The 57671-nt window shown below is 36.3% G+C and carries 56 protein-coding genes, 1 pseudogene, 1 riboswitch and 2 other annotated features (1 of these 60 running past the window's edge); of the genes and pseudogenes, 36 read left to right on the forward strand and 21 right to left on the reverse strand.

What is annotated here, in order from left to right; all coding sequences use genetic code 11:
• Positions 1 to 42 precede the first annotated feature (42 nt).
• From mutS to cobT, 9 genes are all read left to right on the forward strand, one after another.
• Entirely contained in the window at positions 43 to 2610 is a 2568-nt protein-coding gene (mutS, locus tag MKY08_RS05260) for a DNA mismatch repair protein MutS (protein ID WP_069510012.1), read from the forward strand.
• A gap of 14 nt (positions 2611 to 2624) precedes the next feature.
• Complete coding sequence (gene mutL / locus MKY08_RS05265; RefSeq protein WP_069510010.1) at positions 2625 to 4511, forward strand: DNA mismatch repair endonuclease MutL; 1887 nt, start codon at positions 2625 to 2627, stop codon at positions 4509 to 4511.
• Positions 4512 to 4607: 96 nt separating this feature from the next.
• Positions 4608 to 6101 carry a glycerol kinase GlpK gene (glpK, locus tag MKY08_RS05270; protein ID WP_069510008.1) on the forward strand — a complete coding sequence of 498 codons (1494 nt, stop codon included), beginning with the start codon at positions 4608 to 4610 and terminating at the stop codon, positions 6099 to 6101.
• A gap of 17 nt (positions 6102 to 6118) precedes the next feature.
• Complete coding sequence (locus tag MKY08_RS05275) at positions 6119 to 7765, forward strand: glycerol-3-phosphate dehydrogenase/oxidase (RefSeq protein ID WP_069510006.1); 1647 nt, start codon at positions 6119 to 6121, stop codon at positions 7763 to 7765.
• Between the two features lie 3 nt (positions 7766 to 7768).
• Complete coding sequence (locus MKY08_RS05280) at positions 7769 to 8686, forward strand: alpha/beta fold hydrolase (protein ID WP_069510004.1); 918 nt, start codon at positions 7769 to 7771, stop codon at positions 8684 to 8686.
• Positions 8673 to 9557 carry a tRNA (adenosine(37)-N6)-dimethylallyltransferase MiaA gene (miaA, locus tag MKY08_RS05285; RefSeq protein WP_069510002.1) on the forward strand — a complete coding sequence of 295 codons (885 nt, stop codon included), beginning with the start codon at positions 8673 to 8675 and terminating at the stop codon, positions 9555 to 9557. The genes MKY08_RS05280 and miaA overlap by 14 nt, the downstream gene beginning before the upstream one ends.
• A 107-nt stretch (positions 9558 to 9664) precedes the next feature.
• Entirely contained in the window at positions 9665 to 9895 is a 231-nt protein-coding gene (hfq, locus tag MKY08_RS05290) for an RNA chaperone Hfq (RefSeq protein WP_069510000.1), read from the forward strand.
• Between the two features lie 98 nt (positions 9896 to 9993).
• Positions 9994 to 10296: a rhodanese-like domain-containing protein gene (locus tag MKY08_RS05295; RefSeq protein WP_069509998.1), complete on the forward strand. Its 303-nt coding sequence runs from the start codon at positions 9994 to 9996 to the stop codon at positions 10294 to 10296.
• 124 nt (positions 10297 to 10420) lie between these two features.
• Positions 10421 to 10596, forward strand: a riboswitch (cobalamin riboswitch).
• 109 nt (positions 10597 to 10705) lie between these two features.
• Positions 10706 to 11761, forward strand: coding sequence for a nicotinate-nucleotide--dimethylbenzimidazole phosphoribosyltransferase (cobT, locus tag MKY08_RS05300; protein WP_069509997.1), 1056 nt, complete (start codon positions 10706 to 10708; stop codon positions 11759 to 11761).
• A 386-nt stretch (positions 11762 to 12147) separates the two neighbouring features.
• Here the strand turns inward: cobT and MKY08_RS05305 are convergent, their stop codons facing one another.
• A complete protein-coding gene (locus MKY08_RS05305) occupies positions 12148 to 12753 on the reverse strand; it encodes a trimeric intracellular cation channel family protein (RefSeq protein ID WP_024361929.1) in 606 nt (201 codons plus the stop codon).
• A gap of 147 nt (positions 12754 to 12900) precedes the next feature.
• Here MKY08_RS05305 and MKY08_RS05310 point away from each other — a divergent pair, with 147 nt between their 5' ends.
• The 7 genes from MKY08_RS05310 to MKY08_RS05340 all read left to right on the forward strand — a co-directional run bounded on the left by MKY08_RS05310 (position 12901) and on the right by MKY08_RS05340 (position 21095).
• Positions 12901 to 14151, forward strand: coding sequence for a methionine gamma-lyase family protein (locus tag MKY08_RS05310; protein ID WP_069509995.1), 1251 nt, complete (start codon positions 12901 to 12903; stop codon positions 14149 to 14151).
• A gap of 222 nt (positions 14152 to 14373) precedes the next feature.
• Positions 14374 to 14748 (forward strand): MerR family transcriptional regulator, encoded by a 375-nt coding sequence (locus tag MKY08_RS05315; protein WP_069509993.1) that lies wholly within the window; start codon positions 14374 to 14376, stop codon positions 14746 to 14748.
• A 99-nt stretch (positions 14749 to 14847) separates the two neighbouring features.
• On the forward strand, positions 14848 to 16182 hold the full coding sequence (glnA, locus tag MKY08_RS05320; protein ID WP_024361926.1) for a type I glutamate--ammonia ligase: 1335 nt from the start codon (positions 14848 to 14850) through the stop codon (positions 16180 to 16182).
• 189 nt (positions 16183 to 16371) lie between these two features.
• Positions 16372 to 16971, forward strand: a complete 600-nt coding sequence (locus MKY08_RS05325) for a hypothetical protein (protein WP_069509991.1) — start codon at positions 16372 to 16374, stop codon at positions 16969 to 16971.
• A gap of 301 nt (positions 16972 to 17272) precedes the next feature.
• Positions 17273 to 18421 (forward strand): ABC transporter permease, encoded by a 1149-nt coding sequence (locus MKY08_RS05330; protein WP_069509988.1) that lies wholly within the window; start codon positions 17273 to 17275, stop codon positions 18419 to 18421.
• A gap of 88 nt (positions 18422 to 18509) precedes the next feature.
• A complete protein-coding gene (locus MKY08_RS05335; protein WP_069509987.1) occupies positions 18510 to 19049 on the forward strand; it encodes a PadR family transcriptional regulator in 540 nt (179 codons plus the stop codon).
• Between the two features lie 483 nt (positions 19050 to 19532).
• Positions 19533 to 21095, forward strand: a complete 1563-nt coding sequence (locus tag MKY08_RS05340; RefSeq protein ID WP_069509985.1) for a sensor domain-containing diguanylate cyclase — start codon at positions 19533 to 19535, stop codon at positions 21093 to 21095.
• A gap of 53 nt (positions 21096 to 21148) precedes the next feature.
• Here the strand turns inward: MKY08_RS05340 and MKY08_RS05345 are convergent, their stop codons facing one another.
• The 10 genes from MKY08_RS05345 to MKY08_RS05390 all read right to left on the reverse strand — a co-directional run bounded on the left by MKY08_RS05345 (position 21149) and on the right by MKY08_RS05390 (position 28955).
• Positions 21149 to 21475, reverse strand: coding sequence for a CotD family spore coat protein (locus tag MKY08_RS05345; RefSeq protein WP_024361604.1), 327 nt, complete (start codon positions 21473 to 21475; stop codon positions 21149 to 21151).
• Between the two features lie 378 nt (positions 21476 to 21853).
• Positions 21854 to 22393 (reverse strand): DJ-1/PfpI family protein, encoded by a 540-nt coding sequence (locus MKY08_RS05350; protein WP_069509983.1) that lies wholly within the window; start codon positions 22391 to 22393, stop codon positions 21854 to 21856.
• 32 nt (positions 22394 to 22425) lie between these two features.
• Positions 22426 to 23172, reverse strand: a complete 747-nt coding sequence (locus MKY08_RS05355) for a CPBP family intramembrane glutamic endopeptidase (RefSeq protein ID WP_069509980.1) — start codon at positions 23170 to 23172, stop codon at positions 22426 to 22428.
• A gap of 21 nt (positions 23173 to 23193) precedes the next feature.
• On the reverse strand, positions 23194 to 23889 hold the full coding sequence (locus tag MKY08_RS05360) for a hypothetical protein (RefSeq protein ID WP_069509978.1): 696 nt from the start codon (positions 23887 to 23889) through the stop codon (positions 23194 to 23196).
• Positions 23886 to 24752, reverse strand: a complete 867-nt coding sequence (locus MKY08_RS05365; protein ID WP_069509976.1) for an ABC transporter ATP-binding protein — start codon at positions 24750 to 24752, stop codon at positions 23886 to 23888. Before MKY08_RS05365 ends, MKY08_RS05360 begins: the two co-directional genes overlap by 4 nt.
• Positions 24753 to 24755: 3 nt before the next feature.
• Positions 24756 to 25115 carry a GntR family transcriptional regulator gene (locus tag MKY08_RS05370; protein ID WP_069509974.1) on the reverse strand — a complete coding sequence of 120 codons (360 nt, stop codon included), beginning with the start codon at positions 25113 to 25115 and terminating at the stop codon, positions 24756 to 24758.
• Between the two features lie 459 nt (positions 25116 to 25574).
• Positions 25575 to 25994 carry a hypothetical protein gene (locus MKY08_RS05375; RefSeq protein ID WP_069509972.1) on the reverse strand — a complete coding sequence of 140 codons (420 nt, stop codon included), beginning with the start codon at positions 25992 to 25994 and terminating at the stop codon, positions 25575 to 25577.
• Positions 25995 to 26604: 610 nt separating this feature from the next.
• Positions 26605 to 27312 carry a DUF3600 domain-containing protein gene (locus MKY08_RS05380; RefSeq protein ID WP_069509971.1) on the reverse strand — a complete coding sequence of 236 codons (708 nt, stop codon included), beginning with the start codon at positions 27310 to 27312 and terminating at the stop codon, positions 26605 to 26607.
• Positions 27305 to 27829 (reverse strand): sigma-70 family RNA polymerase sigma factor, encoded by a 525-nt coding sequence (locus tag MKY08_RS05385; RefSeq protein WP_069509969.1) that lies wholly within the window; start codon positions 27827 to 27829, stop codon positions 27305 to 27307. Before MKY08_RS05385 ends, MKY08_RS05380 begins: the two co-directional genes overlap by 8 nt.
• A gap of 568 nt (positions 27830 to 28397) precedes the next feature.
• Positions 28398 to 28955 carry a hypothetical protein gene (locus MKY08_RS05390; protein WP_069509967.1) on the reverse strand — a complete coding sequence of 186 codons (558 nt, stop codon included), beginning with the start codon at positions 28953 to 28955 and terminating at the stop codon, positions 28398 to 28400.
• A gap of 393 nt (positions 28956 to 29348) precedes the next feature.
• Positions 29349 to 29609, forward strand: a binding site (T-box leader).
• 62 nt (positions 29610 to 29671) lie between these two features.
• Between MKY08_RS05390 and MKY08_RS05395 the strand changes: the two genes are divergently transcribed.
• Positions 29672 to 30898 (forward strand): MFS transporter, encoded by a 1227-nt coding sequence (locus MKY08_RS05395; protein ID WP_069509965.1) that lies wholly within the window; start codon positions 29672 to 29674, stop codon positions 30896 to 30898.
• A gap of 24 nt (positions 30899 to 30922) precedes the next feature.
• On the forward strand, positions 30923 to 31336 hold the full coding sequence (locus MKY08_RS05400; protein ID WP_069509963.1) for a GNAT family N-acetyltransferase: 414 nt from the start codon (positions 30923 to 30925) through the stop codon (positions 31334 to 31336).
• A gap of 177 nt (positions 31337 to 31513) precedes the next feature.
• On the opposite strand, the gene MKY08_RS05405 is transcribed toward MKY08_RS05400, so the two are convergent.
• Positions 31514 to 32077: a cysteine hydrolase family protein gene (locus MKY08_RS05405; protein ID WP_069509961.1), complete on the reverse strand. Its 564-nt coding sequence runs from the start codon at positions 32075 to 32077 to the stop codon at positions 31514 to 31516.
• 240 nt (positions 32078 to 32317) lie between these two features.
• Here MKY08_RS05405 and MKY08_RS05410 point away from each other — a divergent pair, with 240 nt between their 5' ends.
• The 4 genes from MKY08_RS05410 to MKY08_RS05425 all read left to right on the forward strand — a co-directional run bounded on the left by MKY08_RS05410 (position 32318) and on the right by MKY08_RS05425 (position 36340).
• The gene (locus MKY08_RS05410) at positions 32318 to 33310 is read left to right on the forward strand and encodes a zinc-dependent alcohol dehydrogenase family protein (protein ID WP_069509959.1); all 993 of its coding nucleotides are present in this window, start codon (positions 32318 to 32320) and stop codon (positions 33308 to 33310) included.
• Between the two features lie 243 nt (positions 33311 to 33553).
• Positions 33554 to 34465: a hypothetical protein gene (locus MKY08_RS05415; protein ID WP_069509957.1), complete on the forward strand. Its 912-nt coding sequence runs from the start codon at positions 33554 to 33556 to the stop codon at positions 34463 to 34465.
• Between the two features lie 127 nt (positions 34466 to 34592).
• A complete protein-coding gene (locus tag MKY08_RS05420; RefSeq protein WP_069509955.1) occupies positions 34593 to 35093 on the forward strand; it encodes a sigma-70 family RNA polymerase sigma factor in 501 nt (166 codons plus the stop codon).
• Positions 35090 to 36340 carry a DUF4179 domain-containing protein gene (locus tag MKY08_RS05425; RefSeq protein ID WP_024361589.1) on the forward strand — a complete coding sequence of 417 codons (1251 nt, stop codon included), beginning with the start codon at positions 35090 to 35092 and terminating at the stop codon, positions 36338 to 36340. The genes MKY08_RS05420 and MKY08_RS05425 overlap by 4 nt, the downstream gene beginning before the upstream one ends.
• A 97-nt stretch (positions 36341 to 36437) precedes the next feature.
• Here the strand turns inward: MKY08_RS05425 and MKY08_RS05430 are convergent, their stop codons facing one another.
• Complete coding sequence (locus tag MKY08_RS05430; RefSeq protein ID WP_069509953.1) at positions 36438 to 37442, reverse strand: nucleoid-associated protein; 1005 nt, start codon at positions 37440 to 37442, stop codon at positions 36438 to 36440.
• A 170-nt stretch (positions 37443 to 37612) separates the two neighbouring features.
• Between MKY08_RS05430 and MKY08_RS05435 the strand changes: the two genes are divergently transcribed.
• Positions 37613 to 38059 (forward strand): hypothetical protein, encoded by a 447-nt coding sequence (locus MKY08_RS05435; protein WP_141705568.1) that lies wholly within the window; start codon positions 37613 to 37615, stop codon positions 38057 to 38059.
• Between the two features lie 298 nt (positions 38060 to 38357).
• Here MKY08_RS05435 and MKY08_RS05440 read toward each other — a convergent pair whose 3' ends face one another.
• Positions 38358 to 38549: a hypothetical protein gene (locus MKY08_RS05440; protein ID WP_069509949.1), complete on the reverse strand. Its 192-nt coding sequence runs from the start codon at positions 38547 to 38549 to the stop codon at positions 38358 to 38360.
• A 172-nt stretch (positions 38550 to 38721) separates the two neighbouring features.
• Here MKY08_RS05440 and MKY08_RS05445 point away from each other — a divergent pair, with 172 nt between their 5' ends.
• The 3 genes from MKY08_RS05445 (at position 38722) to MKY08_RS05455 (ending at position 41236) form a co-directional block, all read left to right on the forward strand.
• The gene (locus MKY08_RS05445) at positions 38722 to 39195 is read left to right on the forward strand and encodes a hypothetical protein (protein WP_141705567.1); all 474 of its coding nucleotides are present in this window, start codon (positions 38722 to 38724) and stop codon (positions 39193 to 39195) included.
• Positions 39196 to 39733: 538 nt separating this feature from the next.
• Positions 39734 to 40054 carry a metalloregulator ArsR/SmtB family transcription factor gene (locus tag MKY08_RS05450; RefSeq protein ID WP_069510759.1) on the forward strand — a complete coding sequence of 107 codons (321 nt, stop codon included), beginning with the start codon at positions 39734 to 39736 and terminating at the stop codon, positions 40052 to 40054.
• A gap of 102 nt (positions 40055 to 40156) precedes the next feature.
• Positions 40157 to 41236: a saccharopine dehydrogenase gene (locus MKY08_RS05455; RefSeq protein ID WP_069509946.1), complete on the forward strand. Its 1080-nt coding sequence runs from the start codon at positions 40157 to 40159 to the stop codon at positions 41234 to 41236.
• Between the two features lie 793 nt (positions 41237 to 42029).
• Here MKY08_RS05455 and MKY08_RS05460 read toward each other — a convergent pair.
• Both MKY08_RS05460 and MKY08_RS05465 read right to left on the reverse strand, forming a co-directional pair.
• Positions 42030 to 42575, reverse strand: a complete 546-nt coding sequence (locus MKY08_RS05460) for a GNAT family protein (protein ID WP_069509944.1) — start codon at positions 42573 to 42575, stop codon at positions 42030 to 42032.
• Positions 42576 to 42679: 104 nt separating this feature from the next.
• The gene (locus MKY08_RS05465) at positions 42680 to 42985 is read right to left on the reverse strand and encodes a hypothetical protein (RefSeq protein ID WP_069509942.1); all 306 of its coding nucleotides are present in this window, start codon (positions 42983 to 42985) and stop codon (positions 42680 to 42682) included.
• Positions 42986 to 43374: 389 nt separating this feature from the next.
• Between MKY08_RS05465 and MKY08_RS05470 the strand changes: the two are divergent.
• Positions 43375 to 43917: pseudogene (locus MKY08_RS05470) on the forward strand (5-deoxy-glucuronate isomerase); the annotation flags it as partial.
• Between the two features lie 60 nt (positions 43918 to 43977).
• On the opposite strand, the gene MKY08_RS05475 reads toward MKY08_RS05470, so the two are convergent.
• Positions 43978 to 44364: a hypothetical protein gene (locus tag MKY08_RS05475; protein WP_024361564.1), complete on the reverse strand. Its 387-nt coding sequence runs from the start codon at positions 44362 to 44364 to the stop codon at positions 43978 to 43980.
• Positions 44357 to 45166 (reverse strand): hypothetical protein, encoded by an 810-nt coding sequence (locus tag MKY08_RS05480; protein ID WP_141705566.1) that lies wholly within the window; start codon positions 45164 to 45166, stop codon positions 44357 to 44359. The genes MKY08_RS05475 and MKY08_RS05480 overlap by 8 nt, the downstream gene beginning before the upstream one ends.
• 293 nt (positions 45167 to 45459) lie before the next feature.
• Here MKY08_RS05480 and MKY08_RS05485 point away from each other — a divergent pair, with 293 nt between their 5' ends.
• Complete coding sequence (locus MKY08_RS05485; protein ID WP_218107209.1) at positions 45460 to 46299, forward strand: metallophosphoesterase; 840 nt, start codon at positions 45460 to 45462, stop codon at positions 46297 to 46299.
• A gap of 111 nt (positions 46300 to 46410) precedes the next feature.
• Positions 46411 to 47019, forward strand: coding sequence for a peptidylprolyl isomerase (locus MKY08_RS05490; protein ID WP_069510754.1), 609 nt, complete (start codon positions 46411 to 46413; stop codon positions 47017 to 47019).
• A gap of 95 nt (positions 47020 to 47114) precedes the next feature.
• On the opposite strand, the gene MKY08_RS05495 is transcribed toward MKY08_RS05490, so the two are convergent.
• The gene (locus MKY08_RS05495; protein ID WP_069509940.1) at positions 47115 to 48701 is read right to left on the reverse strand and encodes a flagellin; all 1587 of its coding nucleotides are present in this window, start codon (positions 48699 to 48701) and stop codon (positions 47115 to 47117) included.
• A 227-nt stretch (positions 48702 to 48928) separates the two neighbouring features.
• On the opposite strand from MKY08_RS05495, the gene MKY08_RS05500 reads away from it, so the two are divergent.
• The 3 genes from MKY08_RS05500 to MKY08_RS05510 are packed head-to-tail and all read left to right on the forward strand — an operon-like array spanning position 48929 to position 51688.
• On the forward strand, positions 48929 to 49861 hold the full coding sequence (locus MKY08_RS05500; protein WP_069509938.1) for a GNAT family N-acetyltransferase: 933 nt from the start codon (positions 48929 to 48931) through the stop codon (positions 49859 to 49861).
• Entirely contained in the window at positions 49851 to 51023 is a 1173-nt protein-coding gene (gene neuC / locus MKY08_RS05505; RefSeq protein ID WP_069509937.1) for a UDP-N-acetylglucosamine 2-epimerase, read from the forward strand. The genes MKY08_RS05500 and neuC overlap by 11 nt, the downstream gene beginning before the upstream one ends.
• The gene (locus MKY08_RS05510) at positions 51020 to 51688 is read left to right on the forward strand and encodes a PIG-L deacetylase family protein (protein ID WP_069509936.1); all 669 of its coding nucleotides are present in this window, start codon (positions 51020 to 51022) and stop codon (positions 51686 to 51688) included. The genes neuC and MKY08_RS05510 overlap by 4 nt, the downstream gene beginning before the upstream one ends.
• Positions 51689 to 51765: 77 nt before the next feature.
• Here the strand turns inward: MKY08_RS05510 and MKY08_RS05515 are convergent, their stop codons facing one another.
• The gene (locus MKY08_RS05515; RefSeq protein WP_069509935.1) at positions 51766 to 52140 is read right to left on the reverse strand and encodes a BRCT domain-containing protein; all 375 of its coding nucleotides are present in this window, start codon (positions 52138 to 52140) and stop codon (positions 51766 to 51768) included.
• 75 nt (positions 52141 to 52215) lie between these two features.
• Positions 52216 to 52572 carry a YbgA family protein gene (locus MKY08_RS05520; protein WP_069509934.1) on the reverse strand — a complete coding sequence of 119 codons (357 nt, stop codon included), beginning with the start codon at positions 52570 to 52572 and terminating at the stop codon, positions 52216 to 52218.
• Positions 52573 to 52795: 223 nt separating this feature from the next.
• Positions 52796 to 53009: a binding site (T-box leader), on the forward strand.
• A gap of 210 nt (positions 53010 to 53219) precedes the next feature.
• Between MKY08_RS05520 and proS the strand changes: the two genes are divergently transcribed.
• The 4 genes from proS to MKY08_RS05540 all read left to right on the forward strand — a co-directional run.
• Positions 53220 to 54656: a proline--tRNA ligase gene (gene proS, locus MKY08_RS05525; RefSeq protein ID WP_069509933.1), complete on the forward strand. Its 1437-nt coding sequence runs from the start codon at positions 53220 to 53222 to the stop codon at positions 54654 to 54656.
• Positions 54657 to 55870: 1214 nt separating this feature from the next.
• Complete coding sequence (locus tag MKY08_RS05530) at positions 55871 to 56740, forward strand: class 1 isoprenoid biosynthesis enzyme (protein ID WP_081327888.1); 870 nt, start codon at positions 55871 to 55873, stop codon at positions 56738 to 56740.
• Positions 56741 to 56752: 12 nt separating this feature from the next.
• Positions 56753 to 56929 carry a competence pheromone ComX gene (comX, locus tag MKY08_RS05535; RefSeq protein WP_103977245.1) on the forward strand — a complete coding sequence of 59 codons (177 nt, stop codon included), beginning with the start codon at positions 56753 to 56755 and terminating at the stop codon, positions 56927 to 56929.
• Positions 56930 to 56933: 4 nt separating this feature from the next.
• Positions 56934 to 57671 carry the start of an ATP-binding protein gene (locus MKY08_RS05540; protein WP_069509930.1) on the forward strand. It continues 1509 nt past the right edge of the window, so only the first 738 of its 2247 coding nucleotides appear in the window; the start codon lies at positions 56934 to 56936; its stop codon lies beyond the right edge, outside the window.

The raw sequence follows: 57671 nt of genomic DNA on the forward strand, positions 1-57671 counted from the left end.
AAAGCATATTTGATTTTAGTGCAAGAGCGAGGGAATTTATATATGACAACCTATACACCAATGATGCAACAATATTTGCAAGTCAAAGAAGATTATCAGGATGCTTTTTTATTTTTTAGATTAGGTGACTTTTACGAAATGTTTTTTGAGGATGCCATTAATGCATCACAACTATTAGAAATTACATTAACGAGTCGAGATGCAGGTGCCAAGGAGCGTATTCCGATGTGTGGCGTGCCACATCACTCGGCGAAAAATTATATAGAAACACTTGTGCAAAAAGGTTATAAAGTTGCCATTTGTGAGCAAACAGAGGATCCAAAGCAAGCAAAGGGCGTAGTCAAACGTGAAGTAGTCCAACTGATTACTCCCGGTACCATTATGGAAGGGAAGGCGCTAGATGGTAAAAGCAATCATTACATTGGCGCAGCAGAACAGCTGGATGCTACTACATTTGGCTATGCCTACTTGGATTTATCTACAGGGGAAGCGATTGCCTCATCCATTGAGGGGGATGGGAAAGCCCTTCTTATGCAAATGCAAGCATATGGTATTCGAGAATTAATAGTGACGGAGAGCTTACAGCTTTTGTTAGCAGAACATGCAATCAATGTCGGCATTGTACTATCCGTTGAAGAAGACGAAATGGCGATGGACAAAGCAGCCAGCTATTTAGAAGCAGTGCCAGCAACTATACAAGTGGCCTGCCTGCGGTTACTTCATTATATAGATAAGACACAAATGCGTTCACTTTCGCATATTCAAGCCTTTACCTTTAATGAAATGAAAAACTATTTACGTATTGACTCTAGTTCGAAACGAAATTTAGAGCTTATACAATCCATTCGTGGCGGAGACCAAAAGGGTACATTGTTATGGCTATTAGATGATACCGTTACTGCGATGGGGGGGCGTAAGCTGAAACAATGGCTACATCAACCATTAGCCACACGTTCAGCTATTGAGGCAAGACTTGCAATGGTGAGTGATTTATTAGAAGAATATTTTGTCAGATCAGAATTACAATCTTCCTTAAAACAAGTCTATGATTTAGAACGTTTAGCGGGTCGTGTAGCTTTCGGTAATGTAGGGGGTCGTGACTTAGCACAGCTTCGTGACTCATTACGTCAAGTTCCAATTATTCAACAACAGCTAATTGGAGCACAAAAAGAAACATTGCAAAAGCTAGGGGCAACACTCGATACATGTGCGGACGTTGAAGCTTTATTAGCACGTGCTATAACAGATAATCCACCCATTACCATTAAAGAAGGCGATGTGATTCGGGATGGTTATAACGAACGATTAGATGAACTGCGCTATGCATCTCGTAATGGGAAGGACTGGATTGCCCAGTTAGAACAGGCAGAACGTACAAAAACAGGCATTAAAAACTTGAAAATTGGCTATAACCGTATTTTTGGCTACTATATAGAAATTACAAAGTCCAATATTCATTTGGCGGACTTAACACGCTATGAACGGAAGCAAACACTTGCGAATGCAGAGCGTTACATTACGCAGGAATTAAAAGAAAAAGAGGCACTTATTTTAAATGCAGAGGAAGAAAGCTTAGCTTTAGAGTACAACCTCTTCGTTGAAATTCGTGAACAATTAAAATCATACATCCCACGGGTACAAGCACTAGCTGCAAGTATAAGTGAATTAGATGTATTGCTTAGCTTTGCGAGCGTTTCAGAGAAATATCGTTTTACAAAGCCAGAATTTCACGCGGGTCGTGCACTAGAAATTATTGAAGGTCGTCACCCTGTAGTTGAGAAAATGCTCAATAAGCAAATGTATGTACCGAATGATTGCGTACTTGAAGAAAATCACAATATGATGCTCATTACTGGGCCGAATATGTCCGGTAAAAGTACATATATGCGCCAAGTTGCCTTGATTGTTGTAATGGCACAAATGGGATGCTTTGTACCAGCGGAAAAGGCGCGATTACCAATTACAGATCAAATTTTCACACGCATTGGAGCCGCAGATGATTTAGCTGCTGGACAATCAACATTTATGGTAGAAATGCTAGAATCACAGCATGCGATTATGCATGCCACTGAAAATAGCTTAATGCTGTTTGATGAAATTGGTCGAGGTACTTCTACGTATGATGGAATGAGTCTTGCGCAATCCATGATGGAATATATTCATGACAAAATAGGTGCCAATACCCTTTTCTCTACGCATTATCATGAATTGACAGCTTTAGAAAAGGATTTACCTCGATTACAAAATGTGCATGTTTCTGCCACTGAAAAGAATGGTACAGTTGTCTTTTTACACAAGGTGAAAAAGGGAGCGGCGGATAAGTCTTACGGCATTCACGTGGCGCAATTGGCACAATTACCAGAGGAAATTTTATCGAGAGCTCGTATATTGCTCGAAAACTTTGAAGCAGGGGAAGCGCTGCCGGTATCACAAGAGGTCGTTGAACAGCCCGTGCAAATGTCATTATTTACGGAACAAGAGCCGTTGCCTTCAGCTGAGGCTGAAGTATTGAGAAACTTGGAGAAGGTGAATATCCTTGGTACTTCACCAATGCAGGCCATGAATATCTTATATGAATTACAACAGCAATTAGTCAACGCTAAAAAATAAAGGAGTGATGCGCCATGGGAAAAATTCAAATTATGGACGCGTGGCTTTCCAATAGAATTGCTGCGGGAGAAGTAGTAGAACGACCGGCATCTGTTGTTAAAGAACTAGTCGAGAATGCGATTGATGCTGGCAGTACGTCCATTGATGTTTTTTTACTGGAAGCGGGGCTCACTTCAATTCAAGTAATTGATAATGGTAGTGGGATGGATGAGGAAGATGCACTAATCTCTTTTTCACGCCATGCAACAAGTAAAATTCATCAGGAGCATGATTTATTTCGTATCCGTACGTTAGGATTTCGTGGGGAGGCATTAGCATCGATTGCATCGGTATCCAAAATGACAATGCTTACTTCAACTGGCGAATCAGGCACGTATGTAGAGTTAGAAGGGGGACATGTCACAACGCAAAAGCCCGGCCCTTTACGAAAAGGAACGGATATTACAGTGGCACAGCTATTTTTCAATACCCCTGCTCGTTTAAAATATATGAAAACGATACAAACCGAGCTTGGGCATACGATAGATCTAATGAATCGGCTAGCACTCGGTAATCCACAAATTGCCTTTCGATTGCTACATAACGGTCAGCAATTATTACAGACGAATGGACGAGGTGATGTACAGCAAGTCCTAGCCGCAATTTATGGCGTGCACAACGCAAAAAAAATGGTGCCATTTCACGGCGAGTCCCATGACTATAAGGTAACGGGTTATGTGTCTTTACCAGAGGTGACACGTGCTTCCAAAAATTATATGTCGCTGTTTGTGAATGGGCGTTGGGTCAAACATTATTTAGTGCAAAAGGCCATTATTGATGCCTATCATACGTATTTACCGATAGAACGATTTCCAATTGTAGCGCTCTTTATTGAAGGGGACCCTTATTTAACAGACGTCAATGTCCATCCAGCCAAACACCAGATTCGTTTAAGTAAAGAACCAGAGCTACTTAAATTGATTGAAGAAACGATACGTGGCAAAATTCGCGATGTTATGCGTGTTCCACTTATGGAGAAGAAGGAAAAGATTGCAAAACCTGCAACGGAACAGCTGAACATGTGGAAACCTGTACCACAACTTGATGTAGAAAAAATGAATGCTATCGTTGAAAAGCTTTATGATGCGCAAACTGTTCAGGAATCTAGCATATTACCGATGGAAGAACCTGCACCTACAGTGATAGAAGAGCACTGGCAACCAATTCAACCAATCGAAACCAATCAAATAGAAGAAGCGTCACCAAACGAGCATATGGACTTTTTAAATGAGGAGCCTCAAATAGTAGAATCTCCAATCAAAGAGCCTAAAAAAGAACCATTTCCTGCGCTTGAAGTAGTAGGACAAATACATGGCACTTATATTGTTGCGCAAATGGAGGACGGTTTTTATTTAATCGACCAGCATGCAGCGCAAGAACGTATTAAATATGAGTTTTACCGTGAAAAAGTAGGACAAGTAAATCCTAATGAACGGCAAGCGTTATTACTGCCATTGACCTTCCATTATGCAGCAGACGAGGCACTGATTCTGCGTGAAAATAGACAGCAGCTAGAGGCCGTTGGTGTGTTTTTAGAGGATTTTGGACAGTCATCATTTGTTATTCGTGAGCATCCTAGCTGGTTTCCGAATGGTGAGGAACAGGACATCATTGAGGAGTTAATCGAGCAAGTATTGACCACAAAAACAGCAGATGTCAAAAAAATGCGTGAGGCGGCAGCCATTATGATGAGCTGTAAAAAGTCTATTAAGGCCAATCATTATTTGACGAAAGAGCAAATGGTTGCGTTATTAGATGATTTACGTAGAGCGGATAATCCGTTTACTTGTCCACATGGTCGGCCGGTGTTAATCCATTTTACAACCTATGAAGTGGAAAAAATGTTTAAACGGGTAATGTAATAACAACGAAGCATATGCGTTCGTATTGTAACCAATATCCTTAAAAAAGCCTACAGCGATTTCGAGCGTGGTGTGAAAACCTAAGGAGGGGAATAAATGGGTGAATTTATTTTAGCAATCGATCAAGGAACAACAAGTTCAAGGGCGATATTATTTAATCATAAAGGTGAAATTGTCCATGTGGCACAAAAGGAATTTCAACAGTATTTTCCAAAGGCTGGCTGGGTTGAGCATAACGCCAATGAGATATGGGGTTCAGTACTCGCTGTTATCGCAGCTGTGTTAACAGAAAGTGGACATGAAGCAAGCGAAGTACACGCAATTGGCATTACAAATCAGCGAGAAACGACGGTTGTTTGGGATAAACAGACGGGGCAGCCTGTTTACAATGCAATCGTTTGGCAATCAAGGCAAACACAAGACATCGTGACAGCGTTGAAGGAACAAGGCCATGAAAGCGTGTTTCAGCAAAAAACAGGATTACGACTGGACCCTTATTTCTCCGCAACAAAAATTAAATGGATTTTAGATAATGTTGATGGTGCACGTGAAAAGGCAGAACAAGGCGATTTACTGTTCGGTACGATTGATTCGTGGATTGTTTGGCGATTATCAAAAGGAAGGGCACATATTACGGATTATTCAAATGCAGCAAGGACATTACTTTATAATATTCATGAACTAACATGGGACGCAGAACTTTGCGATCTTTTAAATATTCCGATGTCGATGTTGCCAGAAGTGAAAAACTCGTCAGAAATTTATACGAAAACGGCACCAAGTATATTTTTTGGTGAAGAAATTCCAATTGCAGGAATTGCCGGTGACCAGCAAGCCGCTCTTTTCGGTCAAACATGCTTTGCAAAAGGCATGGCTAAAAATACGTACGGTACGGGTTGTTTTATGTTATTAAATACGGGTGACCAAGCGGTACATTCTGAAAATGGTTTGTTGACAACGATTGCTTGGGGCATTGATGGTAAGGTGACCTATGCGTTAGAAGGCAGTGTCTTTGTGGCAGGATCAGCTATTCAGTGGTTGCGTGATGGGCTTCGTATGATTCGTACCGCAAAGGACTCTGAAAAATATGCGACAAAGGTAGCTGATACCGATGGTGTTTACGTAGTTCCTGCATTTGTAGGGTTAGGCACGCCATACTGGGATACCGATGCACGCGGGGCTATTTTTGGTTTAACGCGTGGTACTTCGAAAGAACATTTTATCCGCGCAACACTTGAATCACTAGCTTACCAGACGAAAGATGTGCTCGATGCAATGGAAGAAGCGGCGGGCACACCAATTGAAGTGTTACGGGTAGATGGTGGCGCTGTCAGTAATGGCCTATTAATGCAGTTCCAAAGTGATATTTTGCAGTTGAAGGTAGAGCTAGCAAAGCTTAATGAATCAACTGCGCTCGGTGCAGCCTATTTAGCTGGGCTAGCAACGAACTTTTGGCCAAATAAAGAGGCTTTAACAGCATTGTGGGTTAACGGGCAAACCTATCAACCTAAAATGACTACAGAGCAAAGTAAGGATTTATATGCGGGTTGGCAGAGAGCTGTGGAGGCTACACGTTTATTCAAATCATAGCTAATGGGGGAGAAAGTATGTTTTCATTTGAGCATCGTCCTAAAATTATGGATTATTTAGAGCAATATAGCTTTGACGTATTAGTCATTGGAGGTGGCATTACGGGTGCGGGAATTGCACTTGATGCGGCATCCAGAGGCTTATCAGTTGCACTAATTGACAAGCAAGACTTTGCGGCTGGTACTTCTAGCCGTTCAACAAAGCTTATTCACGGAGGTCTTCGTTATTTAAAACAATTTGATGTAGGGGTAGTGGCAGAAGTTGGGCGTGAGCGTGAAATTGTTTATGACAATGCTGTTCATGTAACGACACCTGAAAAGATGCTGTTACCTTTATATAAGCATGGTACACTTGGACCGTTTACGACTTCGGTGGCGTTAAAGGTTTATGACAGACTAGCAGGTGTCAAAAAACAAGAACGTCGCACGATGCTAAGTGCACAAGAAACAGCCACACTAGAACCGCTTTTAAAGCGCGATGAGCTAGTTGGTGGTGGCTATTATGTAGAGTATCGGACAGACGATGCACGTTTAACAATTGAAGTGCTAAAAAAAGCGGTTGAATATGGCGCGCTTTGTGTAAACTATACAGAAATGACAGAGTTTTTATATAGCAAGAAAAAGCTGATTGGGGCAAAAGTAAAAGACCATATCACTGGAAAAACAGTGGAAGTACATGCTGCGCAAATCGTCAATGCTACTGGCCCTTGGGTAGATGAAGTACGTCAGAAGGATAAGCAAACAGATAAAAAACAATTACGTTTAACAAAAGGTGTCCATATCGTTCTTAGTCAAAAGGATTTCCCATTGCAACAAGCTTTATATTTCGATATTCCAGATGGTCGTATGGCTTTTGCCATTCCCCGTGATGGCAAAACATATATAGGAACAACAGATACAGTTTATGAAGGCGATCCAATACATCCTACTGCCACACAACAAGATGTAGATTATTTAATTGAGGCTGCTAAAACAGTATTCCCTTCAGTTGAAATTACAAGAGAAACCATAGAATCTTCTTGGGCAGGTGTTCGTCCGCTTATTTTTGAAAAAGGCAAAAATCCTTCAGAAATTTCGCGTAAAGATGAAATATGGATAGCATCAAGTGGTTTGATGACCATTGCAGGCGGCAAGCTAACAGGCTATCGTCAAATGGCTGAAACGATCGTTGATAAAATTGTGAAAACACATAAATTTAAGCATGCAAGTCCATGTATGACACGTGAGTTGTCGCTTTCTGGTGCAAAGGGCATTAATGCGATTAATTTCCCAGACTATACTGCCTATAAAGCAAGAGAAGGTGTTCAGTATGGACTGAATTATGATGAGGCGAAGCATTTAGTGCAAAAATACGGTACCAATGTTGACGCATTATTTAATCAGGTGAAATATTTACATGAGCATGGTAGTACAATGCCCCTCGCTTTACATGCGATGCTACTATACGGCATAGAAGCGGAAATGGTGTATACCCCTTGTGATTTCTTTATTCGTCGTACGGGCTTACTATACTTTGATATTGATGCAGTGAAACGTTATAAACAACAAGTAGTGCAAGTGATGCAGCAGCGTTTACACTATTCAGAGTCACAAAGAAATACCTATATTGCTCAATTAGAACAAGCGATTCTAGATGCGACAAGTTTTCCTAATGTGGAGGTGTAGTAGATGGAGCGTTATATGAAAATGTCAGATGGGCATTTTGTGTTTACACGCATATTGACGCCGACTATTCCCTGCAAAGGTCATTTTCATATTTTACATGGTATGGCAGAGCATAGCGGTCGTTACGTAAACTTTGCACAGATTCTTTGTGCGGCTGGTTATGCCGTGTCCATGCATGATCATCGCGGGCATGGGGAGACGGCAGGTTATAACGGTACATTAGGCTTTTTCGCTGAAAAAAATGGTTTTGATCGGGTTGTGGAAGATGCGCATGAAGTCATAATGACCATACATGACCAATTTGCAGATGTGCCATTAATCGTATTCGGGCATAGTATGGGGTCTTTTATTGCTAGAAGATATATTCAACTTTACGGAACTAATGTTGATAACGTTATTCTTTGTGGAACAGGTAGTGTTTCAACATTGCATAGGATAGGACATTATGTTGCGCAAGTATTCGCAATGCAGCGTGGTAAAGAAACCGAGAGCCCTTTATTAAATAAGTTGAGCTTTGGTAGCTTTAATAAGCAGTTTCCAAATCCTAAAACGGGATATGACTGGCTATGTTCGGTAGAGCAGGAAGTGCAAAAATATATGGACGACCCATATTGTGGCTTTATCCCAAGCAATCAATTTTTTGCTGACTTAACAGCTGGCTTTATGGTATTGAATCGAAAAAAAGAGATTGAAAAAATACAGAAAAACTTGCCGATTCTATTGATCAGTGGTAGCAAAGACCCTGTTGGTGATAGTGGTCTAGGTGTTTATTCCGTAGCTGAACAATTTGCAGCAGCAGGATTACAAGATGTTACAGTCTATTTATTTGAAGATAAACGACATGAAATTTTAAATGAAGACAATCAACAGGCGGTTCATCAAGTTTTATTACGGTGGTTAGAAAAGTATGATAGAAAATAAAATACAGCAAGCAGAGGTCGTAGCTATTGTCGGACCAACAGCTTCAGGTAAAACAGCACTAAGCATTGAACTAGCCAAAAAGTACAATGGTGAAATTATTAATGGCGATTCCATGCAAATTTATAAAGGGTTAGATATTGGTACAGCGAAAATTACTGAAGAAGAGATGGAAGGTGTGCCACATCACTTATTAAGCTTCAAAGAGCCAACGGAATCCTTTTCAGTAGCGGAGTATCAAGCGTTAGTACGGTCTAAAATTAGTGAAATACAGGCACGTGGTAAGCTACCAATTATTGTTGGAGGATCTGGCCTATATGTACAAGCAGTCCTTTATGATTTTCAATTTACAGAGGAGCAGGTTGATGATGTAGCGCGTAAAGCTTATTATGAGGAGCTAGAAAAGTTAGGTCCAGAAGCTATGCATGCAAAGTTAGCAGCACTTGATCCAAAAACAGCTGAAACGATTCATCCAAACAATACAAGACGTGTAATTCGAGCGTTAGAAATGATTGAATTAAGTGGTGTTTCAAAGGCGTCAGAGGAACACAATCGAGGAGAAATCCCATTGTATCGCCACTTAATTATAGGGCTTGGTCAAAATATGTCCCGCGAAGAACTTTATAATCGCATCAATCTACGAGTAGATGTCATGATGGACAAAGGGCTACTGCAAGAAGTGCAGGGACTATGGCAGCAAAATATTCGTGGTGTACAGTCCATTCAAGCGATTGGCTATAAGGAATTGTATGATTACTTAGATGGTCGATGTACATTGGAAGAAGCAATCGAAAATTTAAAGCAAAATTCTCGACGCTATGCGAAAAGACAGTTGACTTATTTTCGCAATAAAATGGATATTCACTTTATTTGAAAAGACTAAAAACTTTAATAATTTCTAAAAATTACTAATTGATAAATTGGTATAACATGCTACTATAGGAATGAAGAGGTAGAAAGAGAGTAGGGGAGGCGCATTCTATGAAATCAATCAATTTGCAAGATACGTTTTTGAACCATCTACGTAAAAACAGTGTTTTTGTAACTGTGTTTCTGTTAAACGGGTTCCAGTTAAAAGGAACTGTGAAATCCTATGATAACTTTACAGTATTATTAGTAGATGCTGAAAGTAAACAGCATCTCATTTACAAACACGCAATTTCTACATTCGTTCCAGCAAAGCAAGTCGAATTTTTAGAGGTAGAAGAATAAATAAAGTAAATAGAAACAGTTAGTGTTACATCACTAGCTGTTTTTTTTCGTTCACGCTATAATGTAATAGGAAATTGATATATTGGAGGATTTTATAGATGAAATCGATGGATACAACACAATTATTAGAACGATTAGATGCAAACGAAGACCTTTACATTATTGATGTGCGAGAAGACGATGAAGTAGCACAAGGTGTTATCCCTGGTGCGCAACATATTGCACTTGGGACAATCCCTGAGCGTTTGGGTGAATTAGATACGACTAAACCATATATTATCGTTTGTAAAGCAGGTGGACGTTCCGCAAATGCTTGTGCATACTTAGAAGCACAAGGCTTTGACGTAACAAACCTTGAAGGTGGCATGCTTGCTTATGATGGAGAATTAGAATTTAAATAAGAAGGTATATCGAGGTATGTAACAGGTTCGCTTGTTAAGTACCTCGTTTTTTATTGGACTAAAGTGCTAGTACAAAAATTTTTTCAATATTGACACTAAAAACACTTTGTCGTAAATTTAAAGTAATTACATAAAAGCATTAGGTGCCCACTTTGGGAGAATAGGGAATAAAGTGAAAATCTTTAGCGGTCCCACCACTGTAAAACGGAGTTTTATAGAGAATACCACTAGCATAGCTGGGAAGGTTCTATAAGATGTTGAAATTGAGCCAGGAGACCTGCCTAATTGCTTCGGATGATATAGATGATGGAAAAGTCTGTAGTTTATTTGTTATGAAATAAACTACAGGTTTTTCCATTTTTTTATTTCAATCTTTATGTAATAGGCTATTTAAAAAGGAGAAATGAACATGCAATTATTACAACAAACACTTCAACAAATTCAACATGCCAATAACGAAATGATGGAAAAAGCAAGAGAATATATAGATTCTCTTAGCAAGCCACCGAGTAGCTTAGGAAAACTTGAATCACTGGCTGTACAATTGGCTGGTATTACAGGAGAGCTCTATCCTAAAATTGATAACAAAGCAATTATTGTCTGTGCAGGCGATCACGGTGTGTGTGATGAAGACGTAACATCCAATCCGCAAGATGTAACATTTCTTCAAACATTAAATTTTCCAAAAGGGATAACAGGTGTTTGTGCTATTGCAAACATAACGAATGCCAAAATTGTGACAGTGGACGTAGGGGTAAAACAGGATATTCCGCTCGATGCGGGTGTTATAATGAAAAAAATAAAATACGGGACGGATAACATGGCAAAAGGTCCAGCCATGACAAGGGAAGAAGCCATTCAATCAATTGAAGTAGGAATTGAAGTAGCTACGGCCGAAATAGCACAAGGAGTTAATGTACTTGGTACAGGTGAAATGGGGATTGGTAATACTACACCAAGCGCGGCTATCTTATCTGTACTTCATGCGTGTCACCCACAAGAAGTGACAGGGTTCGGTGCAGGAGTTGGATCAGGAGGAATTGCGCATAAAGTTGAAGTCATTCAAAACGCCATTGCCTTAAACAAACCGAATCGTCATGATGCGATTGATGTACTTGCAAAAGTGGGTGGGTTAGAGATAGGTGCGATGGCTGGTGTAATTCTGGCGGCTGCTGCCAATCGTAAGCCCGTTGTAATTGATGGCTTTATTTCGACAGTCGCTGCTCTTATCGCTTATGAATTAGAACCGAAAGTCCAAGATTATATTATTCCTTCCCATGCCTCTGAAGAACCGGGGGCAAAAATTGCTGCTAAACTGCTAGGCGTGGAGCCAATGCTTCATATGAACATGCGATTGGGAGAAGGTTCTGGTGCAGCATTAACCTTTCCAATTCTAGATGCAGCTTGCTCTATGGTGAGCAACATGGCGACATTAGCTGAGTCTGTCGGGCTGGTAGAGAAGTAATCATTTGTTAAGTGCCGATAGGGAAAAATCTTAGCTAAACATTTAGAGCGTAATCGTCTATAGCAAAAAAGGAAGCTGGGATATTTAAGGAACAGAGGAAAGATGTTAGTAAATTTTTGCTATTATGGGGACTTGTCCGTTATTGCGAAAAAATAGAAGTATTCACTAGTTGTTGGTAGCGAAGGCGGTGACTCCTGCTCTGAACGCACACACTGTAAGATGCGGGCATTCTGCGCGTTAGCGAGGGTTGCGGCTTACGTGTGTACCCGCAGAAAGCACCGCCGAAGCGGACAACAACGGCGCAGCAAAAAAGTGTTAGATTGATGGCACTCAATCTAACACTTTTTCTCTTTTGTCCCAGCCGCTTTCTGTTTTTTTAAAGTCTCTTAAGCTCGATTCAATTTTCGCAAAGGTAAGCGCCATTTCTTCATATATGAAAGAACTCGTAAAATTGTAATTACCCCGAATAACACGTATAAAAAGATATCCCCTTCTAGTAATTCCAATCCAATAAGTAGACCAGCAAGTGCTGCCCAGACACCGTAGATTTCATCACGTAGCACGAGTGGCTTACGTCCTGCCAATAAATCACGCACTATCCCACCACCTGAACCAGTTAAGACTGCGGCTACAATAACCGCACTAATGGGCATATTGAGTTTCACTGCATATAATGCACCTTGTATAGCAAAAGCCGATAAGCCGATGGCATCTGTGAAATTGCCCCAACGATGCCAATGCTGTATAAGATGATGAGGAAAAATAAAAAATATCGTAATGGCAGCGATTGCAATTTGAAACATCATATCCTGGCCCCACAACGTTGTTACTGGTAAACCGATAAGTAAATTACGAATGGCACCGCCACCGAATGCAGTTACAATGCCAAGTATATATACACCGAATAAATCGTATTCTTCTTCCATTGCAATTATTGCCCCGGAAATAGCGAAGGCAATTGTCCCAATGATGCTAAAAACTTCCCAAGCCATCACTTTCCCTCCTTAAACGAGAATAATTTGTAGTAAGTCCGCCCCTTAGCTTAGCGTATTTAACAGCTAGACACAATAGCAATTTTTGCAGGGTTGCAAACAAATTGATAAGATAGGAAAGAACAATTTGAAACGGAGACGAAAACAATGACTTTTACAACCCATTTAACAGCAGAAACGTTAGCATTAGCGGAAAAAATTGAGGAAAGAGTCCGCCCATATCATACGAAAGTAGAAAATATGGCATTCTTCAACCAACAAAAAGTACTTTCAGCATTTAGAACGCATCAAGTGAGCGATTTTCATTTACATCCATCCAATGGCTATGGCTATGATGATGAAGGCCGTGACAATCTTGAACGTGTGTATGCGGAAGTTTTTGGAGCAGAGGCGGCAATTGTTCGCCCTCAAATCATATCTGGAACACATGCAATTACGCTTAGTCTATTCGGCGTGTTACGACCAGGTGATGAATTGCTTTATATATCAGGCCAACCATATGACACATTACAGTCGATTGTCGATGGAGGAGACAAAGATACGGGCTCGCTAAAGGACTATAAAATTGGTTATCGACATGTAGATTTAATCGATAACGAAATGGTTGACTGGTCGGCAGTCGCTGCAGCCATTACACCGAACACAAAAATGATAGCCATTCAACGTTCAAAAGGCTATGCATCACGTCCATCCTTTACGATTTCGCAAATTGCAGAAATGTGTGCCAAGATACGAGAATTAGCACCTAATGCTATTATATTTGTAGATAACTGCTATGGAGAATTTGTGGAAGCACAAGAACCTACAGAAGTAGGTGCTGATTTAATGGCTGGTTCGCTTATTAAAAATCCAGGTGGCGGTTTAGCTAAAATAGGTGGCTATATTGCAGGACGAGCTGATTTAGTAGAAAAATGTGCTTATCGTATGACATCACCAGGAATTGGTGCGGAAGCGGGCGCAACATTAAATACGCTGGGTGACTTTTACCAAGGCTTTTTCCTAGCACCACATGTAGTTAGCCAAGCATTAAAAGGTGCGATTTTCACAGCGGCTATGTTAGAGGAAGTAGGCATGACGACATTCCCAAGTTACCATGCTGAACGTACAGATTTAATTCAATCGGTATCGTTTAACACAGCCGAGCAAATGGTTGCTTTCTGTCGTGAAATTCAAGCGAACTCTCCAATTAATGCGCATTATGCACCAGAGCCTGCTTATATGCCAGGCTACGAGGATGATGTTATTATGGCGGCAGGGACATTTATTCAAGGTTCGAGTATTGAACTGACAGCAGACGGTCCAATTCGTCCACCGTTTACAGCATTTATTCAAGGTGGATTGACATATGAGCACGTGAAATTTGCTATTTGTAGCGCAGTTCAAGGCTTGCAAAAATAGACTTTATTAGTAAGGCCCCATTACAGATTCGTGATGGGGCTTGTCTTGTATATAAATAGATAAACTGTAAATGTGTATGTTTCGTTCAGATATTTTGACTAGTTTTTAACAATTTTGCATCAATTCTAAAAAAAATTAAAAAACCATGTTAGGAAACCTAACATCTTTGTTGACAGTGAATTTTTTTCGTTATATGATAAGCGGGTATTGGGGGGGACTTAAATGAGTCGTGAAATTAGACGAACTATGCCGTTATTATCCATGAGTATCGTGATGCAATTGACCGAGCTTTCGGCACGCCAAATTCGTTATTATGAAGAACACCATTTAATTGAGCCACACCGAACAGAAGGCAATCGTCGTATGTTTTCATTAAATGACGTCGATATACTTCTTGAAATAAAAGATTACTTGGAGCAGGGCATGAATATGGCGAAGATTAAAAAAATATTTGCCAAAAAATCAGATCCTGTTGCCGCTGAAGAACCAGATTTAACCGACACAGAATTACGTCGGATTATGCGCGAAGAAATGCGTCAAGCGCAGCGCATGCAAAAATCATCCATCCGACGTGGGGATTTATCCCGATTCTATTAAAATAAATACGAAATGGTTCAAATTACAATCAGTTTATTATTTTTTTAGTAGGGTAGGGTAATGATATAAGCAAGACAATTTATAGGAGTGTGGAAAACTGTGGGTAAATACACAAAAGACGACATCAAGCGTTTAATCGAGGAGAAAAATGTAAGTTTCATTCGTTTACAATTTACGGATATTCTAGGTACTATTAAAAACGTTGAAATTCCTGTTAGTCAACTAGACAAAGCACTAGAAAACAAAATGATGTTCGATGGCTCATCCATTGAAGGCTTCGTGCGTATTGAAGAATCGGATATGTATTTATATCCTGATTTAGATTCTTTCGTAGTGTTCCCTTGGACTTCAGAAAAAGGGAAAGTAGCACGTTTCATCTGTGACGTATACACTGCAAAAGGCGAACCATTCGCTGGTGACCCACGTAACAACTTAAAACGTATCCTTAAAAAAATGGAAGATATGGGCTTCACAAGCTTCAACTTAGGACCTGAGCCAGAATTCTTCTTATTTAAATTAGATGCAAAAGGTGAACCTACATTAGAAGTAAATGACCACGGTGGTTATTTTGACTTAGCGCCTACAGATTTAGGTGAAAACTGTCGTCGTGATATCGTGTTAGAGCTTGAAGAAATGGGCTTTGAAATCGAAGCTTCACACCATGAAGTAGCACCAGGTCAACATGAAATCGACTTTAAATATGCAGATGCTATTACAGCTTGTGACAACATCCAAACATTCAAACTAGTTGTTAAAACAATTGCACGTAAACACGGCCTACATGCTACATTTATGCCAAAACCATTGTTTGGTGAAGCAGGCTCTGGTATGCACTTCAACGTATCTTTATTTAAAGGTAAAGAAAATGCATTTTACGATGAATCTACAGAGCTAGGTCTTTCTGAAACAGCAATGCAATTTATGGCAGGTGTTCTTGCACACGTACAAGGATTCACAGCTGTAACAAACCCAACAGTAAACTCTTATAAGCGTTTAGTTCCAGGTTATGAAGCGCCATGTTATGTTGCATGGTCTGCACAAAACCGTTCACCACTTATTCGTATTCCATCTGCACGTGGACTTTCAACTCGTGTAGAAGTACGTTCAGTGGATCCTTCAGCAAACCCATATTTAGCGATGGCTGTTATTTTAGAAGCGGGTCTAGAAGGTATCCGTCAACAATTAACGCCACCAGCAGCGATTAACCGCAATATCTATGTAATGACAGAAGAAGAGCGCAAAGCAAATGGTATTGCAAATTTACCACCAGCACTTGACGATGCGTTAACATTACTTGCACAAGATAAAGTGGCTCAATCAGCTTTAGGTGAACACATTTACGCAAACTTCAAAGAAGCAAAAGAAATCGAGTTCGATATGTACCGTACAACCGTACACCAATGGGAACGCGACCAATATTTAAAAATGTATTAATCAAAAAAACGTTGGAGCTCATGGGCTCCAACGTTTTTTTTTGCCCACAAATCCTTTTGTCAAACCCACAGCTATTTTGACACTCCTAAAATATAGTTTTTAATTATTTTAAAAAAACATTTTTGTTAATTATTGAATAATAACCAAATATTTTTTAAAATTTTTTTATGGATGAAAGGAGCATTGACTGTGCAAATAACAAAATTTTTTCATAAGCTACCGAAAGAAAGTAAGAATTCAATTTACTTATATAACTTTAAAAGAGTATTAAATAAAGATGTGAAAATTATACAAAATTCTAGAAGACGTTCCATTGTTTTTGAGGATAAAGAAAATGAAATGATATTAAAGAAGTTATTACCTGAAGGAAAAGGTGATAATGATATTTGTGCTCTGTTGGAGTTACATGATAGTCCATATTTTCCTAAAATGTTCGCTTATAAAAAAAGAGATTACTTATTTATAGAAAAAGCAAAAGGTAAAACACTTCTGGAGATGCTAAAAGAAGGTATAAGTTTGGAAGAATTAAGAAAAATTCTTAATCAATTGATTAAAGCCAAAAAAGAAATGATGAGTGTTAATCGATATGATTTTGATTTTAAACTAGAACATATCTATTGGGATAAACAAAAAGAAATAATCAAGTGGATCGATTTGGGTGTTTGTGTAAAAATGCCAATGGAGTATTCTGAAGAAGAAAAAAATAGAAGAATTGAACAATGTATCATAAAAGTAAAATTAAAATTTTTATTTTATGGCTATGATTTATTTAACGAGATGAATAGGTAGTGCCCATGGGGAGCTATACGCTATAAAAAGCATTGGAGTTATTAACTGCAATGCTTTTTTGTTGCGCAATGGATTGTAAGCTGCTGTTATTCACTTTTTGAAATGTTAAAAACATGCAATTCCTACTTCACAGTTTGGACAAATAGTAAAAAATTAATGATAGCTAGCTATATGTATTCATTGCAAAGTAAACGGTATTTTTGTAGAATTACACTCACGGTTTAATTAAACTACTTAAATTAAACTATTTTGTTTAGATTATAAATAGACTAGGTGTTCGTAGAAAGGAAGTACTAATTTAATGAAGTTTAAAGAATTTTTAAAAACGAAAGGTGCCAAGGGCTCTATTTTTATGGGGATCTTTTATGCTGTATGTATGTTAGGTATCTTCCTACCAGGTTACACAGCGATACCTGGCAATATTGATGCATTACCGATTGCGATAATTAATGATGATAAAGGGGAATATGGTGCTCAAATAGCTGATAGCTTAACAGAACAGCTTCCATTTAAGGATATTCAAACAGATATTACTAATAAAGAGGCATTAAAAGATTTAGAGAAAAACGACTTAGCATTAGTCGTTCATATTCCAGAGACATTTTCTGCTGATTTACAAAAAGGAGATGTTTCATCAAGCATTGATTTCTCCATTAACGAAGCAAGTGCAACCGCTGTATCATCCTCTATGCAACAAATTGTTATGCAACTAAATGAGCAACTAAGTGCACAGTTTTCACAACAAACAGCGCAAGGGATTTTAATGAACTTACATTTACCACAAGAGCAAGCAGCCAAATTAGCAGAGCAAATTGAAAATAGCTATGTAGGAAATATCGAGACAATGAATGATGTGCCAGACGGTATGCATAACAATATGCTGCCAATGTTCTTAACGATGGCGCTTTATGTAGGTGCTATGATTGGCGCCATGCAATTAGTAGGAGCGTTTAAAGCAAATCGTGGGAAAGCAACGAAAACACGTTTATTCGTTTATATGCAATTAACAGCAATACTAATTGGTATTTTGGCTGGGCTCGTATCAACGGGTATGTCATTTGCTATCAATGATTTATCGGGAACGGATGTGTTCTTCCAAATATTGGGCCAACAAATTTTAATTTATTGGGCATGCTTTAACTTCAATGCGGTTGTTGTATTATTAATTGGGGAAGCAGGAATGATTTTAAACATTCCAATTTTATTAATTCAGACAATCGCTAACGGTGCAACAATATCTCGTGAAATGATGTATTTACCGTATGAGTGGATTAGCCATATTTCACCAATGTATTATTCTGTTCAAGCATACTTTAGCAATATTTTTGGTAGTATTAGTGCCACACCTTTTATTTTAGGATTAACAACAGTTGGATTTGTAGCGATGGTTATAAATGTGCTGATCGTTTGGATGCTTCATAAACCACTACCAATAACTGTAGAAAAATAGAGCAAAGAAATAAGTGCTTAAAATTCTGATGAAGTAAATCATTAGTTTTGATAAAATGGAACTAATATTTGCCTAAGGAGCTGAAATAATGGCAATTCAAATTTTCATTCTTAGCAAGCTTATGGAAGAAGATAATTATCCTTATAATTTAAAAAAACAAATCTCTGAATTACAGTCTCTTGACTCAATTAATGGTTTAACGGAAAGTAAGTTATACTATCATTTTGAATCGTTAGCGAAGCAAGGACTAATCGAGACGAAAGAAGTTATAAAAGAAGACAATCGACCAGATAAGCACGTTTTTGCTATAACGGAAAAAGGACGCGAAGCCTTGCCAAAAAAGATTTATAAATCGCTTGAAAATGCAAACACAATTGGTGATATGGTTATTGGTTTAGCCAATATGAAACATGTTGACCGCGATCGGGTTATTCATATTTTAGAAAAAAAGTTAAACGCGATGCATTCAAAATGGGATAATCTCTTTAATTCAGATAGACAACAGTTTATGAAACCAGGAGTAGAAGTGCTGGCTGAATTTGTTAGCGATTATGCGAATTTTAGAATACAGGGCTCCATACAATACCTAGAAAGATTAATTGAGCATGTCCGAAAAGGAGAAATATAAAAGAAAAAGACTATTTGCAATGATTGTAAATAGTCTTTTTTTGCGCTTATTTATTCAATTGGATTTTTCCCGCAAATCAGTAAGGGATTATTATATAATTGAATGATAAGTGCTAACGAAAGGGGAAAATGCAGCTCTTATTGTATCTTACGTCTGTGCAATTCACATAGGAAGCTTAATAAGATTTTTTTAGCAATTACTTAAGATGTTATCAGCAAATACTTATTAAAAAATACGAAAATATACTGACAATAAAATTTATAACTAAGGTTATAGTAATTTTTTATGTCCAAATTATGATAATAGTTTTGTTTTTTAAGAATTATATAGGCCTTTGACAATATTGCTTTTACAATAACTTTAAATATATACAAATAAATTGTAAAATAAAATGATATATGTGTTTTAATAGATTAAGAAATATGCGTCTTTTAACTTAAGTAATAGCTAGTCAAAATACATAAATAGGAGTAAAAGAAGACCATGAAATCAAGACAGTTAAGGCTAAAGCATTTAATAATGGGTTTAGCAATGGCAGCGTTTTTTTTCACAAGCATCGGTAGCATATGGAGTGGTTATCGTATGAATGTGGATTCCATCAAGGAAAATTCACTTGAAACAAATCGTGTATATGCTCAAAAATTGGCAACTACCGCAAGCGCCTACTTAGAAGAAGCCTTTCAAATTTTAGGTTACAGCGCAGATCATATGGAATCAATTATGGGCGATGAAGCAGCATTGGATAAAGAAACAGACCGATTGAAAATGCAAAATAATATGTTTAACTCCGTTATAGTATCGAATGCGGATGGTCTAGTACTGTCAGTTTCACCACCTTCTGTAGATGTAAAAGGAAAGTATTTGACCTCTGTAGGAGGGAAAGAGGCGTTATCCAAAAAAACGCCTCTCGTATCGAAACCATATAAAGGGATTACAGGGAGACTTATTATTTTTATCTCGTATCCTATATTTTCAGCGCAGAACGAATACTTAGGAATGGTAGCAGGTACAATTTATTTAAAAGAACATAATGTATTTAATTTGCTGTTAGGGGAGCATTATTATAATGACGGTTCTTATGTGTTTGTAGTAGATGCAGATGGACGTATTATCTACCATCAAGATTCAAGTCGTATCAATGATGTTGTAATGGAAAATAAAGTAGTGAAAGCAGTAATATCAGGAAAAAATGGTGCACAGCTAGTCACGAATACGAAAAATATTGAAATGTTGGCTGGATATAGTGTAGTACCGATAACTGGTTGGGGTGTCATTTCTCAACGACCATTAGAAGTAGCGCTAGAGCCTTCGTTTGATCGAGTACAGGAAGTAGCGATTAATGCAATACCTCTTATGCTGTTGTCGATTTTTGTTTTATTATGGACCGCAGCGCGAATTGCCCGCCCGTTGCAGCAGCTGGCAACATTAACAGAAGAGAGCTTAGATTCCAGAAGTGTTGAAGGGTTAAAGTCCGTACGCAGTTGGTATTTTGAAGCATATTATTTAAAGAGTGCACTTATTCGAAGTTTGTCCTTTTTGCAAGGGCAAGTTTCCTATTTTAAAGATCAGTCGACAACCGACCCTTTAACTGGGGTAACAAACCGACGAACAATGGATGCTACGCTATCTGAATGGGAGAAAAATCAATTGATGCATTCAATTATTTTACTCGATTTGGATCATTTCAAGAGCGTCAACGATACCTATGGCCATGCAATGGGAGATAAAGTACTACAATATTTAGCCCAAAAAATGAAAGCAGTGGCACGTGAAAACGATATTTGTTGTCGTTATGGCGGTGAGGAATTTATCATTCTATTACCTAATACGACTGTTAAAGAAGCAGTAATTGTAGCGGAAAATTTAAGACAACAGTTAGCAAATTCGAATAGTCCTTGTGGTCGTCCAGTAACGCTATCAGCGGGAGTGGCAGAGTATCCTAAAATGGCTAGTACAACAGAAGCATTAATTGAAGCGGCAGATGGAGCATTGTATCTTGCTAAGCAAGCAGGTCGGAATCAAGTAAAAACAGCAGGCGAAAAATAATGTGGTCTATTTAAGAAAAGCGATGAGACATCAAGTGTCTCATCGCATATAAATTAATACCCCATGCCCATATGTTTATGGTGACCCATATGTTGTTGTGGCATATGGCAGTGATTATGTGGCATACCACATAGTGTATGATTTTCACAGCATTCATTTACTACGTTCTCTGTGCAAGGGAAGTAGTATTGATGATCGATGATATGTTTGTTCACTGTTGTAATATGTGCTGGTTGAACGTGTGGTACAACTGTATGAATGTAATTTGTGCGTACATATTGCTCTGGCGGTAAAAATTGTGGTGGGTCAAATTGTGTTGGCATTGTTTGTGGTGGGCAGCATTGTGGTCCTCTTCCATGGTGACGCTTACGATTAAACATGTTATTACCTCCTGTTTTGATAAGTTGTGGTTCATAATTAACATATGAGATGTAAGACTAAATGGTCTATTTGTATGCCTATTAAGGGCTAGTTAAATCTCTTAAACGCCCCAATAGCATGAATTTTCTTGCTCCTGTGATGTTAATTTGAAAAAGTAATTTGGTGAAATGTCAAAAAGGGATTTAGGCTATTTGTCATTTTACGAATAGTATTACTTTGTAAACAGCAAAGAAACGAAGATCCAGCTGTTAAATAAAAGTTTCATGAAGACGAATAAAGGATAGTTCTGAAGCCTAGCTATTGGCGTGAACTATCCTTTAATTTTATATTTATATGAATTAAAAAAGAATTCAAAATTGTTCGAGTGACAGGCACCGTTATTTATACCATTGTTCATCAAAATCCAGCTGTAACGCTTTACCAAAGGCTAAACCAAACTGAATAAAACCTCTACCTCTCGCAGTGATAATCCTACCATCCTGAACGATTAGTTCATCAGAGTAATAGCTAAGATCAAAAACACCCAATTGTTTCATGCCTTCAAGTGGTAAACCAACTGTATAGTATTTATTCTTTAGTACACCTGCCTTGGCTAAAAGATAAGGGGAACTTGAAATACTAGCTATGACTGCGCCTTGTGAATCCAATGTCTGAATAAAATATAATAATTCTTGCTCATCTACTAATGTTCCAATATCCATGCAGCCAGGTAATAAGAGACTATCAATCTCCTCTATATTAATATCGCTTAATTGCCTATCAGCTAGACAGGTTAAACCAGATTCGCCTTGAATCTTATGATGATGATTTAAGCCAACCGTTACGATAGGTTTTTTCCCTTGCATTAATATGGATAATGCTACACTTAATTCATATTCACTGAATTGTGGATATAAAAGTACGGCAGTTTTTTTCATTTTTATCCTCTCTTTACAATGTGTCATATCTATTAGGAACGGTTGAAATCGTGTAAAGGACTGCTACTCCGAAGTGATTGTACCGATGCCTTTTTCTTAACGCGTCTCCATAAAAATAACAAATAAACAAATAATACAATGATGATAAGATACGCTGTTAGCATGGAACTTTCTGCATTTCCCATAAAATTAAAGAAATTATTGAAACCATGGAAGGTAATCGTCAAAATAATAGATTGACCATCGATAATAAGTAACGATAGAACGAGACCTACAAGAAGGGCATAAATAATTTGTATAACGGTATCTTCGAGCGATTGCCCCCCAATAAGCTGCAATGCATGTGTCACGCCAAAAAGAATGCTCGAAAGCGAAATAGCAGTAAAAGTTCCTTTAGATAATAATAAGCGAAGTAAGATGCCTCTAAAAACGGTTTCTTCAATAAAAGCAACAACAAACATTTGCATGAAAAACATGAGTAATAAATCACTAATAGAATCGAAATTCAAACCTTTTGTACCAAATAAAATAATACATAATACGAAAATTAGGGGTAAGTAGACAAATATATTTCCGATATTAATCGGAATAAAGAAGTAATGACGCCATTTCTTTTTTGCCGTTATATAAAGAACGAGAGCGATTGCTAAAGGAATCAATATAACAAACTGCCAAAACGGATTAGAAGGTTGTTGAATGGAAACGTAAGCCCCATTTGCAACATAAAAAAATATAAGAAGCAGTTCTATACCTACAATTTTCATAACAATCTTTTTCATTTTGTCGATCCCTTCAAGGTTTTATGCGGGCATTGCCGGAGCTTTTCGTAATGCACTTGAGATGACAATATAAATAATAATAATCATCACTAATAAGCTACCGATTATTTGCAAAGTGGAGGCTTTCGATAATGTCATAAAAAGAGGTGAGTACCATCCGAAAATTACCATCATTATCGGAATCAAAGCCATTATTCCAATAAAACTGTAACCACCTAATGTGCCGAAGCGATAAAAGACGACATTTAAAAGCAGGCTTGAGATTAAACAAAGTAGTAGTAACACGGTATCTATCGCCATTGTCTGAAAAAATGAATCTGAACTGCTAAAAAAGAAGAGAGGGTGAATAATGACCATGTTTTGATAATCTAATAGATTTGATAGAAAAGTAATCATTTTATGTGTACAGGCAATTATAAATGCACCAATAAGGCTCCAAACGATGAAAAATAAGCCTACGTTCCAAACATACTGCATACGGCTTAAGCCAAGCTTTAAAAAATAAGGCAATGTTTTATTTAAAATTTTGGCCCCCATCGTACTATAAAAAATATAGACAGGTATAGAGATGGTCATAGCAAAAGTAATATATTGCCCAAAAAAGGTATCGATGAAAAATGACAGTAGGACGATGGCAAATAAAATGCACCAAAAAATAATATTGCTTTTTTTATAGCTTTGATAGAATACATATAAGCTACCTTGTACTGTTTTCATTTTACTAACCTCTCTTTCTGCTGTTTACTTAAATACACTAATAGGTCTTGTAAAGATACATTTTCTAATGAAATATTTTCACCTTCGATTGCACGACCGTGGGCATAGACAACGGCCGTCATATCATGCATAAAAATATGCTTGTGAATGACTTCTAAGTCTTGTATTGCGCGTTCAACTTCCTGAACATTTCCTTTTACTGCAACAATATACTGATCCCATTGCTCCGCCGTTTTTTGCAGCAATAGCTCGCCTTCTTGCAAAATTAGGATTTCTTCGAACAATTCACTGGCTTCATCTATTAAATGTGTCGATAAAAGGAATAGCCTCGGTTGTTCTATTTGTTGATCAATTAGTAAATCATAAAATGTATTGCGTGCAGCTACGTCTAAGCCAATATAGGGCTCATCGAAAATGGTAATTGCTGCATGACTAGCAAACCCCGTAATAATACCGAGTGCAGATACCATCCCTTTCGATAAATTGCGCACTTTATCTTTAGGGTTAAGGGCAAACACTTGAAGAAGCTCATTTGCAAGTTCTTCATCCCACTTTGGATAGAAAAAACGATTAGCCTTTAAACATTGTGCGACCGTCATATCTTCTTGAAAATTGCCACTCTCTGCAACAAAACAAATGTTACGCAATATAGCAGGTGCATTGAAAACATTCTCGCCATTGATGCGTATATGACCTTCAGTTGTAGGAATAAGCCCTGCTAATAAATTTAAAAATGTTGTTTTACCAGCGCCATTATGACCTAAGAAACCGATGATTTTTGGTCCTTCAATCGTAAATGACACATTTTTTAAAGCATGTTTCTGTTTATATAATTTGCTAACATTTCTCACATCAATCTTCATAAATTATCCCCTCTGTAACATATTTTGTAATTCTTCATCAGAGATGCCTAAGCGAACCGCCTCTTTTTTCAACGGTTCAATATGTTGTGCAAAAAAGTTTTCCTTACGTTCTGCTATTAAAATTTTACGTGCATCCATACTGACAAACATGCCTACGCCTCGTTTTTTATAAATGACACCTTTTTCCACTAATTCGTTCACACCCTTGCCTGCTGTTGCAGGATTTATTTGATACTCTTTGGCAAATTCATTGGTTGATGGAATGCGATCTTCAGACTGTAGTTGCCCATCAAGAATGGCGTCTTCAACCCGTTCACGAATTTGCTGGAAGATTGGTTTTTCATTGCTTAACGAATAAATCACAATCCACCTCCTAGTTAATTGGTTCGTTACTTATGTAACTAACCATACAACGTAGTAATTAAATTGTCAATTTATTATTGGTAATTATCCCTATTTTTAAAAATAGTGTTTTCATATAGTTTATTTTCAAATTTTGTCCTTTTATGATTGGACTAGGTTAGCTCGTTTCGGAGTTGCATGCGTTGGTAGGTTATAAAATAGCATGGCGGAGGTCGGAAATGAGGATTTGTTAGAGGAACCATGATTTATTGGTGCTTGGTTGTAGTATCTAAAAAAGACTCGATTCCACTAAAGAGGAATCGAGTCCATATCATTAGAACCACCAGCACCAAATGGGTTACCACAACCACTTTTTACTGTGACTCTTTTGAGTGGTTGGCGTTAGTGTAAGAAATAAAAATAGCTGTGTTTTCTTAGCATCTCTACTTTTATTCAATTTAAACATTTAAATGGCTAGTTTTATTTAGTCAATTCTTTATACAAAACATATTTTAAAGCAGAAATTTCATCTTCAGACAGTTTACCTTCCATTTCCGCTAAGATTTGATCCTCGCTAATTGAACCGTTTTGCGCTTGTTCCTGAATTTCAAATAAACGATTAACGCCCACTTTTTTTATTAACACACGTATCGCTTCTTCCTTAGTTTGGAAGGGAAGAGTTTCCGGATTTGTAGTTGCTGCCTCGCTTATAATTTCTTGAACTTTCGGATCGTTCTCGATATAGGATTTTACTTCTGCTAGATTTTCGTCATCTACAGTAGACTCTACTTTTTCGATAATTTTTTCGGAAGCAATATTTGTCCCAAAATGCCACATGGCATAGCCAGCTGCTCCGAGTAAAACAAGAATTATTGCGGTAATTGTGAATAACTTTTTCAATCAACTCACTCCTGACACTTTGAATATAGCACAACAGCTCAAAAACCACGAAGAAAAGATATTGATGACACTGCCAACTACTATTAGTTGGGCAACAACATTATACAACTTAATTATAGTGGATATTTTACACTTTATGACGTTACGTTTGCACCTATAAGTTGCAACATTATTTGCTTTATACATTGATTAAGGGAATTGAAGCGTACTACTAAAATTATGACGCAACACAGCGTAGAAGTGTTGCGTCATCGGCTTCGATTAGGCGTAGAAATATAGAACGAGGCTGGGGCATAACTAAAAAAATTTAAGGAACAGAGGAAAGGTATTCATAAATTTTTGCTATATGGAGAACTTAGCTATTCTTGCTTTTGCAATAAATAAAAAATTAGAAGGGTTTACTAGTTGTTGGTAGCGAAGGCGTTGACTCCTGCTCAGAACGCACACAGCGTAAGACGCGGGCATTCCGCGCATTAGCGTGGGTTGCGGCTTACTGTGTTGAGCGGAAAGCACCACCGAAGCGGCCAACAACGGCGTAGCAAAAAAGTGTTAGCTTGACTGCCATCAATCTAACACTTTTTCTCTTTTGTCCCAAGCTGTTTTCTTGTTATTATTCAGTTCCCAAGTCAATTTTCACTTCAACCTGCTTGTCATTTACATATTGTAAATAATTTTGAGCTTCGATGAATTGCTGTTGCATTTCTTTAGGCATTTTCTCGACATCTGGAACACTTGAAACGCCTAGTTGTGCCATCGTCGTTTCATAGGTCATGAGGGCTTGTATATATTGTTCATATTCTTCAGCCGTTAAAACGTCTTTACTTGATGGGAGACCGTTCAATTTGTCAAAGTATGGTTGCACTTCATACATAGCGGCTTTAATGTCCTCTAATGGCTCTACGGGAACTTGAGAATAATCGATGTTGCCATTGTGATTACCATATTCAATTTTGGCACTTGTAAAGACATTTAGTAATTCTTTAAATTGTTCATACTCTTCTTTTCCGAGGTCACCTTTTGCCTGATCGAGTTTGGCATTGAATAATAAGTAACTTTCCATTGTCACATTCGCAGCATGTTTTTTTAGATTATCAAAAGAACCATATAATTCATCGGCAAGTAATGCTTGATAAGCAAATACGCCTGTTGGAATCATTAACGTAGCGGAAATCACAGCGATAGCTAATCGTTTTTTTACAAAACGATTCAATTTACCGCCTCTTTCAGATTTTGCTTTTTTAATGCCCAATTTACTTCTTTCATGGATTTCTGCAGGGATGTCAATTTGTGAAAGCTCTTGTTTAAGATGATTATGCATAGCTATCTACCTCCTTTAAATTTTGACGAAGCTTATCTAGAGCGCGGTATAGGACAGATTTTGCGGTTCCTAGTGGGATATCTAATATCTCCGAAATTTCCTTTAATGTCCGATCATCATAATATTTTAGTAAAATGACACTCTTTTCATCCTCTTGTAAAGTATCAATCAGATTGTTTAAAGATAAAGTCAGTGCAATATCTTCATCTTCTGTTCTCATAAGCATGTCTAGGTTTGAATTTAGCGGAATTACTTTTTTATTTTTATTGATTAAGTTTAGTGCACAATTAATCGTAATTTTCATAAGCCATGTCTTGAAAAATTCTGGCTTTTTTAATGTACTGATTTTTTTAAATGACTGATAGGCCACTTCTTGAACAAGATCTAATGCATCTTCTTTATTTTTTACATAGACATAAGCCATTCGATAAATATCTGCTTCGTACTGTTGGAAAAGCATTACATAGGCTTTATCATTTCCTTTTTGTGCTTTCTTTACTAAACGTTCAAGTTTCATCGTAATTCCTCCTTTCGTTTTAGTTGTACATCTATTAGACAAACGATAAGGTGATTTGGCTTAAATTCTCACACTTAAATAAAAGAATGGGAGATAGTTGTGAATCAATGCTATCAAAATTAGTGTCCGATACAAAGCTATTTGTATCTCTAGAGTTTCTTAGACGACTATTTTCTTAGTGATATAGTTCGCACGAAGTTTTTTATGATTGATGAAAAATATGGGGTAGTATCTTATTAATCACAATAGCATGCCAATTCAGTTAGGGATGGCATTGATACAGATACATCGGAAGGGAAAATGTTCTTACATACTATGAACTGTCCCGCTAAACAACAAAATGCATTAAATTAACGGATTCAGTTTTGAAGTGAAAAATGTGAATTAGTGGCAGGTATCACAATAGAATTAGCACCAGAAATAAAAAGCAAATTAACACAAAAATTGATATAGAAAAATGCTCGGAGTATAAGGCTCTGAGCATTTTTCTATATATTGACTTATTGAACTAAAGCCTGTTATGGCCCTGAATACCAATGATAAGAACCTTTCAAATTGGGTCAGTGCATCACACTCTTGGCTCTCTTTCAACTATGCAGCATCCCACATACTGGTCACAGTCGTATTCGAGATCTCCTAGAATTGGACCTCCGTCAGGACCTCCGTCTCGGCTTATTAGCATTTGGTTACAGTTCGGGCAGACGGGGACTAAAGTGGGATTGGCTTGAAGGAACATTGAGTTCTTCAGATTGAAGACGGCTTTTATAGAATTTACTCCATGATCGCGGACTCCCTGTTGCAAGAACTCAAACCCTCCATATATATGTCCACACTCACACTGGATTGGGCTAAAGCGGAAGGAATGGACTTCAATTCCCAGTTCAGCCTTGATCCTAGCCTTCTCGTCGTTCGATATGGGCTGGATTTTGGAAGCTTTGATTCGTTCTGGCGTCCAGTACCACATCTTGACCGCTTTGGCCTGGTCATTGGTCAAGTAGAACGATGCGGACCTTCCGCTTTCGATTGTCTCCTTTACGATTTCTACAACAGTAGACTCATTCGCAGAAATTATGACCTTTCCGCTGCCCGTAACAGCATCGATTTGGTTCAACATTGATTCATACATTGTAATATCATCACTCCATTTTTTAGTTTTCAGCTCAGTGGACTTTCACCTTGCACTACCAATATTTCCATAAAACGGATCCCGTAAACAATAACAAAAACGACGTACAGATATATCAGAAATTGTAATAAAAGCTAAGAAAATTGCGCGTTCGCAAATATGTTTGATTAATATCATCTCCCCACTTAAGTTATATTACAAAGAGCGCAAGGAAATTATAAAGAATTTATAATTAAAGAAGCTGTCATTTAGAACAATCCTTATCCAAAATGACAGCTTTTTATCATATTAAAACAAAAATATAAGTTGAGTTATGCATGAAATAAAATAATTTATAGCCATTTTTGTATTGAATTTCGAGTTAAAATAGTATAAGATTTACAAAATTATATATGAAAAGCTATGAAAAGAAGAGTAAACATACGTACGATCTACAGAGACCTCCGGGAGCTGAAAAGGAGGGATACGAAATATGTTGAAACAAGGCTTGGAGCTGTGCATTGGATTTATTTGTTGACACAATGATGATGCAACGTATTCTCACGTTAACGGGATAGAGTATCGCACGATTGTTTAAAATGCCGTACTCGATAAGGTTGCTACAGCAATGTAGAAACGAACTGGGGTGGCACCGCGATATGACTCGCCCCCAAGATACTATCTTGGGGGTGAGTTTTTTATTTTGTTTTATTAAAAATAAAATAGGAGTGGTGGTAATGTCCAGATGGAAGTATCCTTTAATGCTATTAGGGGGGATAGGCATTTCAAATGTGGGTGCATGGGTTTATTTGATTGCACTTAATTTAATTATATTGGGTGAAACAGGTTCCCCACTTGCCATTGCTTTATTATATATCCTCGGTCCAATCGCAACGATTTTTTCAAATACTTGGGCAGGTAGCTTAATTGATCGGGTAAATACACGGCTACTTATGATGGGGTTGGACTTGTTCCGGGCATTATGTATTGCAGTAATTCCTTTTTTACCTTCGCTTATTTATGTCTATGTACTAGCATTTATCATTAATGTGGGCAGTGCTATATTTCAGCCTACATCAATGGTTTATATGACGAAACTAATCCCTGAAAAAGATCGGCAACGTTTTAATGCACTACGTAGTTTTATCAATTCTTGTGGTTCGTTAATAGGTCCTGGCATTGCGGGTATATTATTTTGGATGGGCACACCTTATACCGCCATTCATATAAATGCAGTCGCATTACTTTTTTCGGCGCTTATTATCATGATACTACCTAATGTCGATGTAAGAGACAAAGAGACAGAAATGCAAAGATTTTCATGGGAACTAATAAAAAATGATTGTCATATAGTTTTTAATTTTAGTAAGAAAAATGCCTATATTACCAAAATCTATTTATTATTTAGCAGTACTACGATATTTATGACTGCAATCGATTCTCTAGAGGCAGCATTTGCTAAAGGTGTACTGTCAATTTCAGATACTAATTATGGGTATTTATTAAGTATCTTTGGAGCTGGCATTATCATCGCGTCCATCATTAATTCTATATTTACAAAGCGACTCGCAGTGAATCATTTAATTGGTGTTGGCACAATTTTCACCTCAATCGGTTATCTAGTATTTTATAGTGCGAGCGGTTTTTTTAGCGCGGTACCGGGTGTATTTTTAATAGGTTTCGCTGTAACATTTGCAAATACAGGCTATTTGACTTTTTACCAAAATCATGTGCCTGTAAAGATAATGGGAAGGTTTGAAAGCCTCTTTCGTGTTATTGAAGCAAGTATAATTGTTGCTGTAACGATTGTAATAGGTTTGGCCGCTGAATTCACCTCCATTCGACCTGTTGGGTTAATTGCTTCAATGTCTTTCTTGTTCTTAGGGTTATTAGCTTGGAAAGCAGTAACGGGGACAAAACGGCAAGCGTATTTTAAAAAAGGGGTATCTTCTTTCAATAGTTAATAAAGTAATAGAGGAGGCAGAAAAATGAAATTTATTGAATGTGAAAAAGTGACTAATGAGGAGAAATCGCATATTTTTCAAGCGTTATTAAAATATAATCTTTCAAATCTTGAAGAAAAAATAGTAAAAGATATTGGAATTTTTGTCGAAGATGAAAAAGGAACTAGAGTTGCTGGGCTAATTGGAGAGACACATGGAAATTGGCTAGAAGTTGAGTATTTATGGGTAAGTGAAGAACTTCGTGGACAACATATTGGTACGGAACTGATGCGTAAAGCCGAGAAAATAGCTATTGATAGAGGATGTAAATATGCATTTCTGAATACGTTTAGTTTTCAGGCACCTGATTTTTACGTGAAGCTTGGCTATAAAGAAGAATTTGTACTCACTCATTATCCACTAACAGGTGAGCGATATTATTACACAAAAAAGCTTTAAAAAACGATTGTACTATAAAGTTCTGAAATGGCGGCTGTGTGCACGAATGAGAATAAAAGTTGACTTTCCAACAGTCGAAATAACATACCACATAAAGGACTTGCGCATAAATACACGCAAGTCCTTTGTGCTTATTGCCGGCTCTCTTCATTGAATGATTAATTTTAAAAATTATTTTTAACTATTCCGATAAGAATTATGAGTGGGACAAAATAATTCTTCCTCGGAATTTCTAACAATAGAAAAGTGTTCAACATTATAATGACCGTGCAGTGTAGTATTATGATGCTGTATAATTTGTTCGGAACTTAAAATAGCATTGCCCAATGTTGAATGCCCATCGCCCACTAACGTTACATCAAAACCACTGATTGTTGCCGTTCTAACAGCACTATCTATACAGTGCTGTGTTTCACAGCCCATTATTACAATATGTTCAATATGCTGTGTTGTTAAATGTTCAAGCAGTCCTGTCCCATAAAAAGAATTTGTTGCAGATTTATCAAAGATCTTTGCTTCAGTAGGTACAGTAATTTCATTGTGAATTTGAAATCCTTCTCCCTGTCCTTCAGCTACATCAAGATCCCTCACAAAAATAACTGGAACTGTTGCTGCTATTGCTTTGTTAATTACTTTATTAATAGTAATAATAAGCCTCTCTTTATTGAAAATTTGACCTTTTTCTTGATTTCCATCAATTAATGCTTGCTGTGCGTCGATGATTAATAATAGTTGCTTCAAATAATTTTCCCCTTTCAAAATGTGGGGAGACGCTAAAAGATTGGTTACTTAGTCATAATCCCCTAGTTTTTTAAGTACCTATTTCTTCTGTTTATCATCCTATCAACCTCCTAAACAAAATTTGACTACTAGTCAGTTAAATTATACCATCTGTGATGATGATCAAATACTGTTGACGAAGTAATACACCAGATAATGCTATACTTCAATTACTCTAGTACTAATAAGGAGCATGATAAGATGGATGTAAAGTATATTCATTTCAATGAATTTGGTAGCCCTAAAGAGGTATTAAAACTCGAGTATAAAACGATTGAGCCACCTAAGGATAATGAAGTGCTTGTACGAATGCTAGTAAGACCAATTAATCCCTCTGATTTAATTCCGATTAGAGGATCGTATGCTCATCGTATAGCATTGCCCAACATTCCAGGTTATGAAGGGGTTGGAATTGTTGAGAATGTAGGTTCTTCTGTTTCGAAGAATCTTATTGGTAAACGTGTGTTACCTTTACGTGGAGAAGGAACATGGCAAGAATTTGTTAAAACATCAGCAGAATTTATCGTTCCTGTACCTGATTCAATAGATGATTTTACAGCTGCTCAAATGTATATCAATCCAGCTACTGCGTGGGTAGTTTGTACAGAAGTGTTAAAATTAAAAGCAAATGATGTTTTATTGGTGAATGCTTGTGGTTCAGCTATTGGACACATTTTTGCTCAATTTTCTAAAATAATAGGTTTTCGATTGATTGGCGTGACAAGAAATAATAAGCATACAGAGAAATTACTTCATCTGGGAGCTTCTGATGTAATAGATACTTCTAGAAGTGGTCTTTATGAAACCGTTATGGAATTGACAAATGGAATAGGTGCAAATGCAGCAATTGATTCGATTGGAGGCTCTGATGGCAATGAATTAGCTACATGTGTCCATCCTAATGGGCACTTCTTAACCATAGGTCTACTATCAGGAATTCAAGTCAATTGGGCACATATTGTCAATAGCGCACAATTGAATGCCAATATGTTTCATTTGAGGAATTGGAATAAAAATGTATCCGTAAGCAAATGGCAAGAAATGTTTATTCATTTGGCTACGCTCATCAATGACAAAAAATTGCACTTAATGCAGGTCGATTCCGCCTATGACTTATCAGATTTAACAAAGGCAATTGACGCTGTTGAAGCTACTAAAAAGACGAACGGTAAAGTATTTTTAACAAGTTATTAAGTATATTTCTAAGCAATGAGTCGGTACGATGTTCTGCCAGTATAATTTATTAATGGGCTTCACTTTCGTGAGGTCCATTTTTGTTTATCGATAGAGTAGAATGGATAGCTTCCTTCCATTAATCACTAAATAGGTTGATTGTAATTATGTGAAAATATAAAATAGAGTTTGTTATAGATTACCAAAATAGATTTATAATGGTGATTAATACATACGAAAGAACATAGTAAGGGAGTGTACTGGTTGATAAAGATTAAACATTTAGTATTAGGATTGGGCTTCAGTTTATTATTATCAGGTTGTAATAGTGAAAAAACTGTTAAGGAAGAAAATGAAATAAGGGCTGAATCAGAAATTCTTGCTTTAGAAACGCTTTTAAAGGAAAAGAACTATGAAGATCTTTTGGTGAAATTAGAAACTTTAGATTTACCAGAATCGGAAACTGATAAAGTAGATGAATTTAGTACAAAATTTGTAGACCAATTGATAAGTGAAAATAATTATACTTTTATAAGTTCGAAGTATTACAGAATTAGGTCAGCGGTCAGTCGTGATAATTGGATTAAAATGGAGAAGTTTTCAAAACAGGGTAAAGAGTTAGTGCTGAATGAAATGGAACAAGCTGTTAGAAATAAGGATTTTCAAAAGGTTCAAGAAATGTTTGACAATGAAAAAGGACTTCATGATAATGAGGAATTTTTAGCAATGTATAATTATGCTCTTTATTTACAAACTGACCAAAATTCCTACAAGGCTTCAGGAGCTTTAGCACTTGCTGTTGATCCTAAATATTATGGAAGAATGAAAGATGAAATTATTGCAGGGGTAACGAATACATCTTATAAAAGTCCTTTATCATTCGGACCTATAACGGAAACCGATTGGAACTATATTGAAAGTGAATATCAGCGAAATTTAAATACGATGATTATAAGAAAGGAAGAAGCGAGAGTAAGAGACGAAAAAATTGAAGCTGCTAGAGGGATGAATCCTACTTTAGGAATGACCTATGACGAAGTAAAAGCATCTTTATGGGGTGAACCAATTGATATTAATAGAACCGTAACAGTATACGGGTCTTATGAACAATGGGTTTATGGAAATGGTCAATACCTTTATTTTGAAGATGGCATTTTAACAAGCTTCCAAGATTAACTAATTTTAAATATTCATTCAAAAACTTTCAGATTCATTAAGAATTTGAAGGTTTTTTTGTTAGATTAAATCTTTTTTGAACGAAATAAAGTATTTTACAGTCTAATGGAGGAAGGAGGCGAAAAGAATGGAATTCGAAATCACAAAGCGTGCCATACGTGGAGATCATCAAGCGATACTTTCTCTTATTGAAGTGGACGAAGAAATTTTATATCGCATGGCCTTTACATATATGAAAAATGAGCAAGACGCTTTAGACGTGATGCAAGAGCTAGTTTATAAGGCGCTTAAAAAAATGCATACCGTTCAACAACCCGAATATGCCAGAACATGGCTCGTACGCGTCTTAATCAATTGCTGTAAAGACCATTTGCGAAAACGTCAAAAAACCGTTCAGATCGAAGAATATCATGTATTTGAATGGGCCATTTACTCAGATATTGAGAGATTATTAGCGCAATTAACCTTGTCAGAGCAACAAATCGTCTATATGAAATATTTTCAACAACTTAAAAACAAGGAAATTGCCGAGCTCAATCAAATTCCAGAAGGTACTGTAAAGTCTAAACTTCATCACATTCTAAAGAAGCTTAGAAACTTCGCAAGAGAAAAGGAGGACTGGCTATGAAAAAACCACCAATTGATGTGCCAAAGGAGCAACTTCAACAAATTCGAATGGATGTATTGCGCAAAGTACAGCGAGAAAAAAGAACAAAGAAGCGTATGGCTTCTGTAGCAATCGTATTTTTGTGTTGCTTAAGTCTATTACTTTCTATTCGCGTTTCGCCAACTGTTGCTAGCTATGTTGCAAAAATACCTGGCCTGGACGCCATTGTATCAGCGGTAGTAAGAGATAAAGGGATAAAAGATATTGTGGAGCATAAATATTATGAAGAAATTAATAAGACGCAGACGAAAGATGGTCTATCCCTTACATTACAAGGCGTGATAGCAGATCAGTCAGGTTTTGTCCTTTACTATGATGCGGATGCTTCATTTGAATTAAATCTGGAGGAAGTCCAATTGTTCCAAGGAGACGATGAAATTAAATGTGGTTGTTCATTTACGATGGGTGGGGGAAATCAAGCATTTATTTCATCTTCAGTGGAATATAGTTTTTCTGAGCCAATGGCCTATACTTCACGGGACTTTACAGCCGTATTTCGTTTTAAAGATAAGAATCAAGGGGAAATTGAAATGACGATACCGTTTTCCTTACAAAACGAAATCGCGGAGGAAAAAGTTTTTATTGCTAATCGTACTGTTGAAGTCGAAGGTCAAAAGTTTACTATTACAAAAATTCGCCGTACCCCACTAAAATTGGCACTCGACATTGAAGTAGACAAAGCAAATACAATGCAAATATTAGCACTTGATGATATTGCAGTCGTAACGGAAAGTGGTGAGCGTAGAGAAAGCATTCGTAGTAGTCATTCAATGAACGGAGATATTCGGGACGGCAAATATACGCTCTATTTGCAAAGTAATTATTTTGATAATCCACAGTCATTAACGGTATTGATAGGCGCTGTTCAAGCTGTTCCAAAGGGGGAGGACTTTATCGAAGTTGATTTTGGTAGACAAGAAGTACTCTCAAAACCTGATTTTTTAGATTGGGATATTTCTGTAGAGCAACAAAGTTTAAAAACGGCTGCAAAAAATTGGGATGGTCGTATACGACATATATTTTATAGAAGTGGTTTAAAAGCAGATGGCACGACATTAGCATATAAAGGCGGCACATTTTCAGATGATGATGAGTATCTCTATTCAACAGAGTCCTTTGATCAATATAATGGTAAAGCTAAAATATTTTTCAACTATTACTATAACCCGATTGGGGAAGATATTGAAGTAAAGATTCCATTGCAATAATTTTGCTGGTATGGTTTTATTGGCGATTTCACCTATCTTTAAGGCGATAGTGTTAGATTGAACGCAATCAATCTAACACTATTTTTATTACGTAGGACTATATTTCTTCATTAAAGTAGATTTTATAAAATTTTCGATTTGTTTCCTCATCAAAGCCTACCTCAATAAGCTCTTCCAGTTGCTCGATATCACGGACGTTCACTTGAATTTCAATCGCGGAATCCAATTTAATTTTACGTTTATAACTTTTTTCAGCTTTAGCAAGGGCACTTTCGGAAATCACGGTTTCATAGGGCTTGACTGAATTGACGATAATGTCTTTTTGCGTTGAATCGGCTGCATCGAATACAGTTTCAATATAATCGTTGACTTGAAATTGTTCTTCACTGTGGAAATAATCGAGCGTTTTATTTAGCAAGCCTAACTTCTCGGTATTGGTAAAACGATCTTCTTTCAAAATATACTTCTTACATTCTGTTAATGCCAAGTTTGTTTTATGGTAATGTTCATCAGCTACTTTAATTTTTAAAAAACGTTCTTGCCAGTACACGACATCTTCTTTTTTCTTCGTTTTCATAAAGACAACTGGCGCTTCATCAGCTCCCATATCAACGATGACAGCCATATTATTCATTTTCTTAACGTTAATGCCGTCGATGCCATTAACAGTCATTTTATTTTGTTCATTTTTTATATCTAAAAACATTTCTTTTTCTTCAATTTTGACAATGGCAATAACTTTCTTTGGCTCTGTAGACAGAAAACAATTGTCAAATAAGCCAATAAACAACTCGCCACTTTTAATATTCGGATGCCCAGATGCACTATGTAAGTGCGTAGCGATATGCTTGGATTGTTCTAGAAAACTAGCGTCCTCATCAAAAATAGCTTTTACATACGTATACACTTCATTTAAGCCAATAGCTGTTTCATGAAAAAATTCATATTGCTGCTCAAAGTCGAGTTTGTTAAATGCTAATTGTGTAAATGCTGCTTCCAGCATAACTTCAGGTTGAGAAAATGCTTCCTCTCCATAGACAAGGGTATCGCTTACATAATGTACAACATATTGAGCTAATTTACTTTCACTAACTTCTAACATACTTTTCCACCTTCGATATATTTGTTTCGATAATTTACCATAGCACACCCCGTACAATTTTGATATGGATTTTATATGTTGATAGACCAGGAGTTGGTGTGGATTCGGATTTTACTTTAATGGAATACTAGTGTTTTGATATAATTAAAAAAGGAAAATGGGTTAGGAGGATGATGAATATTCGCAATAAAAAAATATGGTTTTTGTTGATTGTAGTTGTGATTTGGCTAATATGGTATTCCACTAGACCACTAATTACTTTTGATGAGGCTGTACCAGCATTGGATATTGCGAGCATCAATAATGTTTTAATTTCAGATATGAGACAACCATATTATCTTGATCAAGAGGAAACAGAGCGTTTTATTTCGATACTAGATAGTCTCTTTATGAAAAAGAAAATAATTCCTAATAAACCAGCTTTTAATGAGGATGCTTTTATTTACTTTTATTCAGCGAATCCAGAAGTATCCTATACAATAATCGTAGACTATGAAAGAAACATCATTGGCATTATTGAGAGTCCTAAAATGATGAAGCAATACATTCTTGAGAATGGTTCTGAATTTTTTTTGTTTATACAAAGTTACTTAAATCATAATGAGGTAGTCGAATAGATTCGACTACCTCATTATTTTATACAGGGATTCGATTCCCTTTTTCATCGTAGAAGGCGTGGATTTTCCCTACTCCTGTTACGCCTTTGAAAAGGACATATGGATAACTCACTCTTGTTCCCATAGAAAAAACACCTCCAAATTGAAATTTAAGTATCTATACCCGTATTTCATTGTCTAACAATCGGAGGTGCTGTTTTTGTGTACGATTGAGATATTTTGAAATAATGCATGAAACATGTGGTGATCTACAGCTTAATGGTTTCTTCAAGCTTTCCATCAATGAACAATTGGAAAGCTATAATTTACATGCTCCGCCACTACCAATAAGCGCAATAATAAAATTGGCGGTTGTTGAATGTTTTTGAACACCCTTTAAAATAATTGTTTTAGTGGCTAACAGTGTGGTTAACCGCTCATCTTCTAAATCTCTTAATGTTTCACAAGCCGCATCAATGACAAAACCTGAATGAATTTTAGCGAAGTCCATATTGGTCAGAGACATTAGATTTTTAATAATATCCATCTATTTTTAATTGAATTAAACGAAAAATTCTGATAAATTATTAAAAAATAATTGAAAGGAGGTTTAGTACATATTTTAAAGGTGGAGTTCTTTAGTAGTTAACTATTCATATCGAGTGAATTAAAAAGGTGTGATTATGTTGAAAAGGATTTCTAAAAAAACAATACTATTTTCGCTGCTTTTGGTTATGATGATTGCTGTATCGTACTATCTTATTGGGCAAAAAAAACCACAACCCGAGGTGACAAGTGAATTGACTGAGTTTTTGCCAAATGGTGAAAAGAAGGTAAGAGTGATGGAAGAAGTCGATGAAGAAACAACGCAGTGGCGGAGGGCAAAAGAGGCAGATATACAATCACTCATAGCAGAACAAACAGGTTTAAAAGGTGAAGATGTTCTAGTTTCGGCAACCTCTGAATCAAGTATAGGTGATACGGAGAATCAAGAAATAACATGTTCAGTTGTACTACGCACGGAGTCAACATTTGATGACCAAATTATTCAAAACGTAGTAGATGGGATTATCCATGTTTTCAAACAAGATTCGAAGGAAGCAAATATTAGTAAAGAAAACATTGTCATTGCCAATAATACAGATGTCCTCTATTAAAAAGACAACGGCTATGTAATAAAAAGTAAATAACCTGTTGGAAGTAAAGAGGGCCAATTTAACAGCACTTCACTATCACAAATGATATGCTCTCAAAATTTTATTTGTTTTAAATGCCTACACCTGGGAGCATATCCTACTTCATTGGGTGCTTTTTTTATGCCGATAATCAATCATTTTATTTAGAAAATTATATAATAGAATTGAATAATAACAAATAACATTTCTGCAAATAATACAATTTTGCTAGGTGGCAATTCTACGTTCAGCTTGGAACGTATTACGAAAAGAAGGTAATTTTGTGCGGAAAAACATTGCTGTTTTTAATTTGAGTATCGCTTTTATTTTAGGCATACCTTTTAAAATATAAAGGGGGAAGGAGTAATGGGGTCCCTTCAGGTTTATGCGGATTTACAACTTCCCTGCTGTTAAACTATCCATATAGATGGATGAAACTCATCAACACATTGACTTATTTTGTGAAACACTTTACAATAGGTTTAAACAATTAAGCATTATAACGGAGTGAGCAATGAGCATGGACGAATTTATTGGAAATCAGAAGGCAATTCATATTTTCGAGAATCTAAGCCTCTATTTTCATGGCTTGGGAGACCCTATTCGGCAGCAAATCATAGCGTTGCTGATCGACAAGGAGAGTATGAATGTGACCGAAATTACAGAACTTATTCCCATGTCACGACCTAACGTCTCTCATCACCTGAAAGTATTACGGCAAGCAGGGCTGCTTAAGGTTCAGAAGAAGGGGACGCAAATGTTCTACAGTCTTGAGTTTGACGAAGTAATAGCGCTTATGAAACAGCTTGTCCATTTCGTTGAAGAGGAATGCCAGTGCTAATGTCATTAACTTGACTAGCACAGGTCAATCCTTTTTTTATAAGCATTACGTTTATAAGATTAAACATTTAATCATTTAATTATTTAAAAGGAGATTGATAATATGAACAGAAAAATGGTACTTATTGTAGGAGGATACGGTGCAGTAGGCAGACAGATTGCTCAAATATTACACGATCGGCACCCCGAACTGGATATCACTTTGGGAGGAAGGTCACCGGAAAAAGCGGCACCTTTCGAGTCCGAACGGGTCCAAACAATCGTAGTTGATAATAATGCGGATGATCCACTACTTTATGTAGGCGACAATGTATCGCTGATCATTAACTCAGTCAACGATCTGCAGGATCGGCTGCTTCTGTCAGCAGTTAAAAGGAAAATTCCACTCATCGATCTTACTCGCTGGACAGAGCTATTCCAACAATCGGTCACCAAGTTAAAAAAAACAGATCTTCATTCCTCTGTCGTGCTGTCTTCAGGATGGATGGCGGGAACTGCTTCACTATTCGCCATGCTGCATTCGACCTCACTTCAGAACGTCGTCGTTAATATTCATGCGCTATACTCGCTGCAGGACAAAGCAGGACCTGATTCTGCGGCGTACATGGATCGTATGACCATTCCATTCTATATTATGGAACCTGAAGGAAGACGTCTTGTATTTCCAATGACAGAGCCGGTGAAAGTCCAATTTCCAGATGGATATACTGCAAAATGCTACCGGCTTGACACTCCAGATCATGTAACATTGCTAAAGGCTGGCAATGTCGACTCAGCCAACTTCCGCATCTCTTTCGACAGCAAAGTCGCTACCTCGATGCTTGTCGGAATGGTTAAGAGCGGAATATGGAAAATGATAAGTGGAGAGAGATTCCGTTCACTTAGACGAAGCCTGCTCTACAATCCGGGTACTGGCAGTGCACATCACATCCTTATTCATCTGAAGGGACGAGATCAGAATGGGCATTGGGTTGAACGAAAAATCACAATTTCTGATCCGCTTGGTCAGACTCATCTTACCGCCTTAGGAGCTGCTGTCCAAGCAGAAAAGCTATTGCGCATACCAGAGGACAAACCGCTGGCTCCGGGAATTTATTTTCCAGAAGATCTACCTGATGTACGGATGGATACCTCTGAAATTAGCAATTTTTTCAAACAAAATGGAGTTCTTATATCTCACTAACTCAAATTTCGCAGGACGAAATCGGCATATAAATCCTGACAGGGGTCCCGTCAGATTTATGCGGATTTACAACGTTAAGAAATATACACGATTTTATGCAAAGTAGAAGAACAAACCAAACAAGTAAAAATACTGCTACGTCAACCGTTTACGCCACCTGTATAAAAAGACATATAAGTAATGTTCATAAGAAAAGACACAAAACGTTGATTTAACAACATTGAAGTGACCCCTAAAAGTTAGACACGGTTAATTCATTAGGTAGCTTGTGTAAAATGAGTTCGGTATTGCACCGGACTCATTTTTAATGTGCGCCCGGTATGTGTATAAACTATAGGGTGCAAGTCCCGAGCCATGAAGACAGAAGTAGAGGTTAGCCAAGAGCAAGGGTGTCCATGGCGACGCCGAATCTGAAGGAAGCTGGCGGCAAAGCACTGGTCCGAGGAACACGAATCTCATATGCGGCTAGATACGGTTGAGTGAGTTTTCATTACAAAAAAAAGCTCTTTCTGTCAAAGGCTGTAGCTAGTAATGAGGCTGATAAATGGTGTGAACGGATGTGCTTACCCTAACACCGACTAGAGTTGTTATAGTCTGTTATAGTTTTTTAAGACATAAAAAAGTTGATTCCAAAGTTTGAGAATCAACCTAAACATTTTTATTCTGTTATAGTGCCCTTTTACGGAAAATTATTTTGAAGAATAATTCTATTTAGGGTACCGTATAATAGTTTTTTATTACGTTTCAGTTCTACCAATAATCCGAATTATATGGTAATTTCTATTTTATTTTTTTACAAGTGATATTCTACATGATTCAGTTCAAATTCTTCTCTTGTCATCCCATAACAAATACCATCATAATAGGCCCCTTTTGTAAAAATGATATTCCTTAGTTGCCCCTCTTTCATGAATGCTAATTTTTCATGCAGTCGCATGGATGGATTATTGAAAGAATAAACAGTTGCATTTACTTTTTGATAAGCAAGCTCCAAAAAGAAGAAGCGAAAAACCATCAAAATCATTTCTTTGGCATAACCTTTACCTCTATATGATTCAAATACAGCCAAATAATACTCAAAGGTACCATTCTTTTGATCACAATCAAATGTTTCAATCATACCAACAATATTATTATCTCTATCCACTGCAATAAAACGGAATTCATCTTCTTCCAATTGTTCTTCTATCCATTCTCTCATTTTATCAACCGAACGTGGAAAATGAAGTGAGTCCATATTTCGTAGAATTTCATCATCTAATGATTCAAATATAACAATATCTTCAGGTTGAATCGCTCGCAATGTAAGGTTTTGTCCTGCCCAATAAGTAACTACCATATTAACTTTTCCTCCGTTATTTGTATTTCAACAATTGAATGAACATGTTGCTTCGTTACATCTAAATATTAACATAAATAACCAAAACGAATAACAAGTGATACTCATTTAAATGGCCATTTAAAATAACGTGTCCATAACTCTATAGTATAGATACTGTAAAATTGGTGTAGTAGTATCGAGGTATTAAGTTTTCTTATGTGCTCACGTTCCGTCACATGAGCAAAACCTCGCTTATCAATCATACGTAACGGTTGCTGGTAATTATACACTTCAAATTTATCCAGTTCACTTTTATATTCAACCATATATTTTTCTTGATGATTTATATCTGTTGAAAGCTTTTTATTTGCAATTGTTAATTGATTTAAAGTTTTTTCAAGATATGTTATTTCGTTTGTACCTATCATATAAATCCCTCTATCTAAATTTTTCACCCAGTTTATCAAAAAGAATCTTGCTGGTGTTATAGTGGAGGGTTATCATTTTAATCCAACACTTAATTCGCTGTTTCAAGGTTTAAAAATTGTATATTTGGAATTTTTTTGCTAAATAAAAATATTTATTGCAATAGTAATTCTATTTTCTGAAAAATTAAACAAAACTTTATATATCAATTTGCAAAGGTTTATAAGACTCTATAAAAAGAAAACTATTCAATAAATCAGAATAAAGAAAAGTGTTATTTAACTAGATATTTTAAGTTTTTTAGAGAAAAAATGTGTTGATTTATATTTTTGTATTTTGTAGAATTCAATTTAAGTAAGCGCTTAACTTATAATCCAACTGGAGGATTTACAATATGCTTAAAGGGATTGAAATCATCATAGAAGCATTAGCAGAAAGTGAAGTGCTTATTCAAAAAACCAATAATCACAATATCTTTGCAAGCCGTTTATATTTACCAGAAGAATGTACGAGTGAGGAGGCTGGTGCAAATACGTTAGATGAAACGTCTTACCGTACAATCCGAACGATTTTTGATTATTCAACTGCCCCTTATTCAAATTTAGTTATTGGGGAAGTGATTTCTCACCCTGGGCGTTGGTCAAGCTATCCTCCACATCATCATAAACAGCCAGAAGTGTATTACTATCGATTCAATAAAGAGCAAGGGTTCGGTTGTGCAATGGTTGGTGATGAAGCGTTTCGCGTCAGGCATAATAGCTTTCTTACCATACCTGGAGGATTAGACCATCCGCAAGCGACAGCCCCAGGCTATGCAATGTATTTTTGCTGGATGATTCGTCATTTAGAAAATGACCCATGGACAGAACGGATATTTGAAGCCGAGCATAAATGGCTTCTCGAAAGCGATTGCAAAGTTTGGCCAAATACTTAATTAATAGCGATATCTCAATAGCTAGTTGTCGTTATTTTGTCGACAACTAGCTATTCTCCATTATGTTTCCAAATCAGGGTAGTATAAATCTTTACGTAAACAGACATCTCGATGTGTCAATGTTTCACCTTTAAAGCGTAACCAAATCTCGTCATCTGCCATAACGCCATGTGTTTTACGGACAATGCCCCAGCGATTATAGGCTTGTAAACCTAGACTCTCAAGAAGCTCCTGTGCATTCATACGAGTAGGGGGGAAAGTCCGCCATTTCAACCAACGTTCTAATTCTTCGAGGGTAATATGCCCTTCCATGTTTGGTGAAAATTGCTTATTGAAATCTTCAATATAATTAACGACATAAGGTGTACCACCATTAGCTGGCTTTAAATCTACAGAAGCAATTACCTCGTCCATCCACATGACATCAAATTTCATAAAATCAATCATCATTATCACCTTCTATCCATAACTTTTGAAATATAGGGTCGTTCAGTTGTGATAGTAAAACGGTTTTTGCACGGCCAAAATCTAAAGGACTATCTTCCAGGCGTGCCATTAAAAGCTTTTTATTAATAAACGGTGGGCCGTCATAAAGTGAAAGTTGCTTTGCAAACGATGAATTAAGTGGCTTTGCTTTTACTTTTCGTTTTAAAATGGAAATCGGTTTACCTTGTGCATAATCTTTTTCATCAGATAATAGGCTTAGCCCATTGTCAAAAATAGGGGCGAGTGACCATGATTTATGTTTAGGGTCATACAAAAAAAGGATGTTATTTGTATGACGGTCTTCATTTAAAATGAGTGCATCAAAAGCAAATAATTGTGCCAATTCTTTTCGTACGTTAAGTCCTGTAAAGCTTTCAATTTGTGCAGATAGTTGCTGAAATTTCTCTGCTGTTGATAGTGTCTTGTCTGAAGTAATAGCATCAGTTGAGGTGAAATTTGCCTCAAATAACCGTTCGAGTGTAACTTCTTGTAAATCTCCACGAAAATCATATGAATAACATCCTTTAGTCATTTCACCATCAGGTAATTCAATTTCACAAGGAAAGTATTGAACGTAGCGGTTGATAGGCAAACTGGAGCAGCTAAGTACAAGAGTCGCCAATACTTCTGCATGACCTTCATAGCCACGGGCATTTTGTTTTACCCATTTGTCGCCAATACGCCATTTTGATTGGTCGCCTTTACTAGATGTACTAATTATAGGCTGTGCCGATTTAGGAATACTGACTCTTTCGATTCGCATTGTACCACGTCCTTAATATGACTTTCCTCTATTATACATAAGTGATACTTTAAAACCCTATAGCTTTAGCAGTTTTTCGGTAATAATGTATGGCATATTCGATAAAAATGATTTACAGTATGGAGTGGTGTTAGTAGACTCGTATATTCGTTTTACCATAAGGTTTGATTTAGCTAAATCAACATAAACAAAGAACGAGCATCGGTTGTGTGCACGTTCTTTTTTAGTACCTTTTCAGTTGTGAAAAGAGCTTAATACGCACCTATCAGTTTGAAAGGGGCATTCGCAGTCGAATGATGAACAAGAACTTTAAAAGAGTTGTAAAAATCGTTTTATTAGTCGTGGTATTAATAGGTTTACTTGTAGGATACGCTTTTAAAATTGAACCAAAGATGCTTGTCGTTCATTCGTATCATTTGAATGAAGACAAAGGCGCATCAGTTAAAATAGTTCAAATATCAGATATTCAAGTTAGTGAAACATATACCGTCAATCAATTAAATCGTTTAGTCGAAAAGATTAATCAAATTTCGCCTGATATGATTGTGTTTACGGGGGATTTATTCGAAAATTTTTCTACGTTTCCACAAAAACAAGAAGTCACTGATAGTTTATCGCAACTGAAGGCGACAATGGGGAAATTTGCAGTATGGGGTAATCGTGATTATGGTGGCGGAGCTTTTAAAATCTATGAAGATTTATTAATAAATGCTGATTTTACATTATTGAATAATAGCGGCGTTACGGTTCCAGTTTCGAATGATAAAAAGCTATTTATCGGAGGAATGGATGATGGGTTACTTGGAAAGCCAGATATAGACCTGTTGCTATCGCAAATGAATGATACGTATGATTATGAAATTGTACTTATGCATGAGCCAGATATGGCAGAGCTTTTACAAGATACTTCCGTTAATTTGCTGTTAGCTGGACATAGTCATGGAGGGCAAATAAGGATTCCCTTTATGAAAACTATAAAGACGTCGTTGGCTGAAAAATATGATGATGGATTTTATACGATTAATAAAGACAATGGCATGCAGCTTTATGTCAATACGGGTATTGGCACGTCTAGAATCGCTGCTCGTTTTATGGTGCCGCCTGAAATCGCTGTTTTTACTATTCATTTGTAAGTTTAAAGTTGTGATGAATAATCTCATAGTTATATACTTTAATAAACTGATGATATAGGAGTGGAAAAACTATTGGCACGATCTAAAATATTGTATATTGTTTTTAGCCTAATGGCAGCAGCTTTTGTTCTGACGGGTTGTGGGACGTCAAAAGAGGAGAAGACAGCGGAAGAAAAAGTAGATTATGCATCGGCTGTGAAAGAAAATCCAATTGTGACGATTACAATGAACGATGATAAAAAAATTGTGGTTGAACTAGAACCTAAAGTAGCGCCGAATACAGTGGCAAACTTTATTTCCTTAGTAAACGAAGGATTTTATGATGGACTTATTTTTCATCGTGTAATTCCTGGCTTTATGATTCAAGGGGGCGATCCTTCAGGAAATGGATCAGGTGGTCCCGATTATTCGATTAAAGGTGAGTTTACTGAGAATGGCTTTGAAAATAATTTAAAACATGAACGCGGTGTCATTTCAATGGCACGGACAGGTGATCCAAATTCTGCGGGCTCTCAATTTTTTATTATGACGGAAGAAGCGTCACATCTTGATAAACAATATGCTGCATTTGGCAAAGTGATTGAAGGAATGGAAACGGTAGATGAAATCGTTGCTGTGGAACGTGATGCCACAGATAAGCCATTAGAAGATCAAATCATGAAAAAAGTCGAAGTGGATACAAAGGGCTTTGACTACCCTGCACCAGTAGTGCAAAAATAGTACGCACATTAAAATACACGTTGATTGGCTGCGATGATGCGCAGCTGGTCAACGTGTTTTATTTAGAGGAGCGAAAAGATTTTCGTTCCTCTTGTTTATTTTAGTAATTCTAAAACGCCTTGGCTTGTTTGATTTATGTGGGCCATCATGGATTGAGATGCTTGTAATAATACTTGGTCTTTTTGTAATTTAGAAATTTCCTTAGCCATATCGGTGTCGCGTAATTTAGACTCTGCAGAAATAAGATTTTCTTTAGCATTATTAACATTAGTTAAAATGTGTTCTAATGCATTCTGATATGCCCCGTATTTTGAACGTTCTTTCGAGACATATAGGCTAGCATTGTCGATGAAGGCAAGCGATTGTTCAGCATCTTCGCGTGTTAAGACGTTAAGACCATCAATACCAAGGGAAGTAGTACGCGCATCTGTTAATACAACTTTAAAATGATGTCCTGCATTTGGACCTACTTGTAATAACAAATAATCTGAATCAACTGTTGACGGTGTCCAAGTACTATCTGTTACAGTTGGAGGAACATCTAATCCATAGAAAGTATTCACTTCTAGCGTTTCTCCAGGTGTAAGTGCACGTTCATTCCATTTTAATGCATAACCGCTGTCACCAACTGGGCGATTATTATCAGTCCAAGCGGGAGATTGAATATTTGTGTATTGACCAACACGGAATTCATCTGGAGCTATTAGAATATTGTTGCCAGTAATTGTACCTTTTGCTTTTAATTCTGAATTCCCTGCATTATTAAAGACTTCAAATGAATTAGGCACATCGCTTCCTACAAAACCTTTTTCATATGCCAACTGTTGATTATCAACTATAATTGGTGCTCTATCATCGGTATCCAACATTGTATCCATATGGAAATAGAATCCGACATTTTGAGGGCTACTACTTGTATTTTCTATACTATATTTAAATTCAAATTGATCTTCTACTAATTTTACAAATTGAGTAACTTGTATATCATTTATGGAATAGACAGTTTTAAATATACCATTCGAATAAGTTGTAGGCTGCAATATATTTGCTTTTAAGTTACTAGAACTACCATTTACTAATAATGAAGGTTGGGTTGTTGCTTTACCTGCACCATAAATTAAAATTCGATTATCATCATTTTCACTACCCGGATAGCCAAGATTTGTTCGCAAGTCAAAGCTACCATCTGGCGTAACATTTAATGCAAGATATTTATTCATTATATAATTTTCTGCACCTTCAATTTCAAAGTAACCTGATAACTTCTCTTGGCGTAATGGATGCAACATATTGTATTCCGTGTTATTTGCAATGTCATTAATACCGCTTTTAATGGCATCAATCTCTTTTTGAATTAGTGCACGGTCTTGGTTTGTCAATGTATCATTGCATGCTTGCAGTGTAAGCTCACGCAAACGAATTAAATTTGGATTTTGAATTTGGGCAAGCCCTGATTCAGCAGTTTGGATAAGTGATATTCCTGCTAGTCCATTTTGCTCCGCTTGTTCCAGCCCGCGAATTTGCCCTCTCATTTTTTCGCTAATACCAAGCCCTGCAGCATTATCGGCAGCTTTATTAACTTGGTAACCAGTAGATAATTTATTAAGTGTTTTATTCAACTCAGTATTTAGATGGTTATAACGATTTTGAGTAAATAGACCTTTGCTTTGTTGAATTTTCATAACTATTCTCCTAATATTATATATAGAACTATTTTATTATTATAACCCAATATTCTACAAAACAAGAAATGTAGTGAAATAAACTTTAAGGGATAGATAAACAGATAAAAAGTACGGGGTAATCAAATGTTTTTATTGGTATTTTTATTTTATATAAACAATAATGTTAAATTGTGTTATTGTTTAAATGTTGTTGTTAAAGATAAAGGATTAGAGAGGGGACGACAATGGAAATAAAGATATTAACTAAGAATGATTTTATATATTATTTAGAGTCACTAAATGAACTTTTTAGAATTTCATTTAATCGTGATATTCATCCGAATTTTCTAAAATGGAGGTATTATGATAATCCTTGTGATGATTTATTAGTTGCTGTTGCGATAGATAATAATAAAATTATTGCAAATTATTCTGCTTCACCTCATTTAATAGAGAATGATAAAACTACATATAAAGCTGCACTGTCAATGACAACAATGACACATCCTGATTATAACGGTCTCGGTTTATTTACTAAATTAGCTGAACTATTATATCAAGAGATGATTAGAAGAAATTACAGTTTAATTTGGGGGTTTCCTAATAATAACTCTCATGGCATTTTTAAAAATAAACTACAGTGGCAAGATATTTATGAAATTCCGACATTTACATTAAATCTATCCACAGCAAAAATGAATGATTTAGACGATCTTTATAGTTATGGTTTTGACAATAGCTTTGACAAAATAGTTATGTTTTCTAAAGAAAAACAATATCAGGTCAAAAAAAGTTCAGCGTATTATAAATGGCGTTATTTAAATAATCCTGTAAATGAATATTACAATTATTATTTGAAAGATTTGGATGTATATCGAGCTAATATTATTTATAAGGAATATGGAGCTAGTATAGATATTGTTGAAATCAACGGATTAACGGATGTTGATAAAATTAAATTAATAAAGAAATTAATAAATATTTTTAAAGAGCAGAAAAAAGAGCAAATAAATTGCTGGCTAAATGTAAATGATCCACTTCATAGTGCTTTTGAGAGAATTGGGTTTACAAATACTATGCCTATTACATATTTTGGAGCTAGAAGCCTTGATGAGAATATAAACATTCGTTCTTATAAATCGTGGAACATTTTTATGGGTGATTCAGATGTCTACTAAAAAAATAGTTGCTTTTACTGGAATTCGTTCAGACTATGATTTACTAAGCAAATTATATAGCGAAATAAATAAAATCGAGGGTTTTGAACTAAAATTAATTGTTAGTGGTGCACATCTTTCTGAAACGATGGCATACTCTGTGCAAGAAATAATAAAGGATGGCATTCCTATTTTAGCAAAAATTGAATCTTTATTAGACTCTAATAGTCTTGCTGGTAGGGTCAAGTCTTTATCTATTCTAATGCAAGGAGCCATCCATTCAATAGTAGATTATAATCCAGATTTAATAATTGTAGTTGGTGATAGAGAGGAAGTCCTAACTGGAGCAACGATTGGGACCTATTTAAATATACCTGTCGCGCATTTTTTTGGAGGCGATCATAGTACGGACGGTCATGTAGATAACCCTATCCGCCACGCTACTTCCAAATTAGCTAATATTCATTTTGTATCTAATGAAGTTTCAGAAAAAAGATTGCTTGCAATGGGCGAAGAAAAATCAAGAATTTTTAACATTGGTAGCCCTTCATTAGACAAATTTAAAGATACACCCATTTTAACTAAAGAAGAAGTGTTTAATAAGATAGGTATTTCAATGGATATTGAAGATTATGCATTGTTGATTTTTCATCCTGAAGCACAACATGAGCGGGACTCTGGAGAACATTTGAGTAATATATTGGATGTTTTAAAAGAAAAAAATATTTTTACATTTGTAGGATATCCAAATTCGGATAGTGGTCAAGTAGAGATTATCAATACATTAAAAAAATATTCTTCTGATACTAATTTTTTTATGTATAAAAACCTTCCAAGAGATATATTTGTAAATCTTTTTAGAAATAGTTCTTTTTTAATTGGGAATTCAAGTATGGGGATTTATGAAGCACCTATGATAAAAAAGCCAGTAATTAATGTAGGTAATCGGCAAGTCGGAAGATATTCTACTGAAAACGTTCTATTTGTTGATAGTTCTAAACAATCGATAAAAAATGCAATTCATAGACTATCAAATGTGGATTATATAGAAAAATTACAAAATGTAAAATCTATTTACGGGGACGGTCAATCCACACAAAGAGCATTAAAATTTTTACAAAATTTAAATTACAGTGATTTTATATATAAAATAACAGACCCATTGGAGGACTTAGATGAATGAGTAAAAATGTCGTGATTGTAACACCTCACCCAGATGATGAAACGCTAGGGTGTGGGGGTACTATTTTAAAACATGTAGAGCATGGTGATAAAATTTTTTGGCTAATTATTACTACTATGGGTAGCTTTTTTAAAGAAGAAGCTAAATTGAAAAGAGCTAAGGAAATTGCAAAGGTGGCAAAGCAATATAACTTCAATGAAACCTTTGAGTTGGGATTTGAAGCGGCTATGTTAGACCAAGTCCCAGAAAGTAATTTAATTGGAGCAATTAGTAGTGTTTTTCATAAAATTCAACCAAACATAATATACGTACCCTATCCAAGTGACATTCATTCTGATCATAAATTTGTGTTTGATGCAACTATGGCTTGTACTAAATGGTTTAGATACTCATCTGTAGAAAAAGTATTAGCTTATGAAACTTTATCTGAAACGGATTTTACAATAAATCCTGATGCAAACAATTTTAGACCTAATGTTTATGTTGATATTAAAGACTATTTACAGCGTAAGATTGAAATTATGAATATTTATGAATCAGAAATTAGTAACTTTCCATTTCCAAGAAGTGAAAAAGCTGTTTCATCACTTGCTTATGTTCGTGGTGCTGCAAGTGGCTTTGAGGCTGCAGAAGCATTTATGTTATTAAAAGAAAGGATTATATGATTGTTAGTAGGGTGCGCCAATATTTTTCTATCAAAGAATAACTGAAAGGGAGGCACAAGGTGTCCTCTTTCAGTTTTTTATTTTTGGAGTGCATTTTTTGATATTTCTAGGATTGAAGAAGGTATATACTCTTTTTGCATGGAAATAAGCCAAATAAAATCATCTTCAGCAATAATTTGAATGTCGTATCCAAGTTGGATGAGTTGCTCTGCTTTTAAATGTTTCGTGCTTTTGCCTCGTCGGTTATGACCGAGAATAACAAAAGCGGTGTCCTTAGTGACAGCCCCTTGCATTAAACCGCCACAAGCTCGTGCTTTTTTTGCAGCTTCTGCGCGTGTCATCGTAGAAAGAGCCCCTGTAAAGACGATTTGTTTATTATAAAATGGATGCATTATACGTTCGGTTAGATTAGTAAGAAAGATAATGTCATCGTTGTCCTTATTGGTGTTCATATAGATTCTCCTAAGAGCTTAATATTAAAGGGCGAGCCACTTGTTCGTAGGCTTGCATTTAGGCAATAACTACTGCTACTGTATTTGTAAAATAGTACTTTCACGTAAATAAGTAACGTTATATTGAATGGCTAATTGTTGTAAAAAACAAAGAAGCGCTGGTATTTGACAAGTAAGAAGCAGTTGCTCGTATGTTCGTTTTTCTTCTATTGAGGCTACTTTACGGAAATATCCCCACATATGCTGACAAGCATTGCGCATGCTGCCTTCAGTTGGCGTTTGTTGTAATGCAACTTCGATTAATTGTTTAATTTGTTCATGGCTCATCATGTCGCGCATGGCCAGACGGAGTTGATTGTAATGCTTTTGGCTATGAAACATAACGCGATATTTTTCTTCACGCCATAATTTTTCTGTTAGTTGACGTTGCATCTAATCACCTTTCACATAACTGTTTCAAACTCATTCTACTTGATTTAATGAAAACATCAAAATGTTTTTATGCTGGTATAGTAAAGCATTTATTAAAAATAGGGGAATTTGGGTAAGCTGATACAAGAGCTAGCGTAATAGTATGCAAACTATATTTTATCATTCAATGACCTATCGTAATGATTGAATTACATTTAGCAAATTGGTATATTAATGTATACATATACAATCGATGATGTGACTAAGTAAATAAGAAATGTGAAACAGAAAATATAGCCTAGGCTGAGAGCTATAGCACCCCTTCTTATTGAACCCTACCACGGAGATGTCAGTTAACAACTAACCGAGTAGTTTCGTTACAAACGTTTAGAGGGCATATTATTAATTATGCCGAACTAAGGTGGTACCACGTCAACTAGCGTAAAGACGTCCTTTATTAGGATGCTTTATGCTTTTTTTATGAACTTGATTTGGGCCTAGCTAAGGGATGAAGCCGAAAGATATGGATGCATGCCTTGACCGAATTAAGTTAAATGCTTCGCTGGGTAACATAGATTTTAAAAGGAGCTGTTTGAGCAGGCTCGAATAAAGTCTAGATGCTATTTTGTCGAAGTGAAATAGATTTTTTCAAAATAGGAGGAAAAAAGATGTCTCAAAAAACAAATGATTTTTCAAAATGGTATGTGGAAACGATACAAAAGGCGGATTTAATGGATTATACGCCGGTTCGTGGTTGTATTGCCTTTAAACCAGACGGCTATGAACTGTGGGAACATATTCAAGCGGAGATGGATAAGCGTTTTAAGGAAACAGGTCACCGCAATGCCTACTTCCCGATGCTTATTCCAGAATCTTTTTTCCAAAAGGAAAAGGATCATATTGAAGGATTTTCGCCAGAGCTTCCTTGGGTGACCGAAGCGGCAGGTGAACAATTAGAAGAGCGTTTAGCGCTGCGCCCAACTTCGGAAACAATGATTGGGCATTTGTATTCAAACTGGATTAAAAGTTATCGAGACCTTCCTGTTTTAATCAATCAATGGGCCAATGTATTCCGTTGGGAAAAGAAAACGCTGCCGTTTATCCGTACTTCGGAATTTTTATGGCAAGAAGGCCATACGGCGCATGTTGATGAAGAAGATGCACGGAAAGAAACAATGCAAATGTTAGCTATTTATAAAGAAGTTGTCGAAGGATTATTAGCAATTCCAGTCTATGATGGACAAAAAACACCGTCAGAACGTTTTGCTGGAGCAGTTGATACATTTTCAATTGAAGCGATGATGAAGGATGGCAAGGCCGTACAAGCAGGGACATCTCATTATTTAGGTACGAAATTTGCCGAAGCTTTTGATATCAAATATTTAAATAAAGAAAATAAACATGTCCATGTGCATACAACATCATGGGGTACGTCTACCCGTTTAATCGGTTCTGTTATTATGGTGCATGGTGATGAACAAGGTCTTGTTTTACCGCCAAGAATCGCTCCAACGCAAGTTGTGTTAATCCCAGTTGGTCCTTGGAAAAAGAACCCTAAGATTATCGAGAAATTAGATGAAATTTTTACTGCGTTAAAAGCAAAGGGCATCCGTGTGCGTCTTGATGATTCAGACCAATCACCTGGTTATAAGTTTAATGAATGGGAGCTAAAAGGTGTACCTGTGCGTATTGAATTGGGACCACGTGATTTAGAAAATCAGCAAGGCTTAATGAAAGCCCGAGATGAAGAAGAAAAAGTATCTGTTTCTTTAGAAACAATTGTAGAAAGCATAGAAACAGAACTTGAAACGATGCAAACGCGCCTATTTGAAAAAGCAAAAGCTTTCCGTTCAAACAACTCTCATACCCATATCGATTCAATGGAACAGTTAAAACAGCATTTAGCTCAATCAGAACAAAATGAAACAATCCCAGGTTGGATTTTAGCGGGTTGGTGTGGAGATGATGTGTGTGAAGAAAAGGTAAAAGAAGAAACAAAATTTACAACTCGTAATATACCATTTAACCCACCCGTTACAAAGCATACTTGCATTCATTGTGGGAAAGAAGCACAACATACAGTTTGGTTCGCCCGCGCTTACTAAATCTAACTTTGTATGGTAGAAAGCATGTTAACATGCTCAGAGTATTGACAAAGAGGCTGGGACATAACTAAAAAAATTTAAGGAACAGAGGAAAGGTGTTCATAAATTTTTGCTATATGGAGAACTTGCTATTCTTGCTTTAGCAATAAAAAAATAGAAGGGTGCACTAGTTGTTGGTAGCGAAGGCGGTGACTCCTGCTCAGAACGCACACAGCGTAAGACGCGGGCATTCCGCGCGTTAGCGAGGGTTACGGCTTACTGTGCTGAGCGGAAAGCACCGCCGAAGCGGACAATAACGGCGTAGCAAAAAAGTGTTAGATTGACTGCCATCAATCTAACACTTTTTCTCTTGGTCCCAGCCTCTTCTAACTGAATTGTGCTTAGATTTAGAGTATTTCGTTATGATTTCCTCTCTTTGAAATGTATCTTCTACTAACATTTTAATGCTTGTATTTGTAGTCTCCAGAATAGCCCCTTCTCCAAAAAAATGGAAAAATACAGCAATATTGCTTTTCTCGTCTTGATGTATATAGCTGATTTTGAGGTTGTCCCTCATATGGAAACAATAATGCAGTCACCTATTGAAAAAAGCTCTTCTTTACACTGTGTTACATTCCTTTTAATTTATTTTTACCTGTCAATAGAGCGTATCCTTTATGAAATACAGCATTTATAGTGAGTTACTTAAATTCTTTCTTGCTATATTTGTACTAATAAAATTTATGAAACTATAGTTGCGTAATTATGTAAATTAATGCATTATATTGTTAATAGGTATTAATATTTATGAATATATTTACATTTTTAGTATTTTAGGTATAATAGTTAATGATTGGAAAAAAGGATAACTGTCATGAGTCATAGATGACAAATTTAATGATTAGCTCTAAAATAATTGTAAATAGATGGGCTTTTCCATTCATACAAAAGAGCGAAATCACCTTTATTATTTATGCCTCTGATGCCGTTTGAAAGTGGTGATACATAACAGTCAAAATTAAGTATGTTAAATGTAATGAATTCTTAGCAATATGTGCGCTGCCTGTTGTTCATTCTAGGAAGCACAACTCCTTTGTTATTTTAAGGTGGAAGTATATTTACTTGAAATACCCGAAGTCAAACACCAAGGATATCTGCATTGTTAACTATTCATTTTGATTGTTAGAAGTAGCTCAAAGCCAAATCGCAATTAAAATAAATAATTGGTAAGGTGAATGATGGAAGAAATAAAACAATCATTAAGGCGAATTATCAGTAATTATCAACTATCGGATGAGTTTAGCCGTTGTTTAACCTCCTTGTTAGATCAACATGAAGGTGGTGATTTTAGTGATTTAAGTAAATTGCATTTTCAATTGAATGGCGGTATATTAACGAAATCTATCCAGGAAGTTTTTAATCTTTTGGAACTCTGGATTCTTTTTACAGATATTGTTGATGATATCGAAGACGGTGATGAATCAAAATGGGGAATAGAGGGGAATTTATTGCTTAATGCTTCGACAGCTTTCGTTAGTATCGTTATGTTGGAGCTACAAAAGGTAGAAATACCTTATAAAAGTGAGGTTACTCGTTTATTTTGCCATTACTTACTTCAAGCAGTTGATGGTCAGCATCATGACCTAATCAATCAGATTACATCTGAAGAAATGTATGTAGCTGTTGTTAAGAAGAAATCCGGTTCGTTAATAGCACTTTCTTCATTGCTCGGAGAAGTATTAGCAACTGGAAAGTATTCCGAAAAGCTTGAAATGAGTGCGTACTATATTGCAATGGTTGCACAGTTAAATAATGATTATGGCGACTTATTAAACTTACAAAAAGATTTACAAAACAAAAAAAGAACATTGCCAATATTGTATCTATTACAATATGAAGATTCAGCATTTGATGAATTACGCTTGTATTATAGTCAGCAGGTCGATTCAACAAAGAATATGTGCATTTCGCCACAGCAAATTGAAGCTTCAGGGTTATCTATATACATGCATCTATTACAGTCTAAATATCGAAATCTAGCACTTGAATTACTAAAAGAAATTTATCCAACTCAAGATGTATCGCTATTCCAAAAATATATTTAAGAGGTGAAGGACATGTTAGAAATCGTTCAATATATTAATAAAAATCGCAATATTTTAGATCTTTTAAAAGAAAAAAGAGTTTCACTTTTAAATGTAAATGAACTAGAGCAAAATTTAATTTTAGAATCCTTTGAACATGGTGAAAAGAAAACATTAAAGGATTCATATTTAATGTATTGGCGTCCGTAAACAGATGGAACAAGGAAAAGCTAAAATCTTAATTTCGCTTTTTCTCACTTTTTTCATACAGTTGTATTGTTTATCAGTTATCGTTAATGGGCCTATTATTGGAATTACCCTGGCTCAATCACAAGATCAAAGTTGGTATATTCAACAGATTGAAGAGGAAAGTTGGGCAGCATCTCAAAATTTAGAGCCCTATACGAAAGTTTTAGAATTAGATGGGATGAAGCTGTCAGTCAATACTTCATCCCCTTTTCTAATTACACAAGCGCATAGCATAACAATATGGCATGAAGGAAAAGTGGAAAAGTTAATCGTCTCGAATAAGAATATAAATGCACAATTAATAAAGCAATTAATAATGCCGTTATTATATACCTTAATCACAACTGCTTTTTGTCTTTTTTTATTTAAACAAATACTTACTAAGAACAAACAGTATTTGATTTTTCATTTACAGTTTACGGCATTAGCGTATATAAGTGCAGGTGCTGCAGGACGAGGAGATTTCATTAGTATTGTTATTAATTCATTAGCGATCTTCCTTAGCATTGTGAATTGTATTTTCTACTGTAATTATTTTTTAAGAACAATGAGTGATGCCTTTCAAAAAAAGTTGCGTAATGCTTTTTATGTTATCGGTATAATGATTGTAGTGATAAATATAGTGCGGATTTTCATGGAAGATCTTCTGAAAGTACAAATTATATTTGAACTATCAGTCTATTTAATTTTATCCTGCTTACTA

Source organism: Lysinibacillus sp. FSL M8-0337, from assembly GCF_038593855.1.
GTDB classification, from domain to species: Bacteria; Bacillota; Bacilli; order Bacillales_A; family Planococcaceae; genus Lysinibacillus; species Lysinibacillus sphaericus_D.

Coding starts and splice junctions, on each gene's coding strand:
- mutS (WP_069510012.1), top strand. CDS start 43: ATGACAACCTATACACCAATGATGCAACAATATTTGCAAGTCAAAGAA.
- mutL (WP_069510010.1), top strand. CDS start 2,625: ATGGGAAAAATTCAAATTATGGACGCGTGGCTTTCCAATAGAATTGCT.
- glpK (WP_069510008.1), top strand. CDS start 4,608: ATGGGTGAATTTATTTTAGCAATCGATCAAGGAACAACAAGTTCAAGG.
- MKY08_RS05275 (WP_069510006.1), top strand. CDS start 6,119: ATGTTTTCATTTGAGCATCGTCCTAAAATTATGGATTATTTAGAGCAA.
- MKY08_RS05280 (WP_069510004.1), top strand. CDS start 7,769: ATGGAGCGTTATATGAAAATGTCAGATGGGCATTTTGTGTTTACACGC.
- miaA (WP_069510002.1), top strand. CDS start 8,673: ATGATAGAAAATAAAATACAGCAAGCAGAGGTCGTAGCTATTGTCGGA.
- hfq (WP_069510000.1), top strand. CDS start 9,665: ATGAAATCAATCAATTTGCAAGATACGTTTTTGAACCATCTACGTAAA.
- MKY08_RS05295 (WP_069509998.1), top strand. CDS start 9,994: ATGAAATCGATGGATACAACACAATTATTAGAACGATTAGATGCAAAC.
- cobT (WP_069509997.1), top strand. CDS start 10,706: ATGCAATTATTACAACAAACACTTCAACAAATTCAACATGCCAATAAC.
- MKY08_RS05305 (WP_024361929.1), bottom strand. CDS start 12,753: ATGGCTTGGGAAGTTTTTAGCATCATTGGGACAATTGCCTTCGCTATT.
- MKY08_RS05310 (WP_069509995.1), top strand. CDS start 12,901: ATGACTTTTACAACCCATTTAACAGCAGAAACGTTAGCATTAGCGGAA.
- MKY08_RS05315 (WP_069509993.1), top strand. CDS start 14,374: ATGAGTCGTGAAATTAGACGAACTATGCCGTTATTATCCATGAGTATC.
- MKY08_RS05330 (WP_069509988.1), top strand. CDS start 17,273: ATGAAGTTTAAAGAATTTTTAAAAACGAAAGGTGCCAAGGGCTCTATT.
- MKY08_RS05335 (WP_069509987.1), top strand. CDS start 18,510: ATGGCAATTCAAATTTTCATTCTTAGCAAGCTTATGGAAGAAGATAAT.
- MKY08_RS05340 (WP_069509985.1), top strand. CDS start 19,533: ATGAAATCAAGACAGTTAAGGCTAAAGCATTTAATAATGGGTTTAGCA.
- MKY08_RS05345 (WP_024361604.1), bottom strand. CDS start 21,475: ATGTTTAATCGTAAGCGTCACCATGGAAGAGGACCACAATGCTGCCCA.
- MKY08_RS05350 (WP_069509983.1), bottom strand. CDS start 22,393: ATGAAAAAAACTGCCGTACTTTTATATCCACAATTCAGTGAATATGAA.
- MKY08_RS05355 (WP_069509980.1), bottom strand. CDS start 23,172: ATGAAAAAGATTGTTATGAAAATTGTAGGTATAGAACTGCTTCTTATA.
- MKY08_RS05360 (WP_069509978.1), bottom strand. CDS start 23,889: ATGAAAACAGTACAAGGTAGCTTATATGTATTCTATCAAAGCTATAAA.
- MKY08_RS05365 (WP_069509976.1), bottom strand. CDS start 24,752: ATGAAGATTGATGTGAGAAATGTTAGCAAATTATATAAACAGAAACAT.
- MKY08_RS05380 (WP_069509971.1), bottom strand. CDS start 27,312: ATGCATAATCATCTTAAACAAGAGCTTTCACAAATTGACATCCCTGCA.
- MKY08_RS05385 (WP_069509969.1), bottom strand. CDS start 27,829: ATGAAACTTGAACGTTTAGTAAAGAAAGCACAAAAAGGAAATGATAAA.
- MKY08_RS05390 (WP_069509967.1), bottom strand. CDS start 28,955: ATGTATGAATCAATGTTGAACCAAATCGATGCTGTTACGGGCAGCGGA.
- MKY08_RS05395 (WP_069509965.1), top strand. CDS start 29,672: ATGTCCAGATGGAAGTATCCTTTAATGCTATTAGGGGGGATAGGCATT.
- MKY08_RS05400 (WP_069509963.1), top strand. CDS start 30,923: ATGAAATTTATTGAATGTGAAAAAGTGACTAATGAGGAGAAATCGCAT.
- MKY08_RS05410 (WP_069509959.1), top strand. CDS start 32,318: ATGGATGTAAAGTATATTCATTTCAATGAATTTGGTAGCCCTAAAGAG.
- MKY08_RS05420 (WP_069509955.1), top strand. CDS start 34,593: ATGGAATTCGAAATCACAAAGCGTGCCATACGTGGAGATCATCAAGCG.
- MKY08_RS05425 (WP_024361589.1), top strand. CDS start 35,090: ATGAAAAAACCACCAATTGATGTGCCAAAGGAGCAACTTCAACAAATT.
- MKY08_RS05430 (WP_069509953.1), bottom strand. CDS start 37,442: ATGTTAGAAGTTAGTGAAAGTAAATTAGCTCAATATGTTGTACATTAT.
- MKY08_RS05435 (WP_141705568.1), top strand. CDS start 37,613: ATGATGAATATTCGCAATAAAAAAATATGGTTTTTGTTGATTGTAGTT.
- MKY08_RS05440 (WP_069509949.1), bottom strand. CDS start 38,549: ATGGACTTCGCTAAAATTCATTCAGGTTTTGTCATTGATGCGGCTTGT.
- MKY08_RS05445 (WP_141705567.1), top strand. CDS start 38,722: ATGTTGAAAAGGATTTCTAAAAAAACAATACTATTTTCGCTGCTTTTG.
- MKY08_RS05450 (WP_069510759.1), top strand. CDS start 39,734: ATGGACGAATTTATTGGAAATCAGAAGGCAATTCATATTTTCGAGAAT.
- MKY08_RS05455 (WP_069509946.1), top strand. CDS start 40,157: ATGAACAGAAAAATGGTACTTATTGTAGGAGGATACGGTGCAGTAGGC.
- MKY08_RS05460 (WP_069509944.1), bottom strand. CDS start 42,575: ATGGTAGTTACTTATTGGGCAGGACAAAACCTTACATTGCGAGCGATT.
- MKY08_RS05465 (WP_069509942.1), bottom strand. CDS start 42,985: ATGATAGGTACAAACGAAATAACATATCTTGAAAAAACTTTAAATCAA.
- MKY08_RS05475 (WP_024361564.1), bottom strand. CDS start 44,364: ATGATTGATTTTATGAAATTTGATGTCATGTGGATGGACGAGGTAATT.
- MKY08_RS05480 (WP_141705566.1), bottom strand. CDS start 45,166: ATGCGAATCGAAAGAGTCAGTATTCCTAAATCGGCACAGCCTATAATT.
- MKY08_RS05485 (WP_218107209.1), top strand. CDS start 45,460: ATGATGAACAAGAACTTTAAAAGAGTTGTAAAAATCGTTTTATTAGTC.
- MKY08_RS05490 (WP_069510754.1), top strand. CDS start 46,411: ATGGCAGCAGCTTTTGTTCTGACGGGTTGTGGGACGTCAAAAGAGGAG.
- MKY08_RS05495 (WP_069509940.1), bottom strand. CDS start 48,701: ATGAAAATTCAACAAAGCAAAGGTCTATTTACTCAAAATCGTTATAAC.
- MKY08_RS05500 (WP_069509938.1), top strand. CDS start 48,929: ATGGAAATAAAGATATTAACTAAGAATGATTTTATATATTATTTAGAG.
- neuC (WP_069509937.1), top strand. CDS start 49,851: ATGTCTACTAAAAAAATAGTTGCTTTTACTGGAATTCGTTCAGACTAT.
- MKY08_RS05510 (WP_069509936.1), top strand. CDS start 51,020: ATGAGTAAAAATGTCGTGATTGTAACACCTCACCCAGATGATGAAACG.
- MKY08_RS05515 (WP_069509935.1), bottom strand. CDS start 52,140: ATGAACACCAATAAGGACAACGATGACATTATCTTTCTTACTAATCTA.
- MKY08_RS05520 (WP_069509934.1), bottom strand. CDS start 52,572: ATGCAACGTCAACTAACAGAAAAATTATGGCGTGAAGAAAAATATCGC.
- proS (WP_069509933.1), top strand. CDS start 53,220: ATGTCTCAAAAAACAAATGATTTTTCAAAATGGTATGTGGAAACGATA.
- MKY08_RS05530 (WP_081327888.1), top strand. CDS start 55,871: ATGATGGAAGAAATAAAACAATCATTAAGGCGAATTATCAGTAATTAT.
- comX (WP_103977245.1), top strand. CDS start 56,753: ATGTTAGAAATCGTTCAATATATTAATAAAAATCGCAATATTTTAGAT.